Below are 54,500 nucleotides of genomic sequence, written 5' to 3'. Positions count from 1 at the left end.
CAACAACGAGCTCGTCAAGGTGTGGACGCAGGCCACCGAAGAGGTCCACAAGATCATGGAGACGGCGCTGCCGGACGACAACCCGATCGCCATGATCGTGAAGTCGGGCGCCGCCGGTAACATGACGCAGGTCCGGTCGCTGGCCGGTATGCGTGGCCTGGTGTCGAACCCGAAGGGTGAGTACATCCCGCGTCCGATCAAGGCCAACTTCCGTGAGGGCCTGTCGGTGGCGGAGTACTTCATCGCGACGCACGGTGCCCGGAAGGGTCTGGCGGACACGGCGCTCCGTACCGCCGACTCGGGTTACCTGACCCGGCGTCTGGTGGACGTCTCGCAGGACGTCATCGTCCGCGAGATCGACTGCGGCACCACCCGCGGCATCATGATGCCGATCGGCGAGGACCTCGGCGACGGCCGCGTGCTGCGCGACCAGCACGTCGAGACCAGCGTGTACGCGCGGAACCTCGCGACGGACGCGGTGGACGCCAAGGGCAACGTCGTGCTGAACGCCGGCGACGACCTGGGCGACCCGGCCATCGAGAAGCTGCTCTCCAGCGGCATCTCCAAGGTCAAGGTCCGCTCGGTGCTGACCTGCGAGTCGGCCGTCGGTATCTGCGCGACCTGCTACGGCCGCTCGATGGCGACCGGCCAGCTCGTCGACGTCGGCGAGGCGGTGGGTATCGTCGCCGCCCAGTCGATCGGTGAGCCGGGTACCCAGCTGACGATGCGTACCTTCCACCAGGGTGGTGTCGCCGGTGACGACATCACGACCGGTCTGCCGCGTGTCCAGGAGCTGTTCGAGGCCCGCGTCCCGAAGGGCAAGGCGCCCATCGCCGACGTCGACGGCCGCGTGCGGATCGAGGAGAGCGAGCGGTTCTGGAAGATCACCCTCATCCCGGACGACGGGGGCGAGGAGATCGTCTTCGACAAGCTGTCCAAGCGGCAGCGGCTCGCGAACACCCCGAACGGCCCGCTGGGCGACGGCGACCACGTCCACGTCGGCCAGCAGCTGCTCGAGGGCACGCCGGACCCGCACGAGGTCCTGCGGGTCATGGGGCCGCGCGAGGCGCAGATGCACCTGGTGGACGAGGTCCAGAAGGTGTACCGGGCGCAGGGTGTGTCGATCCACGACAAGCACATCGAGGTCATCGTCCGGCAGATGCTGCGCCGGGTGACGATCATCGACTCCGGGTCCACGGACTTCCTGCCGGGCGAGCTGCCCGAGCGGACCAAGTTCGAGGCGACGAACCGCGCCGCGGTCGCCGAGGGCGGCGAGCCGGCGTCGGGCCGTCCGGTGCTGATGGGTATCACGAAGGCGTCGCTGACCACGGACTCGTGGCTGTCGGCGGCGTCGTTCCAGGAGACCACGCGAGTCCTGACCGACGCGGCGATCAACGGCCGCTCGGACAAGCTCGTCGGCCTCAAGGAGAACGTGATCATCGGTAAGCTGATCCCGGCCGGTACGGGCATCAACAAGTACCGCAACATCCAGGTGCAGCCGACCGAGGAGGCCCGGGTCGCGGCGTACGCGATCCCGTCCTACGACGACGGCTACTACACCCCGGACGTGTTCGGTACGGGCACCGGTGCCGCGGTCCCGCTGGACGACTACGACTTCGGCCGCGACTTCCGCTGAGGTTGAACCACGAGAAGGGCCCCCGCCGGTTTCCGGCGGGGGCCCTTCCCTTTGCTCCACAGGGGAATCACGCGTGTCCACAGGGGAATCACGCGTGTCTGGAGGGGCATCGTGCTGATGCCCGTTCAATCACGGGTGATGCCCGCCCAGTCACGGGTGATGCCCCGGCAATCACGGGTGATTCCCGGGGAGGGTGCAGCGGCTGACCGGGAAGTCGAAGTAGGTGTCCGGGAACGGCTCGTCGTTCAGCGTGTAGTGCCACCACTCCTCGGGCAGGTTGCGGAATCCGGCCGCGGCCATGGTGTTCTTCAGCAGGTCGCGGTTCTGGCGCGCCTCGCCCGTGATTGCCGGGTTGTCGGTGTGTGCCAGCGGGTCGAAGCAGTCGAAGCCCGTTCCCATCTCGGCCGTGTTGTCCGGGAAACGCTGCGGTGCGAAGCACGGCTGGAGCGGCTCGCCCGGGACGTACGGCCGTTGCGGCCGCGGCGGGAGCTTCACGATCGTCAGGTCCATCGTGCTGCCGCGGCTGTGCCCGGACTTCTCCGCGATGTACCCGTCGGCGAAGAGCCGGTCCTTGGCGACGTTCGGGTAGAACTCCGCCTTCATCTTCTCGTCGGCGAGGTCCTCGGCCCACCGGACGAAGTGGTCGACGGCCCGTTGCGGCCGGTAGCAGTCGTACACCTTGAGCGTGTAACCCCGCTTCCGCAGCTGCTGCTGGGCCTTCCGCAGCCCCTCGGCGGCCTGCCGGGTCAGGATGCAGGTGGGCTCGAGGTACCCGTCGATGCGCTCGCCGACGAAGTTGTGCGGCGTGAAGTAGCGCATGTCCTGCAGGATCGTCGGCGCGACGTCCGAGAGTGCCACGAACGGGCGGGGCGTGGCCTCGGCCGGAGCGGGGACGGCGATCCCGGCAAGTGCGGCGAGAGTGACAGCGAGAGTGCGCAAGATCGGCATCCCTCTCCTCTAGCAGCCGGACGTCCCGGGCGCAGCCGCCAGACCGGTCACGACCAGCCCTCGGGTTTCGTCGCGCGGAGGAAGTCGTCCGACGGCGGCTGTACCGGCCTGCCCTCGTACTGCGTCGAGAGCACCACCGACGACCGCAGCTCGCCGTGCTTGCCCAGCCGTTCCAGCAGGCCCTCGAAGTGCTCCAGGGACGCCGCGCGGATCTTCAGCATCGTGCAGTGGTCGCCGGAGAGCCGGTGGATCTCGACGACCTCGGGATAGTCCTCGGCCTTCGACGTCTTCAGCAGGCAGCTGCTCAGCGCGCAGCGCATCTCGACGAACGCCTGCAGCGGCTGGCCCGCCCGCCGCGCGTCGACCTGGGCGCGGTAGCCGGTGATCACCCCGGTCTCCTCCAGCCGCCGCACGCGCTCGGCCACCGCCGGTGCCGACAGGTTGATCCGGCGGCCGAGCTCCTTGAACGACAGCCGCCCGTCGGCCTGCAGCAATTCCAGGAGCCGCCAGTCGACGTCGTCCAGCGGCTTTTCCGAACGAAAGGTCATGGCCGTCATCTTCCTTCCGAAGTGCGGCCGCGGCGACCGAAATGCCGTTCGCCGTCCCTTCGAACCGGGGCGCCAACTGCCTAACGTTGCAGGTCATGGGGACTTTGACGACGACCGGGCGGACCCGGTCGATGGGGGCACTGTTCGCCGGCGTTGCCCTGCTCAACACGGCCATGGTCGGCCTGAGCACGGCGGCGACGCTGATCGTCGCGGCGGGCAGCGGACCGGGCTGGAGCGGGCTGCCGAGCGTGGCGAGCGTGCTCGGCACGGCGGGCGGCGCGCTCGGCGCGGGCGTGCTGCTGCCGCGGCACGGACGGCGGCGCGTCCTGGTGAGCGGCTACGGCGTCGCGGCGGCCGGCGCGCTGGTGGCGTTCGCCGCCGCGCTGACGACGTCGGTGCTGCCGCTGCTGCTGGGCATCCTGCTGGTCGGCGTCGGCAACGGCGGGGCGCAGCTGTCCCGCTACCTCGCCGCGGACCTGTATCCGGAGGAACGCCGCGGCCGCGCGCTGTCGACGGTCGTCTGGGCCGGCACGGTCGGCGCCCTCGTCGGCCCGGCCCTGATGGCGCCCGCGGCGCACGTCGTGACCGGCTTCGGCTGGCCGTCACTGTCCGGCCCGGTCGCGGTCGCGGTGCTGGCCACGGCGGGCGCGGCGCTGGCGGCGGCGCTCCTGCCGGGGGACGTCCCGCCGCCCCGGGACCCGGTGCCCGCCCCGCGTGGCCCGGTGCGCTCGCCCGCGGTGGTGAAACCGCTGGTCGCGATGGTCGCCGCGCAGCTGGCCATGGTCGCGGTGATGACCATGACGCCGGTCCAGCTGGAGAGCCACGGCCACGGCCTCGACGTCGTCGGGTGGGTGCTGAGCGCGCACATGATCGGCATGTTCGCGCTGGCGCCGCTGTCCGGCCGGATCGCGGACCGCTGGGGCCCGCGCGTGACGATCAACGCGGGCCTCGGCGTCCTGGCCCTGTCGGCGGCCACGGCGCTGGCCGCCCCGACGGCGCACGCGACCGGCCTCCCGGTGGCGCTGTTCCTGCTGGGCTACGGCTGGAACCTGGTGTTCGTCGGCGGCAGCGCCCGGCTGAGCCGCGACCTCGCCCCGGAAACGCGCAGCCGCGTGCAGGGCACGGTCGACGCGGTGGTCTGGTCGGCCTCGGCCCTGGCGGGCCTTGGTTCGGGCCAGCTCTTCGCGGGCGGCGGGTATGCGCTGGTCGCAGTGGTCGGGGGAGTGCTGGCCCTGCTCCCGCTGGCCCTGCTCGCGCCCCGGCGGCCGTGAGGTACCCCGGCAAGCGTCTTGAATGACTCATTCAGGTCTTCGGAGGTCCTGAATGAGTCATTCAAGACCTCTGCCGTCCGTCCCGAGGCCGGCTTGATCGGCGGGGATCGCCGGGCCCCGGCACCATGGAAGGCATGACGCCCGTCACGAAGCGCCTCACCGTGATCGCGGTCGTGCTGATCACGGCGGGGGCCGTCCTGCTGTCGGCAGGCTCGATCGGCTACCAGGCGACGGCGGACCAGCCCGACGCCAACATCGGCGCCGGGTTCGCCCTCATCGCCGGTCCCTACGTCGTCGGCCTCGGCCTGGTCTTCGCCCTGTCGGCCGGGCTGACCCACCTCACGACACGCCGCCGGTGACCCACAGCGCCGCCGGCAGGTGTTCGGCCAGGTCGACCAGGTAGTCGGCCTCGGCGAGGAGGTTCTGCCGCGTCGCGCAGCCGGGACCCCACGTCCGTGCCGAGCCCTGCTCGACGACGACGTCCCGCTGCCCGAAGCGCGGGTTGGCGGCCAGCCACCGGGTCAGTTCCGTGCCGAGCGGCGAGTCCGGCGGCAGCGTGGGCATCGACACCCGGCCCGCGGTGATCCGCAGCTCCGGCGACGGCGGCACCTGCACCTGCGTGACGTGGGTGTCGCGGAAGTACGTGTGGTCGTCGAAGTGCCGGTAGGGCTCCTGGTCGTCGATCCCGATCACGCGGCGGCCGCGGTGGGAGAACTCGACCCACGTCTCGCGCGGCCAGTCCGCGAGCGCGTGCCCGCGCGGGTGGGTCACGCCGAACGTCGGCACGGCCTTCGCGTCGCTGGGCACGCCGCTGTTGAACGTGCCGCCCCGCTCCGCCGCGAAGGCCTTGAACCAGTGCTCCGTGCGGCCTTCGACGAACTTCGTGTGCGAGCGCCACCAGATCGCGCCCGCCACCACGAACACCACGACGACCAGGCCGATCCCGAGGAGCACCGGGCCGGTGCCGCCGCCTTCGGCGAGCTGCGTCGTCATCAGAAGTCCAGGTCCTCGCGGGTTTCGTCGTCGGTCTGGTTGCGCCCGGTTTCGCCGTAGTCGCTGGCCTTCTTGGCGTTCTTGACGTGGCTGTTGAGCTTGCCGAGGTGGTCGTTCAGCGTCTTCGCCGGGTTGTCGCCCGGCTTGGCCGGGTTGAACCCGAGTACGCCCTTGGCCGCGGCCTCGCCGCCCTTCTTGAGGATCTCGGCGGCCGCGTTCTTGCCCGCGCGCTTGCCGATCATCCCTTCGGCGCCGGTGAGCTTCTCGACCAGGCTCTTGCCCGCGTCGCGCTCGGCGATCTCGCCCAGCTTCGTGGCGGTCTTGCCGTCGGCGAACACCTTGCCCAGCTTCGTCGCGGCCAGCCTGGCCTTCATCTTCTGCAGCCAGTCGAGGATCTTCTGCAGCAGCTCGCGGACCTTCGACACCTTCTGCGTCGTCTTCGCCGCGGTCGTGCCGAGCTTCACCTCCGACGCCGTGCCCGCGGTGGCCACCGACGCCCCGCAGGTCGGCACCGCGGCGGCCAGCGCCGGGATCCAGATCATGATCAGCCAGGTGACCAGCTCGGTGAGGATCGCCTTGATCAGGTCCTCGACGAAGCTCATCAGCATGCTGCTCAGCTGCAGCATCTGCGCCAGGTCGCCGGACTTCGCCGATACACCGGCGATGCCGTGCGCGAACTCGCCGAGCGACCGCCGCGCCGCGTCGCCCGCGCTGCCCTGCCACTGCGCGAGCGACGAGTCGGCGACCTCGGCGAAGTTCTTCGCCAGCTGGTCGAGGCCGGTGGCGATCGCGTTGAAGTTGTCCGCCGCGATGCCGAGCGCGGGTCCGTCGCCGCTGACGAAGTGGATCGCGTCCTGGATCGGCTGGACGGCGCTGATCAGGAAGTTCAGCCCCTGTCCGACCAGCCAGCCGAGCGGGTCGGTGGCGATGTCGGTGATCGTGCTGGAGCTGGACTGGATGAAGCCCGCGGTGTCGGTCGCGATCGTGCCGAGCGCGAGGGTGATGTCGGCGCCGTCGGGATGCGGCGCGGCGACGGCCTTGACGACCGAGACCGCGTCCTTCCCGACCGTCACGGCACTGCCGGCGAACGGGATCGCCTTGACCGCGTTGCCGGTGTTGATCCCCAGCACGGTGTCCGGGTCGTCGGACTTGACCGTGACGCCACCCGCGACGTCCTGGAACTCCGCCATCGCCGCCCCCTACGCCTTCTTCTCGCCCGGGCCGTCGAGCAGGACCTCGACCTGCCCGAAGAAGGCCTTGTGGTCGTCTTCGGTGCCCTGGTAGACGTTCGCCGCGTCGGTGAACTTCGCCTGCGCCGAGGTCAGGCCCTCGGCCATCGAGGCGAGCAGGTCACGCAGCTCGTGCAGGGTCTCGTCGTAGCCGCGCTTGGTGAACAGGCCCACCACGCCCCAGGACTTGTCGCCGACGTCGGCCTGGCCGACCTTCTCGGTGAACTTCGCGCCCTGGTCCTTGTACTTGCCAAGCACGCCTGCGTACTCGCGCAGCGCGTCCACCCGGACCTGGTAACCGCCGTCGGGCATCAGTCGTCCTCCTCGAACAGGGTGCGCAGGAACTTGTCGCCCGCGGAGTCCCCGCCGGCGGGCGGCGGCGGGGGTGGCGGGGGAGCGGCGTCGGCCTGGCGCAGGACGCGCTCCTCGGAGAAGTCCTCGGCCGCCGTGCGCGGCGGCTCGTCGGCCAGCTTCGCCCGCAGCTCCTCGACGGTGGTGCCGAACGCGGTGGCCTGGGTCTCCAGGACCTGGTCGACGAGGCCCAGGTCGTCACCCACGTGCTCCTGGACGATGAGCGCCTGCCGCCGCGCCGCCTCGCCGACGGCCTCCCGCAGCGTCGCCAGCACCGCGGCCGACAGCGCCTGCGGGCCCTTGGCGAGCCCCGCCTCGGTGAACCTGACGTCGAGGACGGCACCGCCCGGCCCGGTCACGACGGTCACGCCGCCGTCCGGCGACGACGCGCTCGCCCGCAGCTCCGCCAGCTCCTGCTGCATCGCGCCGAGCCCGGCGAACCGGTCGTCGGCGGAGCGGATGCCCGCCTGGAAGCGCTCGAACTCGGCGACAAGGTGCTCGAACTCGGCCGACATGCCCTGGTTCCTCCCCGATCCTCCGGTGCCCGTCCACTCATCGTGGCCCCTCGGCGACGGTGTGACGCACGGAACGCCCGATCCGATCCCACTGCATCACCCGACCGGGTAATGGGTAGGTTTCGGCTGCAAGGGGAAGCAGGGGACGACGCGCCAGGAGTGTGTGATGACCAGCAGCGAAGGGGCCGGACGGCCGGACGAAGAGCCGAAGTCGACGGGCAGCCACGCGGCACCCGAGGGGGCGGGCGTGCACCCGCTCATCGACCTGTCCCGGGACCCCAACCCGGGCAAGCCCGACCACGCCAAGCCCGACGAGGACTGACCCGGCGGCCGCTCGCCCGGCGCCGCGCAAGATCGCTGTGCCGCCGGGTGACCGGACGTCATGAAAGAGTCGTTCACCGCGTCGGACGTCATGAAAGAGTCGTTCATGACGCAGAGGCGCAGGCTCGCCGGCTCACGGCGTCGGCAGCCGGGCGGAACAACGCCGGCCCCGGGAGTGTTGTAACCACCGGCGGCAGCGCAGGAGCCGCCGCGCGCGACCGCACTCCGGAACATCCCCCGGCAGGGCGGTCCGGAGAGGTAGGCTGGAGGTTCGCCGACCTTCAGACCCCCCGCTGCGTCCCTCCCGGACCCGGGCGGGTATCTTTGGAGACCGTGCCCGGCATGCGTCGGGCCGCTCCGCGTGCCGTGCGCATGGGCGGGGTGCTCAGGCACCCGGTCACCGGCTTCGGCAGGTCGGGGTTCCGACGGAAATCCCTCCGGGAAGTTACCGGCCGTCAGGCCGTGACGCGGGCCGACACGCCCGACCGCGGGGGCCGGTGAAGACACGAAGAAGCAGATCACGACAGGAAGCTGGTCCATTGCCCACGATCCAGCAGCTGGTCCGGAAGGGCCGCCAGGACAAGGCTGCCAAGCAGAAGACGGCGGCCCTCAAGGGGAGCCCGCAGCGGCGTGGCGTGTGCACCCGCGTGTACACCACGACCCCCAAGAAGCCGAACTCGGCGCTGCGCAAGGTCGCGCGTGTGAAGCTGACCAGCGGCATCGAGGTCACCGCCTACATCCCCGGTGAGGGCCACAACCTGCAGGAGCACTCGATGGTGCTCGTGCGTGGCGGTCGTGTGAAGGACCTGCCGGGTGTCCGCTACAAGATCATCCGTGGTTCGCTCGACACCCAGGGTGTCAAGAACCGCAAGCAGGCGCGCAGCCGGTACGGCGCGAAGAAGGAGAAGAGCTAATGCCCCGCAAGGGTCCGGCCCCGAAGCGGCCGCTGATCTCCGACCCCGTCTACGCCTCCCCGCTGGTCACCCAGCTGGTGAACAAGGTGCTGAAGGACGGGAAGCGGTCCCTGGCCGAGCGCATCGTGTACGGCGCGCTCGAAGGCGCTCGCGAGAAGACGGGCACCGACCCGGTCGTCACGCTGAAGCGCGCCCTCGACAACGTGAAGCCCACCATCGAGGTGAAGAGCCGCCGCGTCGGTGGTGCCACCTACCAGGTGCCGATCGAGGTCAAGCCGGGCCGCTCCACCACGCTGGCGCTGCGCTGGCTGGTCTCCTTCTCGCAGGCCCGCCGCGAGAAGACGATGATCGAGCGCCTGCAGAACGAGCTCCTCGACGCGTCCAACGGCCTCGGCGCCAGCGTGAAGCGTCGCGAGGACACGCACAAGATGGCCGAGTCCAACCGGGCCTTCGCGCACTACCGCTGGTGATTTCCGCCCGGCATCAGATGCAAGCCATGCCGGGCCCCACGCTTGAGACAGGGGAACATTCTCGTGGCACGTGAAGTGCTGACCGACCTGAACAAGGTCCGCAACATCGGCATCATGGCGCACATCGACGCCGGCAAGACCACCACCACCGAGCGGATCCTGTTCTACACCGGGATCAACTACAAGATCGGCGAAGTCCACGACGGCGCCGCCACCATGGACTGGATGGAGGAGGAGCAGAAGCGGGGTATCACCATCACCTCGGCTGCCACCACCACCTTCTGGGACGACCACCAGATCAACCTGATCGACACCCCCGGGCACGTCGACTTCACCGTCGAGGTGGAGCGCAACCTGCGGGTGCTCGACGGCGCGGTCGCCGTCTTCGACGGCAAGGAGGGCGTCGAGCCGCAGTCCGAGCAGGTCTGGCGGCAGGCGGACAAGTACGACGTCCCGCGCATCTGCTTCGTCAACAAGATGGACAAGCTGGGTGCGGACTTCTACTACACCCTGAAGACCATCGAGGAGCGCCTCGGCGTCAAGCCGCTGGCCATCCAGCTGCCCATCGGCGCCGAGAACGACTTCGAAGGCGTCGTCGACCTGGTCCGCATGAAGGCACTGGTCTGGCGCGGCGAGGTCCAGAAGGGCGAGGACTACACGGTCGAGGACATCCCGGCCGAGCTGGCCGACAAGGCCGCGGAGTACCGCGAGAAGCTGGTCGAGACGGTCTCCGAGACCGACGACTCGCTGATGGAGAAGTTCCTCGAGGGCGAAGAGCTCACCGAGGACGAGATCAAGGCGGGCATCCGCAAGCTGGTCATCACCCGCGAGGCGTTCCCCGTCCTGGCCGGTTCCGCGTTCAAGAACAAGGGCGTGCAGCCCATGCTCGACGCGGTCATCGACTACCTGCCGTCGCCGCTGGACGTCCCGGCCGTCGAGGGCCTGCTGCCCGACGGCGAGACCCCGGCGACCCGGAAGGCGTCGGTCGACGAGCCGTTCGCCGCGCTCGCGTTCAAGATCGCCGCGCACCCGTTCTTCGGCAAGCTGACCTACATCCGGGTGTACTCGGGCAAGGTCGCCGCCGGCGCGCAGGTCATCAACGCGACCAAGGAGCGCAAGGAGCGCATCGGGAAGATCTTCCAGATGCACTCCAACAAGGAGAACCCGGTCGACGACGCCCAGGTCGGTCACATCTACGCGGTCATCGGGCTGAAGGACACCACCACGGGTGACACCCTGGCGGACCCGCAGAACCCGATCGTCCTCGAGTCGATGACCTTCCCCGAGCCGGTCATCCGGGTCGCCATCGAGCCGAAGACGAAGGCCGACCAGGAGAAGCTGTCCCTGGCGATCCAGAAGCTGGCCGAAGAGGACCCGACGTTCCAGGTCAAGCTGGACGAGGAGACCGGTCAGACCATCATCGCCGGCATGGGCGAGCTCCACCTCGAGGTGCTCGTCAACCGGATGAAGTCCGACTACAAGGTCGAGGCGAACATCGGTAAGCCGCAGGTGGCCTACCGGGAGACCGTCCGCAAGACGGTCGACAAGCTCGAGTACACGCACAAGAAGCAGACCGGTGGTTCCGGCCAGTTCGCGAAGGTCATCGTGAAGCTGGAGCCGCTGGAGACGACGGACGGTGCGCTCTACGAGTTCGACAACAAGGTGACCGGTGGCCGCGTGCCGCGGGAGTACATCCCGTCGGTCGACGCGGGCGCCCAGGACGCGATGCAGTACGGCGTGCTGGCCGGCTACCCGCTCGTCGGGTTGAAGTTCACCCTGTTGGACGGTGCATACCACGAGGTCGACTCTTCGGAGATGGCGTTCAAGATCGCCGGTTCCATGGCGATGAAGGAAGCCGCGAAGAAGGCCGGCCCGGTGATCCTGGAGCCGATGATGGCGGTCGAGGTGACCACGCCCGAGGACTACATGGGTGACGTCATCGGTGACCTCAACTCCCGCCGTGGTCAGATCCAGGCCATGGAGGAGCGGTCGGGTACCCGTGTCGTGAAGGCACTGGTTCCGCTGTCGGAGATGTTCGGCTACGTCGGCGACCTGCGGTCCCGCACCCAGGGCCGGGCGAACTACTCCATGGTGTTCGACTCCTACGCCGAGGTTCCCGCGAACGTCGCGAAGGAAATCATCGCGAAGGCGACGGGGGAGTAACTCCCTCCACCGCACGCGGGCATTAAGGGACTCTCCTGAACGTCCGCAGCACCGACGAAGGAATCCGCCGACGTACTCTTTCCCGCGGAGGCGGCGTCAAACACAGCACGGGGCGGCAGCCACGCTGCCCCGTGAGCACAAAGCGAAATCAGTCCAGGAGGACATTCCAGTGGCGAAGGCGAAGTTCGAGCGGAGCAAGCCGCACGTCAACATCGGCACCATCGGTCACGTCGACCACGGCAAGACCACGCTGACCGCGGCGATCACCAAGGTTCTGCACGACGCGTACCCCGAGCTCAACGAGGCGCGGGCGTTCGACCAGATCGACAACGCGCCCGAAGAGAAGCAGCGCGGCATCACGATCAACATCTCGCACGTCGAGTACCAGACCGAGAAGCGTCACTACGCGCACGTCGACGCCCCCGGTCACGCGGACTACATCAAGAACATGATCACCGGTGCCGCCCAGATGGACGGCGCGATCCTGGTGGTCGCCGCGACCGACGGCCCGATGCCGCAGACCCGTGAGCACGTGCTGCTCGCCCGCCAGGTCGGCGTGCCGTACATCGTCGTCGCGCTGAACAAGGCCGACATGGTCGACGACGAGGAGATCCTCGAGCTCGTCGAGCTGGAGGTCCGCGAGCTGCTGTCCTCGCAGGAGTTCCCGGGCGACGACGCCCCGGTCGTGCGCGTGTCGGGCCTCAAGGCCCTCGAGGGCGACGAGAAGTGGGCCCAGGCCGTTCTCGAGCTGATGACCGCCGTCGACGACAACGTGCCGGACCCGGTGCGTGAGCTCGACAAGCCGTTCCTGATGCCGATCGAGGACGTCTTCACCATCACCGGCCGCGGCACCGTCGTGACCGGTCGCGTGGAGCGCGGTCAGGTCAACGTGAACGAAGAGGTCGAGATCGTGGGTATCCGCGAGAAGTCGACCAAGACCACGGTCACCGGTGTCGAGATGTTCCGCAAGCTGCTCGACTCGGGCCAGGCGGGCGACAACGTCGGCCTCCTGCTCCGCGGCATCAAGCGCGAGGACGTCGAGCGCGGCCAGGTCGTCGTGAAGCCGGGCACCACCACCCCGCACACCGACTTCGAGGGCCGGGTCTACATCCTGTCGAAGGACGAGGGTGGCCGTCACACCCCGTTCTTCAACAACTACCGCCCGCAGTTCTACTTCCGCACCACCGACGTGACCGGCGTCGTGACCCTCCCCGAGGGCACCGAGATGGTCATGCCGGGCGACAACACCGACATCTCGGTCCAGCTGATCCAGCCGGTCGCGATGGACGAGGGTCTGCGCTTCGCCATCCGTGAGGGTGGCCGGACCGTCGGCGCGGGCCAGGTCACCAAGATCATCAAGTGATTCGGCGCCCCGGCCCGGGGCAATACACCCCCGGGTTCGGGGCGTCAAATCACGTGTGCGACACTATTCAGGTTGCTCGTCCTGGGGCGGCCGATCCCTTCGAGGTTTCCTCGAGAGGGTCCGGCCGCTCCGGTGCGAGTGGCCACGGTCCGCGGAGCTCTTTCCTTCGGGTGAGGCGAGCGGGCAAGGGCAGTGAGGCGGTCAGCCGGCTCATAGCCTCCTCACGTTGAGGAAGACCAGGCAAGACGACGATCCCGCGGGATCCGTCTGTGCGTCGGGCGCGACACGCCCGACCGCGTGGACCGGGGACAGGGCCGTTGAACTGCGGAAACCCACGCCAGGGTGGAGACACCGGGCCGGGTTTGTGAGATAGCGGCACGAGACGACAAGGAACGAGCAGCCACCATGGCGGGACAGAAGATCCGCATCCGGCTCAAGGCCTACGACCACGAGGCGATCGACACCTCGGCGCGCAAGATCGTGGAGACGGTCACGCGCACCGGCGCCCGGGTTGTCGGGCCGGTGCCGCTGCCCACCGAGAAGAACGTTTACTGCGTCATCCGCTCGCCGCACAAGTACAAGGACTCGCGCGAGCACTTCGAGATGCGCACGCACAAGCGTCTGATCGACATCCTCGACCCGACGCCGAAGACGGTCGACGCGCTCATGCGCATCGACCTGCCGGCGAGCGTCGACGTCAACATCCAGTAAGCGTTGGGCGAGCGGCGGAGATAAGAGACTCATGTCTGACAGGCAAGTGAAGGGCATCCTGGGCACCAAGCTCGGCATGACCCAGGTCTTCGACGAGCAGAACCGGGTTGTCCCGGTCACCGTCGTGAAGGCCGGTCCGAACGTGGTCACCCAGGTTCGGACCCAGGACAAGGACGGCTACGCGGCCGTGCAGCTGGCGTTCGGCGCGGTCGACCCGCGCAAGGTGAACAAGCCGCGCACCGGCCACTTCGACAAGGCGGGCGTGACCCCGCGCCGGTTCCTCGCCGAGCTGCGCACCACCGACGCCGAGACCTACGAGGTCGGCCAGGAGATCACCGCCGAGGTGTTCGCCGCCGGCGTCGAGGTCGACGTGACCGGCACCAGCAAGGGCAAGGGCTACGCGGGTGTCATGAAGCGCCACGGCTTCAAGGGCCAGGGCGCGAGCCACGGTGCCCAGGCCGTGCACCGCAAGCCGGGTTCGATCGGTGGCTGCGCCACCCCCGGCCGCGTCTTCAAGGGCCTGCGCATGGCGGGCCGGATGGGCAACGACCGGGTCACCACGCAGAACCTGACCGTGCACGCCGTGCGTGCCGAGGACGGCCTGCTGCTGATCAAGGGCGCCGTGCCCGGTCCCAAGGGCGGCCTGCTGTTCGTGCGCAGCGCCGCGAAGGGTGGTAACTCCGAATGACAAGCGTCGAGCTGAAGACCCCGGCCGGTAAAGCCGACGGCACGGTCGATCTCCCCGAGGAGATCTTCGACGTGCAGGCCAACGTCGCGCTGATGCACCAGGTCGTGGTGGCCCAGCAGGCCGCCGCGCGCCAGGGCACGCACGACACCAAGACCCGCGGTGAAGTCCGCGGTGGTGGCAAGAAGCCGTACCGGCAGAAGGGCACCGGTCGCGCCCGCCAGGGCTCGACCCGCGCGCCGCAGTTCGCCGGTGGTGGCGTCGTGCACGGCCCCACGCCGCGCGACTACACCCAGCGCACCCCGAAGAAGATGAAGGCCGCCGCCCTGCGTGGCGCCCTCTCCGACCGGGCGCGCGCCGGCCAGCTGCACGTCATCACCGAGCTGGTGACCGGCGAGAAGCCGTCCACCAAGGCCGCCAAGGCCGCCCTCGCCGCCGTCACGGCCGCGAAGCGCGTGCTCGTGGTGCTGCACCGGGACGACGAGCTGAGCTGGGTTTCCCTGCGGAACCTGCCCGAGGTGCACCTGCTCTGGGCCGACCAGCTCAACACCTACGACGTGCTGGTCAACGACGACGTCGTGTTCACCAAGGCCGCGTACGACGCGTTCGTCGCCGGCCCCGTCCGCGGCAAGGCCGTGAAGGCTTCCGCGCGGTCGGGCGAGGTCACGGAAGGGAGTGACGAGAAGTGAGTTCGGTCGCCATTCCGGACCCCCGCGACATCCTGCTCGCGCCGGTCATCTCCGAGAAGTCCTACGGGCTGCTCGAGGACCACAAGTACACGTTCATCGTCCGCCCGGACGCCAACAAGACCCAGATCAAGATCGCGGTCGAGAAGGTGTTCGGCGTCAAGGTGGTCAGCGTCAACACGGCCAACCGCCAGGGCAAGCGGAAGCGGACTCGCGCCGGCTTCGGCAAGCGCAAGGACACCAAGCGCGCCATCGTGACTCTTTCGCCCGAGAGCAAGGCGATCGAGATCTTCGGCGGACCCACCGCGTAAAGGACTGAGCTGACAATGGGCATCCGCAAGTACAAGCCGACGACCCCGGGTCGTCGCGGTTCGAGCGTCTCGGACTTCGCCGAGATCACCCGCTCCACTCCGGAGAAGTCGCTGCTGCGTCCGCTGAGCGGCTCCGGCGGTCGTAACTCGTCCGGCAAGATCACCACCCGGCACAAGGGTGGCGGCCACAAGCGTGCTTACCGCGTCATCGACTTCCGTCGCCACGACAAGGACGGCATCCCGGCCAAGGTCGCGCACATCGAGTACGACCCCAACCGCACCGCGCGCATCGCGCTGCTGCACTACGCCGACGGCGAGAAGCGCTACATCATCGCGCCGGACAAGCTGAAGCAGGGCGACACCGTCGAGAACGGCCCGCGCGCCGACATCAAGCCGGGCAACAACCTGCCGCTGCGCAACATCCCCGTCGGCACCGTGGTGCACGCGATCGAGCTCCGCCCCGGTGGCGGCGCGAAGATGGCGCGCTCCGCCGGCGCCCGCGTCCAGCTGGTCGCGAAGGACGGGCCGTACGCCCAGCTGCGGCTCCCCTCGGGCGAGATCCGCAACGTGGACGTGCGCAACCGCGCCACGGTCGGCGAGGTCGGCAACTCCGAGCACGCCAACATCAACTGGGGCAAGGCGGGCCGTAACCGCTGGCGCGGCAAGCGCCCCACGGTCCGTGGTGTCGTCATGAACCCGGTCGACCACCCGCACGGTGGTGGTGAGGGCAAGACCTCCGGTGGTCGCCACCCGGTCAACCCGAACGGTAAGCCCGAGGGCCGCACGCGTCGCCGCAAGGCGTCCGACGCCCTCATCGTCCGCCGCCGGCGTACCGGCAAGAAGCGCTGAGCAGGGAGGTAGAAGCACATGCCACGCAGCCTTAAGAAGGGCCCGTTCGTGGACGACCACCTGCTCAAGAAGGTGGACGCGCTGAACGAATCGGGCAAGAAGACGGTCATCAAGACCTGGTCCCGCCGCTCCACGATCATCCCGGACTTCCTGGGTCACACGATCGCGGTGCACGACGGCCGCAAGCACGTCCCGGTGTTCGTCACCGAGGCGATGGTGGGTCACAAGCTGGGCGAGTTCGCCCCGACGCGGACCTTCAAGGGCCACATCAAGGACGACCGCAAGTCGCGCCGCCGCTGAGCGGGCACGAGACAGTTAAGGGAAGCAGATGAACGCCCAGTCCAACGCGGCCACGGCAGAGGAACTGCCGACGGCCGTCGCGCGGGCTCGTTTCGTCCGGGACTCGCCGACCAAGGTGCGCCGGGTGATCGAGCTCGTCAAGGGTCGTAGCGTCAGCGAGGCCTTGGCCGTGCTCCGGTTCGCGCCGCAGGCGGCCAGCACCCCGCTCGCGAAGGTCATCGCCAGCGCGGCGGCCAACGCCGAGAACAACCTCCAGCTGGACCCGGAGACGCTCTGGATCAAGTCCGCGACGGCCGACGAGGGCCCGACCCTCAAGCGCATCCGTCCGCGTGCCCAGGGCCGCGCTTACCGGATCCGCAAGCGGACCAGCCACATCACGGTCGTGGTCGAGTCCCGCCCCGCGGAGAAGAAGAGCAACAAGAAGGCAGGTGGCCGGTAGTGGGCCAGAAGATCAACCCGCACGGTTTCCGCCTGGGTATCACCACGGACTGGAAGTCGCGCTGGTACGCCGACAAGCAGTACGCCGAGTACGTGGCCGAGGACGTCAAGATCCGCAAGCTCCTGGCCACCGGCATGGAGCGCGCGGGCATCTCCAAGGTCGAGATCGAGCGCACCCGTGACCGCGTCCGCGTCGACATCCACACCGCCCGGCCGGGCATCGTCATCGGCCGCCGCGGCGCGGAGGCCGACCGCATCCGCGGCGCGCTGGAGAAGCTGACCAAGAAGCAGGTCCAGCTGAACATCCTCGAGGTCAAGAACCCCGAGGCCGACGCTCAGCTCGTCGCCCAGGCGGTCGCGGAGCAGCTGTCCAACCGCGTGGCGTTCCGCCGCGCGATGCGGAAGGCGATCCAGACCTCCATGCGCTCGCCGCAGGTCAAGGGCATCCGCGTGCAGTGCGGTGGCCGTCTCGGCGGTGCCGAGATGTCCCGCTCCGAGCACTACCGCGACGGCCGGGTCCCGCTGCACACGCTGCGCGCCGACATCGACTACGGCTTCTTCGAGGCCAAGACGACCTTCGGCCGCATCGGCGTCAAGGTGTGGATCTACAAGGGTGAGCTGGTCGGTGGCCTGAAGGCCCGCGAGGCCCGCGACGCCGCCGAGCGTGCGCCGCGTCGCGAGCGCAGCGACCGGCCGTCCCGCCCGCGTCGTTCCGGCGCGTCGGGCACGACCGCCACCTCGACCGAAGCCGGCCGTGCCGCCGCTGCCGCCACCGAGGCGGCCCCGGCCACCGAGACCGCAGAAAAGACGGAGGGCTGAGACGTGCTCATCCCGCGCAGGGTCAAGCACCGGAAGCAGCACTCCCCGAAGCGCCACGGCGCCGCCAAGGGTGGCACGAAGGTCAACTTCGGCGAGTACGGCATCCAGGCGCTTGAGCACAGCTACGTGACGAACCGGCAGATCGAGTCCGCTCGTATCGCCATGACCCGTCACATCAAGCGTGGTGGCAAGGTGTGGACGACCATCTACCCGGACCGCCCGCTGACCAAGAAGCCGGCCGAGACCCGGATGGGTTCCGGTAAGGGTTCGCCCGAGTGGTGGATCGCCAACGTGAAGCCGGGCCGCGTCATGTTCGAGATCTCGTTCCCGAACGAGGAGACCGCCCGCGAGGCGCTCCGTCGCGCGATCCACAAGCTGCCCATGAAGTGCCGCATCGTTACCCGTGAAGGTGGTGAGTTCTGATGGCGAAGGCAGGTGCCGCCCAGGCATCGGAGCTGCGTGAGCTCACCGCGGAAGAGCTCGTCCTGCGTCTGAAGGAATACAAGGAGGAGCTGTTCAACCTCCGCTTCCAGATGGCGACCGGGCAGCTCGACAACAACCGCCGTCTGCGCACGGTCCGGACGGACATCGCGCGGATCTACACGGTCATGCGCGAGCGCGAACTCGGCCTGTCCGTTGCCCCCGACGCCGAGAGTGAAGGTGCCGCATGAGCGAGCCCACCACCGAGACGCCGGCCCGGAACGACCGCAAGGTCCGCGAGGGCTACGTCGTCTCGGACAAGATGAACAAGACGATCGTGGTCGAGCTCGAGGACCGCAAGAAGCACCCCCGGTACTCGAAGGTCGTCCGCACCACCTCCAAGGTGAAGGTGCACGACGAGAACAACGAGGCGGGCGTGGGCGACCGGGTCACCCTGATGGAGACCCGCCCGCTGTCGGCGACGAAGCGCTGGCGCCTGGTGCAGATCGTGGAGAAGGCCAAGTAAGCAGGGCTCTCCGGAGTCCTTAGTTCCGCAAGGCTCGCTCGTCGGGCGAGAACCGGCGCGACATACAGGAGTTGACGTGATCCAGCAGGAGTCGCGGCTTCGGGTAGCCGACAACACGGGTGCGAAGGAAATCCTCTGCATCCGCGTTCTCGGTGGCTCAGGGCGGCGCTACGCCGGCATCGGCGACATCATCGTCGCCACCGTGAAGGACGCCATCCCGGCTGCCGGGGTGAAGAAGGGCGACGTCGTCAAGGCCGTCATCGTCCGCACGGTCAAGGAGCGTCGTCGTCCGGACGGTTCCTACATCCGGTTCGACGAGAACGCCGCCGTGCTCATCAAGAACGACAACGAGCCCCGCGGCACCCGCATCTTCGGCCCCGTGGGCCGCGAGCTGCGCGACCGAAAGTTCATGAAGATCATTTCGCTCGCGCCGGAGGTGCTGTGATGAAGGTGAAGAAGGGCGACACGGTCGTCGTCATCGCCGGCAAGGACAAGGGCGCCAAGGGCAAGGTCATCCAGGCTTACCCGGAGCGTCAGCGGGTGCTGGTCGAGGGCGTGAACCGGATCAAGAAGCACACGCGGATCACCCAGACCCAGCGCGGTGCGCAGTCCGGCGGCATCGTCACGCAGGAGGCGCCCATCCACGTCTCGAACGTGATGGTCGTCGACTCGGACGGCAAGCCGACCCGGGTGGGTTACCGCATCGGCGAGGACGGCAAGAAGGTCCGGATCTCGCGCCGGAACGGTAAGGACATCTGATGACCACCGCAGAGAAGATCGCGCCGCGCCTCAAGGTGCGCTACCGCGACGAGATCAAGGGCCAGCTGCAGGCGGAGTTCTCGTTCACCAACGTCCACCAGATCCCGGACGTGGTGAAGGTCGTCGTGAACATGGGTGTCGGCGACGCCGCCCGTGACAGCAAGCTGATCGAGGGCGCGGTCCGCGACCTCGCCGCGATCACCGGCCAGAAGCCGGAGATCCGGAAGGCCCGCAAGTCGATCGCGCAGTTCAAGCTGCGTGAAGGCCAGCCGATCGGCGCGCGCGTCACGCTGCGCGGCGACCGCATGTGGGAGTTCCTCGACCGGCTGCTGACCATCGCGCTGCCGCGTATCCGCGACTTCCGCGGTCTTTCGCCGAAGCAGTTCGACGGCCACGGCAACTACACCTTCGGTCTCAACGAGCAGTCGATGTTCCACGAGATCGACCCCGACTCCATCGACCGCCCGCGCGGCATGGACGTCACCGTCGTCACGACCGCCACGAACGACGACGAGGGCCGGGCGCTGCTGCGCAAGCTCGGCTTCCCGTTCAAGGAGAACTGAGCCGATGGCCAAGAAAGCACTGGTCCACAAGGCCGCGAAGAAGCCGAAGTTCGCCGTGCGCGCCTACACCCGCTGCCAGCGGTGCGGCCGCCCGCACGCCGTGTTCCGCAAGTTCGGGCTCTGCCGGATCTGCCTTCGCGAGATGGCGCACGCGGGCGAGCTGCCCGGCGTCCGCAAGTCCAGCTGGTAAGAGCTTCTAAAAATTCCACTTCGCCACAGGCCCCGCCCGCTCCGGCGGGCGGGGAACCAGGGCGAGAAAGGTTGACAGGTCACCATGACGATGACCGACCCCATCGCAGACTTCTTGACGCGTCTGCGTAACGCGAACTCGGCGTACCACGACGAGGTCAAGCTTCCGCACTCGAAGCTCAAGGCGAACATCGCCGAGATCCTCAAGCGCGAGGGCTACATCGCGGGCTACCACGACGAGCCGGGCGAGAAGCACAAGAACCTCGTCGTCGAGCTCAAGTACGGCCCCAACCGTGAGCGGAGCATCGCCGGCCTGCGGCGCGTCTCCAAGCCCGGTCTGCGGGTCTACGCAAAATCGACCGAACTGCCGTCCGTGCTCGGCGGCCTGGGCATCGCGATCATCTCGACGTCCTCGGGCCTGCAGACCGACCGGCAGGCCAAGCGCAACAGCGTGGGCGGCGAAGTCCTCGCCTACGTCTGGTAAGGAAGGGGGTACAGGCATGTCACGCATCGGAAAGCTGCCGGTCGCCGTCCCTTCCGGGGTCGAGGTGACCATCGACGGTCAGCACATCAAGGTCAAGGGGCCCAAGGGCACCCTGGAGCACACCATCGCCGAGCCGATCACGGTCGAGCGCGACGAGGACGGCTCGCTGCTGGTCAAGCGCCCGGACGACGAGCGCACCAGCAAGGCCCTGCACGGGCTCACCCGGACGCTGGTGAACAACCTCGTCGTGGGTGTGACCGCGGGCTACGAGAAGAAGCTCGAAATCCACGGCGTCGGTTACCGCGTGCAGGCCAAGGGCTCGGACCTCGAGTTCGCCCTCGGCTACTCGCACCCGGTGAAGATCGAGGCTCCGGAAGGCATCACCTTCAAGGTGGAGAGCCCGACCCGGTTCTCGGTGTCCGGCATCGACAAGCAGAAGGTCGGCCAGATTTCGGCGGTCATCCGCCGGCTGCGGCGCCCGGACCCGTACAAGGGCAAGGGCCTGCGGTACGAGGGTGAGAAGATCCGCCGCAAGGTCGGAAAGACGGGTAAGTGATCATGAGCGACACGACTACGAAGCGCAAGCCGGTGGGCAAGGACATCTCGACCCGCCGCCGCGTCGCGAAGGCCCGTCGGCACTTCCGCCTCCGCAAGAAGGTTTCGGGCACGGACCAGCGTCCGCGCCTGGTCGTCAAGCGGTCCTCGCGGCACATCGCCGTGCAGGTCATCGACGACCTCGCCGGCCACACGCTGGCGTCGGCGTCCACCCTCGAGGCGGACGTGCGGGCGCTGGAGGGCGACAAGAAGGCCAAGGCCGCCAAGGTCGGGGAGCTCGTCGCCGCGCGTGCCAAGAACGCCGGGATCTCGGCTGTGGTGTTCGACCGTGGGGGCAACGCCTACCACGGCCGCATCGCCGCGCTCGCCGACGCCGCCCGTGAGGCGGGGTTGGAGTTCTGACGATGCAGAAGCTTGTTAACGGAAGGAAAGCCTGATGCCGGGACGTACACGGCAATTCGGCGGCGGCCAGGGTGGACCCGGCGGGCAGGGCGGCAACGACCGCGGTGACCGTCGCGACCGCCGCGACCGGCGCGACAGCGGCCGTGGCGGGGCGGCCCAGGACAAGACCCCGCACCTCGAGAAGGTCGTGACGATCAACCGCGTCGCCAAGGTCGTCAAGGGTGGTCGTCGCTTCAGCTTCACCGCCCTGGTGGTCGTCGGCGACGGCGACGGTCAGGTCGGCGTCGGCTACGGCAAGGCCAAGGAAGTTCCCGCGGCCATCGCCAAGGGCGTCGAGGAAGCGAAGAAGAACTTCTTCCGCGTTCCCCGCGTCGCCGGCACCATCCCGCACCCGGTCCAGGGTGAGGAGGCCGCCGGTGTGGTGCTGCTCCGTCCGGCGTCGGCCGGTACCGGCGTCATCGCCGGTGGCCCGGTCCGCGCGGTGCTGGAGTGCGCCGGTGTCCACGACGTGCTGTCGAAGTCGCTCGGCTCCGACAACGCGATCAACATCGTGCACGCGACCGTGGCGGCCCTGAAGGGCCTGCAGCGTCCCGAGGAGGTGGCGGCCCGCCGTGGCCTGCCGCTCGAGGACGTCGCTCCGGCCCGGATGCTGCGCCAGCGTGCCGGCCAGGGGGTCTGATCTCATGGCTCAGCTCAAGGTCACCCAGGTCAAGAGCAAGATCGGCACGAAGCACGCTCACCGCGAGTCGCTGCGCACCCTCGGGCTGCGCAAGATCCGCCAGAGCGTCGTGCGTGAAGACACTCCCCAGCTGCGCGGCCTGATCCACACCGTCCGCCACCTGGTGGAGGTCGAGGAGGTCAAGGCATGACGGCCATCAAGATCCACCACCTGCGTCCGGCTCCGGGCGCCAAGCGCGACAAGATCCGCGTGGGCCGTGGTGAGGGTTCGAAGGGCAAGACGGCAGGCCGCGGTACGAAGGGCACCAAGGCCCGGAAGAACGTGCCTGCCCGGTTCGAGGGTGGGCAGATGCCCATCCAGATGCGGCTCCCGAAGCTCCGCGGCTTCAAGAACCGCTTCCGCACCGAGTACCAGCCGGTGAACGTGGGCGACATCGCCCGCGTCTTCCCGGACGGCGGCAAGCTGGGCGCCGAGGAGCTCGTCAAGGCCGGCCTGGTCCGCAAGGGCCAGCTGGTGAAGGTCCTCGGCAACGGCGACGTGAACGGCGTCAAGCTGGACATCACGGCGGACGCGTTCTCGGGTTCCGCCAAGGAGAAGCTCGAGGCGGCCGGCGGTTCGGCCACCACCAACTGAGTGTCTTCTGCTTTCGAAAGGCCCGCCTGGCCCAGCCAGGCGGGCCTTTTCGGCGCTTGTGGCGGTCTCTGCGTGCCGGAAGGATCGTCGGGGTGAACTTCACCGCTCGCCGCGTCCTGAGCCCCGCATTCAGCGCGCTGGCGCTGGCCCTGACGGTCGTGGGCACGTTCCTGCCGTTGTTCCGCACCGAGGAGCCCGCGGGCACGGACTCGTCGTCGGGGACGGCGTACCTGGTCCAGGGCGCCTGGCAGGCAAGCATGTCGGTCCCGGGCCAGGACGAAATCAGCGCACCGACCCCGCCGATCGGCCTCTCCCTCCTGCTGGCCGCGGCGATCCTCCTGGCAGCGATGGTCCTGTCCATCCGCCAGGCGGCGATCGGCAGGCCGGGCGAGGCACCGGGCCGCACAACGCTGGCCGGAGCGGCCTTCCTGGCGGGAGCGGTGTGCACGATCGCGCTGCTGGGCATGGGCCGCGCCCTGACGTCCGGCCGGCTCCGCGCGGAGACGACCCCGCTGGCCGGAACGTGGCTGCTGATCGCGGCGGTTGTGGCGGCTGTGCTGGCCGCGGCGCTGAGATTCGGCAGATCCGGCGCGAAGGCAGGTCCGGCCGACACCGAGACGCCACCGTCTGGAGTCGTGATCACCGTGCTGCCGCCGGAGCACGACTGACCGGTTCCTTGCCGCGACGGGAATCCGGACGGAGGATCACAGGGTGGACAAACCGTCGCAGGACCCCGGACCGCAGCCCGACGCCTCCCCGTTGAACTTCCCGGTGGAGGCCCCGCGGCTCGCGGACACGAGTCCGGCGCCAGGGGAGTCGCCGTTGGCCTTCCCGGTGGAGGCGCCCCGGTCCGCGGAGACGGCCTCGCCGTTGAACTTTCCGGTGGAGGCGCCCCGGCCCGCGGATGCGGGCTCGCTTCGCGGCACTGAGCCAGGGATCGCTCGGCCCGGGGAGACGGCCTCGCCGTTGAGCTTTCCCGTGGAGGCTCCCCGGCCCGCAAGCATCGAGCCACCTCCCGCCGCGAACTCCTTCGCGCCGGAGCCCGCCCAGCCGCCCACTCCCGGCCCGCCACCTCCCGGCGCGCAGTCCTTCCCCGCCAACCCAGCCCTATCCGCGAACGCAGCCCAGCTGCCCTACCCCGTCGCGGAACTGCCGCCCCTGCCCACCGCACCGCCCCAGCACCCCGGCACACCCGCGCCCCCGGCGCCCGAAGCACCCAGACCCGCCGCTCTCCTCCGCTTCGCCCCGCCCGCCCTGCACCTCCTGGCCGCCCTGCTGACCGTCGGCGGCCTCCTCCTACCGCTCTTCCAGGTCGAGGACCGGCTCCGGCAGTTCGTCGACGGTCACCTGGTCGTCACCGAGACCGCCTGGGGCGTCACCATGCAGGTCCCCGGCCAGGAAGCCGTCGAACGGGCCGGGGTGCCCTTCGGGATTCCGCTCGTCGCCGCGGTCGTCCTGCTCGTCGTCGCGGCCGTCGCGGCGCTCTCGCGGCCGGGGCGGGAACTCGGGCGGTGGCTGGTCGGGGCGAGCGCCGTCTTCACCGCCGGGGTCGTCTTCACCGTCGGGATGAACCGGTTCGAACTCACCTTCGCCGGGGACACCGACGGCCTCGACACCGTTACCGCCGCCGGGATGTGGCTGCTGATCGTCGCCACCGTCCTGGCCGCCGTCGCGGCCGTCGTCGCCTACTTGCCGTTCCGGCGGCCCGGCTGGTCCGATCCCTCCCTCGCCTACGCCGACACCCCGACGCCGCCCTCCGGGGTGGCCATCACCGTCCTGCCGCCGGACGACGAGGAGCCCCGGCCGCCGCTACCGTAGAGACGTGTCGTGGCTGCTGGTCTTCTTCGGGGCTTCCGTGCTCATCGCACTTACGCCGGGCGCGAACAACCTGCTCGGCCTCCACAACGGCATGACGCACGGTGTTCGCCGCGGCCTCGCCGGGCTGACCGGGCGGCTGGCCGCCTTCACCCTGCTGATCGCCGCCGTCGCCGCCGGGCTCGGGCAGCTGCTGGCCGCGTCCGAGACCGCGCTGACGATCATCAAGTGGGCCGGCGCCGCCTATCTGCTCTACCTCGGCCTGCGCCTGCTCTGGTCCACCTTCCGGGGGAACACCACCACCCCTGAGCTGCCGTCGGCTCCCACGACCGGGTGGCAGATCACCCGCAAGGAGTTCGGCGTCGCGATCACCAACCCGAAGGCGATCCTGATCTTCACCGCCTTCGTCCCGCAGTTCGCCGACGCAGCTCACGGGCCCTTTCCTGGCCAGATCGCGCTGCTGGGCGCGGTCTACCTGCCCGCCGAGTTCCTCGCCGGCGCCACCTACGTCCTCGCCGGGGCTCTGGTGCGGACGATCAGGCTCTCCGCGCGGGCCCGGCGCACCGTCGACCGGGGGACCGGCGTGGTCTTCGTCGGCCTGGCCGGCGTGCTCGCGACGTCGAACGCCTGATCCACTTCCTGTCAAGGAATACGGCCAACCCGGCGATGTGGATCAACCCGCCGGAGCAACCTTGGTACGGAAAACGCACACGGACTGCGGACACGCCCTGTGAAGCTGTTAGAGTCGGCGACACGCTTCGGGACGAGTGTGCCCCGAAGCGTTCCTGGCTTGCGTGCCAGTAGTGCTGTGTGTTCCCGCCGGTCCCCGTGGCCGGCCAAGCCGATCGTCGGTTAGGACAGCCGACGACGCCGAGGAGGTCCCCCGCGTGCTCAGCGCCTTCCGCTCGGCTCTCGCGACGCCGGATCTACGCAAGAAGATCCTGTTCACGCTAGCCATCGTCGCGGTTTACCGAATCGGTGCGACCATTCCGGCCCCGGGCATCTCGTACGCCGCCGTGCAGGCGTGCGGCGCCCAGGCGCAGCAGGAGGGCGTCTACCAGCTGCTGAACCTGTTCAGCGGTGGTGCGCTGCTGCAGCTGTCGCTCTTCTCGACCGGCATCATGCCGTACATCACGGCGAGCATCATCATCCAGCTGCTCACCGTGGTCATCCCGCGGTTCGAGGAGCTGAAGAAGGAAGGGCAGTCCGGCCAGGGCAAGCTGACCCAGTACACCCGGTACCTGACGATCGCGCTCGCGATCCTGCAGGCCACCGGCGTGGTCGCGCTCGCGGACCGCAAGCAGCTCTTCCCCGACTGCGACCAGCCGATCATCCCGGACAACAGCGTCTACTCGCTGGCCCTGATCGTCATCACCATGACCGCGGGCACCGCCGTCATGATGTGGCTGGGCGAGCTGATCACCGAGCGCGGTGTCGGCAACGGCATGTCCGTCCTGATCTTCCTGAACATCGCCGCGCGCATCCCGGTCGAGGGCGGCAACATCCTCAGCAACGCCGGTGGCGTCGGCCTGGCGATCGTCTGCGTCTTCGGCCTGGTGATCATCGCCAGCGTCATCTTCGTCGAGCAGGGCCAGCGCCGGATCCCGGTGCAGTACGCCAAGCGCATGATCGGCCGCCGGATGTACGGCGGCACGTCGACCTACCTGCCGATCAAGGTGAACCAGGCCGGTGTCATCCCGGTCATCTTCGCCTCGTCGCTGCTGTACCTGCCGGACCTGATCAGCCGTCTCGTCGGCGACCAGAACAGCAACTCCGGCTGGCAGGTGTTCATCCGGAACTACATCGTGAACCAGTCCAGCTGGGTGCACATCGCGCTGTACTTCGGCCTGATCATCTTCTTCACGTACTTCTACATCACGATCACGTTCAACGTGGACGAGCGTGCGGAGGAGATGAAGAAGTTCGGCGGCTTCATCCCGGGCATCCGCCCCGGCCGCCCGACCGCGGAGTACCTGAGCTTCGTGCTGGGCCGGATCACCCTGCCCGGCTCGCTGTACCTGGGCATCATCGCGATCCTCCCGAACTTCTTCCTGTCGGTGACCGGGAGCGGGAACAACCAGAACTTCCCGTTCGGTGGCACGGCTGTGCTGATCATGGTCGGTGTCGGCCTCGACACCGTGAAGCAGATCGAAAGCCAGCTGATGCAGCGCAACTACGAAGGGTTCCTGAAGTGACACGCCTGGTTCTCGTCGGCCCGCCCGGTGCGGGCAAGGGCACACAGGCGGTGGCCCTGTCCGAGCAGCTGCGCATCCCGCACATCTCCACCGGTGACCTGTTCCGCGCGCACGTCGGCCAGGAGACCCCGCTCGGCCAGGAGGCGAAGCGCTACCTGGACTCGGGCGAGCTCGTGCCCGACTCGGTGACCAACGAGATGGTCCGCGAGCGGCTCGCCGAGCCGGACGCGAAGGCGGGCTTCCTGCTCGACGGCTTCCCCCGCAACACCAAGCAGGCGGAGGTCCTCGGCGAGATCCTGAGCGACTCGGACGCCTCGCTCGACGCGGTGATCCAGCTGCAGGTGCCGGAGGACGTCGTCGTCACGCGGCTCATGTCGCGTGGCCGCGCGGACGACACCGAAGAGGTCATCCGCCGCCGTCAGCAGATCTACGTGTCGGACACCGCCCCGCTGCTCGAGTACTACGCCGACATCCTGGTCACCGTCGACGGCGTCGGCAGTGTCGAGGAGATCTCCGGCCGGGTGCTGGAAGCGCTGCGCGACCGCACGTGAACCTCGGAGGACTGCGTGTTCTGCAAGTGCTCCGCCGTGGGCGCATGATCGAAGTCAAGACCCCCGGCGAGCTGCAAGCCATGCGTGCGGCGGGCCTGGTCGTGGCCCGCACGCTCGCGGCCGTCCGCGCCGCGGCGGCCCCGGGCGTCAGCACCGCCGAGCTCGACGAGCTGGCCGAGCAGACGATCCGGGACGCCGGCGCGGTGCCGTCGTTCAAGGGCTACCACGGCTTCCCGGCGTCGATCTGCGCGTCGGTGAACGAGCAGATCGTCCACGGCATCCCGGCGAAGACCCAGGTGCTGGCCGACGGCGACATCATCTCGGTCGACTGCGGGGCGATCCTCGACGGCTGGCACGGCGACTCCGCCGTCACGCTGGCCATCGGCAAGGTCTCCGACGCCGACCTGGCGCTGTCCGCGGCGACCGAGGCGGCGATGTGGGCGGGCATCGAGGCGGTCACCGCCGGCGGCCGGCTCACCGACATCTCCTACGCCGTCCAGTCGGCCGCCGAACGCGCGGGCCGCGACGACGGCGTCGAGTACGGGATGATCGTCGAGTACGGCGGGCACGGCATCGGCCGCCAGATGCACATGGACCCGTTCCTGCCCAACGTCGGCAAGCCGGGCAAGGGCCCGCGGCTGAAGCCGGGCATGGCGCTGGCGATCGAGCCGATGCTGACCGGCGGCGGCGGCGAGACCCGCGAGCTGGACGACGGCTGGACGGTCGTCACGGCCGACGGCTCGCGCGCGGCCCACTGGGAGCACACCGTCGCGATCACCGAAGACGGCCCCTGGGTCCTCACGGCTCCGGAAGACGACGCCTGACCTGCGCTTTCACCCTTTGGTGGCGCAGGCACACGGTGATCTCCTACCATGGTCACCCCCGGTTTGGGGGTCACGACACGGGTTGCGTACACTGTCAAGTCGGCGCACTTATCGCGCCCGGATCCTGCGCGCTCGTGAATTCACGGTCTTGGGACTCGGGCACCAGTGTGCCGGTGCAACACCCAACCCAGCACTAGTGCTCATCGTGATCACACAGTGTAGCGACAGGCGAGTGTCGACCAAGGAAATGCGGAGGACATGGCGAAGAAAGACGGGGCCATCGAGGTCGAAGGCCGCGTAGTCGAGCCGCTCCCCAACGCGATGTTCCGCGTCGAGTTGGAGAACGGTCACAAGGTCCTGGCACACATCAGCGGCAAGATGCGGCAGCACTACATCCGCATCCTGCCGGAGGACAGGGTTGTCGTGGAGCTCTCGCCCTACGACCTCTCTCGTGGTCGCATCGTCTACCGCTACAAGTGATCACGAAGAGCAGCTCACAAGCAGGAGAGCAGAAGACGTGAAGGTCCAGCCGAGCGTCAAGAAGATCTGCGACAAGTGCAAGGTGATCCGCCGTCACGGCCGGATCATGGTGATCTGCGAGAACCTGCGGCACAAGCAGCGGCAGGGCTGATCGCCAAGCACTCGACCAGAGTGGATTGACGGCTTTACCCACCTCCCCGCACCTGCCGGTTCACGCGAGTGAACCGGTTCACCCCCGGACTTCAGGCCGGGGCCGGGACACCCGAAGCGCAAGCCGAGGGCACGACAGGCGAGTCGGTCCCGGAACCGGACGGGGAGCAGACCTGAAGAAGAAACCGAAGAAGGAGCATCAGCGCCCATGGCACGACTCGCTGGCGTGGACCTTCCCCGCGAGAAGCGGGTGGAGATCGCGCTCACCTACATCTACGGCATCGGCCGTACCCGCTCGAAGCAGCTCATCGCGGCTGCCGAGATCAACGCGGACACCCGCGTCAAAGACCTCAGCGATGACGACCTCGCCAAGCTGCGTACGTACATCGAAGAGAACTTCAAGGTCGAGGGTGACCTGCGCCGTGAGGTGAACGCCGACATCCGTCGGAAGATCGAGATCGGGTGCTACGAGGGCCTTCGCTGGCGCCGCGGACTTCCCGTCCGTGGTCAGCGGACCAAGACGAACGCCCGCACCCGCAAGGGTCCGAAGAAGACGGTCGCCGGCAAGAAGAAGGCTGGCAAGAAGTGAGCGTCCAGGGCAAGAAGGTCGTGCGGATGGGCGGCGTCCACCGCCGCGGCTCGGCTTGTGTCTCGCCCAAGGCGCTCTACGCCCGCCCGATGGCGCTCCGCAACCTGTACACCGACGCCGGTTCGATCATCCGGCGCGGTCAGGCCGAAGCGGTTGCCGCTCACCAGAACAACGCGCGCTAACAGGAGAACCCTCAGAACATGCCACCGAAGTCTCGTACCGCGGCGGGGGCCAAGAAGGTCCGCCGCAAGGAAAAGAAGAATGTCGCGCACGGTCACGCGCACATCAAGAGCACCTTCAACAACACCATCGTCTCGATCACGGACCCGACCGGTGCCGTGATCGCGTGGGCGTCGAGTGGTCACGTGGGCTTCAAGGGCTCCCGTAAGTCCACCCCGTTCGCCGCGCAGATGGCCGCCGAGAACGCCGCCCGCAAGGCTGCCGAGCACGGCATGAAGAAGGTCGACGTCTTCGTGAAGGGCCCGGGTTCGGGCCGCGAGACGGCGATCCGCTCGCTGCAGGCGGCCGGCCTCGAGGTCGGCACCATCCAGGACGTGACCCCGCAGCCTCACAACGGCTGCCGCCCGCCCAAGCGGCGCCGGGTCTGAGGAACGGGGAGGAGTAAGAAGAAATGGCTCGTTACACCGGCCCCGCGACGCGTATCTCGCGTCGCCTCAAGGTTGACCTCATCGGCGGCGACCAGGCTTTCGAGCGTCGCCCCTACCCGCCGGGCCAGCACGGCCGCGGGCGCATCAAGGAGTCCGAGTACCTCCTGCAGTCGCAGGAGAAGCAGAAGGCTCGCTACACCTACGGCGTTCTCGAGCGTCAGTTCGTCCGGTACTACAAGGAAGCCGTCCGGCGTCCGGGCAAGACCGGTGAGAACCTGCTGCAGATCCTCGAGTCCCGCCTGGACAACGTGATCTACCGCGCCGGCATCGCCCGCACGCGCCGCCAGGCGCGTCAGCTGGTGAGCCACGGCCACTTCCTGGTCAACGGCCAGAAGGTGAACGTCCCGTCGTTCCAGGTCACCAAGTGGGACATCATCGACGTCCGCCCGAAGTCGATGTCCATGCTGCCGTTCGTGGCGGCGAAGGAGTCCTTCGGCGAGCGTCCGGTCCCGGCCTGGCTGCAGGTCGTGCCGTCGAACCTCCGCGTGCTGGTCCACCAGCTGCCGGAGCGTGCGCAGATCGACGTTCCGGTCCAGGAACAGCTGATCGTCGAGCTCTACTCGAAGTAGTCCGGCATCGTCGGACACAGGGCGGCGGCGCCCACAGTGCGCCGCCGCCGCGCCATCCCTTCGACGTCATATGGCGGGCGTCGTCTGGAAAGGAACTAGGAAGAAATGCTGATTTCCCAGCGGCCGGCTCTCGGCGAAGAGACGGTCAACGAGACCCGCTCCCGGTTCACCATCGAACCGCTGGAGCCCGGCTTCGGCTACACGCTCGGCAACTCGCTGCGGCGCACGCTGCTGTCGTCCATCCCGGGCGCGGCCGTGACGAGCATCCGCATCGACGGCGTGCTGCACGAGTTCACCACCGTTCCGGGGGTGAAGGAAGACGTCACCGACATCATCCTGAACCTCAAGGAGCTCGTGGTCTCCTCGGAAGAGGACGAGCCGGTCACCATGTACCTGCGCAAGCAGGGCCCCGGTGAGGTCACGGCGGCCGACATCGTGCCGCCGGCGGGTGTCACCGTGCACAACCCGGACCTGCACATCGCGTCGCTGAACGGCAAGGGCAAGCTCGAGATCGAGCTCGTCGTCGAGCGCGGCCGCGGTTACGTTCCGGCCCTGCAGAACAAGCAGGCGGGCGCGGAGATCGGCCGGATCCCGGTCGACTCGATCTACTCGCCGGTGCTGAAGGTGACCTACAAGGTCGAGGCCACCCGTGTCGAGCAGCGCACCGACTTCGACAAGCTGATCCTGGACGTCGAGACCAAGCCGTCGATCACGCCGCGCGACGCGGTCGCGTCGGCAGGCAAGACGCTGGTGGAGCTGTTCGGTCTCGCCCGCGAGCTGAACGTCGACGCCGAGGGCATCGAGATCGGCCCGTCGCCGCAGGAGGCGGACACCATCGCCGCCTACGCGATGCCGATCGAGGACCTGGACCTCACCGTCCGGTCGTACAACTGCCTCAAGCGCGAGGGCATCCACACGGTGGGCGAGCTGGTCTCGCGCAGCGAGGCGGACCTGCTCGACATCCGCAACTTCGGCGCCAAGTCGATCGACGAGGTCAAGCTCAAGCTCGTCGGCCTCGGCCTCGCGCTGAAGGACAGCCCGCCCGGGTTCGACCCGACCGCGGCGGCCGCCAGCTACGACGGTGAAGGCTGGTCGGAGGGTGTCGGCAGCATCGCCGACGGGATTTCGGACGGCCACGACGATGGCCAGGACTACGCAGAGACCGAGCAGCTCTGAGGCCGCGTGCCTGGACGCTGTGAGCTGAACGAGGAGAACCAATGCCCACCCCTACCAAGGGAGCCCGGCTCGGCGGGTCGTCCGCGCACGAGCGGCTGATCCTGGCCAACTTGGCCACGCAGCTGTTCGAGCACGGCAAGATCACGACGACCGAGGCGAAGGCGAAGCGGGTCCGTCCGCTGGCCGAGAAGCTGATCACGAAGGCGAAGCGGGGCGACCTGCACAACCGCCGTCAGGTGCAGAAGGTCGTCCGTGACAAGGACGTCCTGCACAAGCTGTTCGCCGAGATCGGTCCGCACTTCGCGGAGCGGGCGGGTGGCTACACCCGGATCACCAAGACGGTGCCGCGCAAGGGCGACAACGCCGCCATGGCCGTCATCGAGCTGGTGGCCGAGAAGACGGTGACTTCGGAAGCCGAGCGCGCTCGCAAGACGAAGTTCGCCAAGGACGAGGCCAAGGCTGCCGCTCCGGCCGCCGAGGAGACCACCTCGACCGAGGAGACCACCGAGGCTCCGGCCGAGGAGGCCAAGGCCGAGGAGACCGCCGCCGAGACCGAGGCTCCGGCTTCGGACGACGCGGACGCCAAGAAGGACTGACGTCCTGACGGCCGATTCGACACCGGACGAGCCCGCCACTCCCGCTGGGGAGGGCGGGCTCGTTCGTCTGCGCCTGGACGTCTCCTACGACGGCACGGACTTCTCGGGCTGGGCCCGCCAGCCGGGTCGCCGGACGGTCCAGGGCGTCCTGGAGGAGGCCCTGCAGAAGCAGCCGCCCGGGGCCGCCGTGCCGAAGTCCGTCGTCGTGGCAGGCCGCACGGACGCCGGGGTGCACGCGACCGGCCAGGTGGTGCACGTCGACGTGGTGCCCCTTTCCGCGCCCTCAGGGCGGATTCCCGTGTCCCCCGAGGGCATCCCGGACCTGACCCGCATGACGGGCCGCTGGAACCGCCTGCTGCCGGGTGACGTCCGGGTGCTGAGCGCCCGGGTCGCGCCCGATGGGTTCGACGCGCGGTTCTCGGCGATCCGCCGTCACTACCGCTACCGCGTCTCGGACGCGCCGTGGGGCGTGGACCCGTTGCGCCGCCACGACACCCTGGCCTGGAACCGTCCACTGTCGACGGACGCGATGAACGCCGCGGCGGCGGAACTGCTGGGCCTGCACGACTTCGCGGCGTACTGCAAGCAGCGCGACACGGGCACGACGATCCGCGAGCTGCAGCACCTGGAGTGGACGCGGGTGGACGAGCACCTGCTGGAGGTCCGCGTCTCGGCGGACGCGTTCTGCCACTCGATGGTCCGCAGCCTGGTCGGCGTCCTCCTGCTGGTCGGCGACGGCCGCCGCACGGACAGCTGGCCCGCGAAGGTGCTGGAGAGCGGCATCCGCGACAGCGCGGTGGCCCCGGCCCACGGCCTCACCCTGCTCGGCGTGGACTACCCGCCGGACTCCGAGCTGGCCGCGCGGGCCGAACAGACGAGGAACGTCCGTACCCCGATGTCATGAACGACTCTTTCATGACGTCAGACGCCATGAAAGAGTCGTTCATGACGGGTCAGTCGCCGCGGCGGACCGGGCCGAGGAGCTGCTGCTCCTTGCCCGTCGTCACCAGGCGCAGGGGCCGCCAGAGGTTGCGGCCCAGTGCCACCACCTGGTCGTCCTTCAACGTCGTCAGCTGACGCATCATCTGGGGCGGGAGGCGCCAGAGGCGGGCCGCCAGCTCGGCCTGGCCCGCCGGGAGGCGCTGCATCAGCACCAGGTCGGCCGCGTTGGCCGTCGCGCCCGCCTGCGGGTGCAGGTACGGGAGCACGTACACCGTCGTCTGCCACGGCGAGCGGGGCGGGAACAGGTCCTGCGGGGTCGGGCCGCCGTCGGTCACGACCAGCAGCGGCGCGTCCTCCGACGGCCGCGGCAGCTCGACCGGCGACAGGCGGCGGATCTGCACCAGCGGCGACGGCCGTCCGTCGCGGCTGCCCGCGGCCTGCGACAGCACCTGCCAGGCCGCCGGCCGTCCCGTCGCGACCACGACCCACGCGCCGACCGCCATCGCGCGCATCGCCACCTGGCGGGCCAGGTACAGCCCGCCCACGAGCACGATGCGCGTCGGCGTCGAGCGCAGCGCCGAGATCGTCAGCGGCTCGCCCTTGAGCCCCGAGCCGAGCACGATGCCGCCGCGGTCGCCCGACGGGCTGATCGCGTCGAGCATCGCGGGGTCCACCGTGAACTCCGGCGCCACACCGGTGTTCTGCCCGGCGTCGCGGACGCGGGAACTCATGCCGTACCTCCGATCGGCAGCGTCGCGGCGAACGCGGAGACCTGCAGCCCGCGCAGCGGCGTCAGGTCCACCCCCAGCCGCTCGGACAGGCTCTGCAGCCGCTGGTCGGCGGCGTCGAGCTCACGCGGGTTGCGCGCGCTCAGCCGGACCACGCCACGCAGCCCGATCTTGCCTTCGTCGGACGCCGGGGAGATCGACATCGCGAGTGTCGCCGACAGCGCGCGGACGCTGGTCAGCGCGTTCAGGCTGCCGGTGATCTTGCCCTTCGGCCAGCCGGTGATGGCGTAGCTCGCGTGCCCGATGCCTGCCGCGGTCACCCCGGACCACCGTTCCTGCAAGGTCACCTTGGTGGCCGACCCGGCGACGGCGGTCAGCTCGGCGGCCGAAATGCTCGCCCGCAGCAGCTCGTCCGGGTCGAGCGGCCGCGTCGGCACACCCTGCGACTCCAGGGCGTTGCGCACCCGCGAAAGCGCGCCGATGAGCGCACGGTGGGCGCCGACGACACCGCCGCCGCGTTCCCGGATAGCGGCCGGGCACCGCTTCGGGTCGAGCCGGATGGCAACCCACGTCGTGCGCCGGGCGGCCGCGGGCAGCGGTCCCAGCACCTCCATGTAGGAGCTGAGCGCGGGCGAGTCCGACGGCAGCGCGGCGCTGCCGGGGTAGCAGTGCCAGATCATCTGGATCGAGTCGAGGACCACACCGCGGTCTTCGAGGCACGGCGCAAGCGCCGAAAGCGGCAGGCTCGGCGCCCCGTCGGCCTGGGTGATCAGCGCGGGCGTGGGCTCGACGAGCAGCACCGCGGTCCAGGTGCCGTCGTTCCAGGCGAGCCCGACCTGCTGCCGCTCGTGGTCGACCCCGTGCGCGACAACGAGGTCCGGAACGGCGATCCGCAGCAGGTTCACGCGGGCATCATCCGGCCCGGTGACGGTGGTTTCCTCGGCGGCCAGCTCCTCGACCGTGCTCGGCGGCAGCGGGTTCGCCACCCGGTCGTGGGACCGGAAGGAGTACCGCAGCGTCAGCCCGACCCACTGGGTGAACCAGCGGCCCCGCCACCGCAGCAGAGCGATGATCAGGGCGAGGGCGAGAACGCCGATCCCGACGTACTTGAGCGACATGTCGATGGCGAGCAGGACGAGCCCGACCGCGAGCCCGACCTCGAGCACGACAAGGTTCGCCACGGGCAGCGGCCCGAGGTTCACCCCGGAGGAACGCCGCCGAGCGGGCGGAGCCATCCGGACGGGAGCCGCGGACGCACCGCCGGGGCCACTGTCCGGCCCTTGGGGGCCGCCGGAGCCGGTTCCGCCGGGACCATCGGGGCCGCCGGGTCCACCCGGGCCACCGGGACCGTCGGGGCCACCCGGCCCGCCCGGTCCGCCCGGCCCACCGGCGCCGCCAGGCCCGCCGGGGCCACCCGGTCCGCCGGGGCCGCCGGGCCCACTAGGCCCGCCGGGGCCTCCTGGGCCGCTAGGCCCGCCAGGTCCACCAGGGCCGCTAGGCCCGCTGGGGCCACTCGGACCGCCAGGCCCGCTAGGGCCGCCGGGCCCACCAGGGCCGCCAGGCCCACTGGGGCCGCCGGGCCCACTAGGTCCTCCAGGGCCGCTAGGCCCACTGGGGCCACCGGGCCCACCAGGCCCACCAGGCCCACCAGGTCCACCAGGTCCACCAGGTCCGCCGGGACCGCTGGGCCCGCCAGGTCCACCGGGGCCGCTAGGCCCACCGGGTCCACCAGGTCCGCCCGGCCCACTGGGGCCGCCGGGCCCGCCCGGCCGACTAGGTCGGCCCGGCCCGCCGGGGCCGCCGGGGCCGCCAGGAGTGCTCGGTCCGCCGGGACTACTCGGTCCACCAGGAGCACCCGGTCCGCCAGGGCCGCCGGGCCCACTGGGGCCACCAGGTCCCGCAGGGGCGCCCGGCCCACCGGGCCCACCAGGCACACCGGGACGCGGAGCCACCCCGGGCCGCCCCGGGGCGCCAGGCCCGCCGGGTGCACCAGGAGCGCCAGGTCCACCACCGGGTCCGCCGGGAACGCCACCGGGTCCGCCGGGAACAGCACCAGGCCCACCGGGTCCGCCAGGGCCGCCGGGTCTGCCCGGCCGGGGCGGCTGGCCCGGCTGGCGGCCGGGCGGCGGGGGCCCGGGCGGGCCAGGCGGACGTGGCGGGTTGGTGACGGACATCCGCGCTTTCTCTTCCCCTCGTGCTTGCTGAGTACCCAGAAGCCGGGTCCCGGGGTGTCCGACACTAGCTTGAGTTGGTAGAAACCCCACACCAGACGGTCCCCGTACGGCTATCCTGCGGAACCGTACCGCGACGGGGAGAGCTGTAGGTCGAGAATGCCATCAACACCCACGACTAAGTCTCAGGTCCAGGCGTATCAGTTCGTCCTACGGCGGATGCAGTCGGCGCTGGTCCGGCGGGACGCCGTGATGCTGCACGACCCGATGCGCACCCACACCAGGGCCACGATCGTGGGTGTCGTGCTGGGCGTGCTCGGCATGATCGTCTTCGTGGTGTGGGGCCTGCTGAGCCCGAAGCCGTCGGTGCCCGAATCCGGGAACATCGTGATCGGTGAGCAGTCCGGCACCGTCTACGTCGTGGCGGGCAACCCGAAGAAGCTCATCCCGACCTTCAACCTCGCCTCCGCGCGGCTTCTCCTGCTGGCGCAGCAGAACCAGTCGAGCGCGGGCGCGGCCGGCGGCGCGACGGCGGCTCCGGCGCCCGCCGCCCCGGCAGCTGTGAAGAATCCCACCATCGTTTCGGACGAGCAGCTGGAGTCCATTCCGCGCGACAAACTGACCGGAATTCCGGACGGCCCGCAGCTGATCCCGTCGGATTCCCAGCGAATTTCCCCCAATTGGGCGGTCTGTGACCAGGTTCAGCTCGAGCCGTCGCTGCCGAACCCCGACACGGGCCGGACCAACACCTACGTCTTCGGCGGCGTCGCGCCGAGCGGGCTCGGCAACGAGCTGGGCGAGAACGAGGCGCTGCTGGCGACCGCCGACGACGGCAAGACCTACCTGATCTACCGGCTGCCGAGCTCGCGGAACCGGCCGAACGCCAACACCGTGCGCGCCGAGATCGACGTGAACAACGCCAATGACGCCGTCCGCACGGCGCTGGGGCTGCAGCAGAAGCCGCGGAAGATCACCCAGGGCCTGCTGAACGCGATCCCCGAGGTGCCGAAGCTCACGCCGCCGTCGATCCAGGCCGGGCAGGCCCCCGCGGACTTCGACGGCCTGACCGCGGGCGACGTCTTCGCCACGCAGCCCGCCGGGGCGCCGCAGGAGTTCTGGGCGATCACCACCACCGGCATCCAGAAGGTGTCGAACGCGGTCGCGGACATCATGCGCGTCGCGAAGAACGGCAGCTCGGGCCGGATCCAGACGCTGGGCCTGGACAAGCTGGCCGGCGTCCGCATCCTGCAGCCGGCCGACCCCGACTACATCCCGGTCGACGACTTCCCGCGGTCGGTCCCGACCGTGCTCGACGCGACGAAGAACTCGTCGGTCGCCTGCCTTGGCTGGTCGCTGGTCGGCTCCGGCGCCGATCAGGACGGGCACACGTCGGTGTACGTCGACACGCAGCTGCCCGGCCAGAAGGCCACCGGCGAGAAGTTCGCCATGATGCCGATGACCACGCCCGGCCCGAACCGGGTGCCGATCAACGGCTTCTACCTCAAGCCCGGGTTCGCCGCGGTGGTCCAGTCGGCGACCGGCAAGGCCAGCTTCGGCAAGGGCCAGATCCAGCTGATCTCCGACCGGGGCATCCGCTACAGCGTCCCGGACGCGAGGACCGCGGACGCGATCGGTCTCAACAACCGCCAGCCCGCGCCCGAGTCGATCATCGGGCTGCTGCCCACCGGGGCGTCGCTGAACACGCAGGACGTCCTGCGGCAGTTCGACTCGGTGCCGATCGACCCCAACGCGGGCTCGTTCCCGACCCCGGCGCAGCAGGCGGGGAACTGACCGGAACCGCCGGTCCGCACTGGGCGTCACACGCTCGAGGATCCAGCTGAGAGCGGAGGTGCCGTGGCCGGCTTGAGGATGGACGGCGTCGTCGTCGCCGAGTACGCCAAGACGGCCGAGGCGGCCGCCGACGACCTGGACGCGGCGGCGGCCGGGATCGGGGCCGACGGCGTCTCCGGCGAGTCGTACGGCGAACTCGGCGCCCGGCTGGGGCTCGGCGAGTCGTACGGCCGTGCCGCCGGGGCGTTGCGGCGTCAGCTGGCCGACGGCGCGGAGGCGCTGCGCTCGGCCGCCGAGGCCCTGCGGCACGTGACGGTCCGGCACGGCGGGCAGGACGACGAGGCCGCCGAGCTGATCAAGCGGGCCGGGAGGCTCGAGGGATGACCACCGGGAGTTTCACCCCGCCGGGGGAGGACCTGACGGCGGCCGCCGAGCCGTACCTGGGGTACCTGTCGGACCTCGCGCGCGAACTGGGTGTCATCGACCCGGTCGAGACGTACTTCCGGCCGCTGGTCGGCCGCTGGGCCGACCTCGGCGCCGAAGCGGACCGCCTGCGCGAGGCGGCGTCGGTCGCCGCCGAGGTCTCCACGCGCCTGGACGACCAGCTGGGCCGCCTCGACGCGGGCTGGGAAGGCCGCGACGCGGACGCGTTCGTGGCGTACATCCGGGAAATCGGCGCGGCAGGCGGCGACCTCCAGGAGGCGCTGAACGCACTGGCCGGCGCGCTCGACGAGCTGGTGGAGACGGTCCGCCACATCGTCGTCGACCTGGTCGAGGTGCTGGTGGACGCGGCGGAGCTGACGTCGGAAACGATGCTGCTGCCCAGCGGCGGCAGCAAGCGGGCACGCACGCAGCTGCAGGAGACGCAGGAGTCGGCGAAGGCCCTGCACGAAACGGCGCGCGACGTGCTGGAGGCGTTCGACCGGCTGTGCAACGGCGTCGACGATCCGGACGCGGCGTCCCGCAGCATCGAGATCCGGCACCGCTACCCGCAGGAGCGGTTCAAGCTGCACGACGACGCCCTGACCGAACCGGCGGACGCGGTGATGACACCCTCGTCGACGAGCGACCCCGAGAAGCCTGCCGACGCCGACGACGCCTCGCAGCCACCGGCCCAGGAGCACCACGGCACCACGTCCGGCCTGCCGATGATGCCGATGATGGGCTTCGGCGCGTTCGGCTCGGGCGGCGGTCAGCGACGGCGCCCGGCGAAGACGCGCCCGGTGACGAAGTCCGCGGACCTGCTGGGCGAGCCGGACCTGGTGGCGCCGCCGGTGATCGGGGTCGACGAGAACCCGCCGTCACCGGACAAGAAACCCCCGGCGCCGCCGTCGAAGTAGTCACCCCGAAGCCGTGAATGGCCCATTCCCGGACGCCAAGTCCGGCAATGGGCCATTCACGGCTTTCAGCGATCGGCCGGGCGGTTGCGCCGGATCGTGTGCATCACGAACAGCGTGATCAGCAGCGCCACGAGACCGCCGCCGGTGCCTGCCAGTGCCACGATCACCGGCGTCGAGCTGCGGTCGTTCGCCGGCGGGAGCTGGGCGGTCTGCGGTGCCGCGGCCGGTGCCATGCCGCCCACCTCCGACGGCAGCACCTGCGTCAGCGCCGCGACCGGGTCGATGACCCCGTAGCCGACGTAGCTGTCGCGCCCGCCCGGCGCGGCCGGGTGCTGGGCCGTCTGCTTGATCCGGTTGACGATGCCCTTGGCGTCCAGGTTCTTGTACTTCGCCTTGACCAGCGCCGCGAGGCCGGCGACGTACGGCGCCGCGAAGCTCGTGCCCTGGATTTCGCTGGGCTTGTCGCCGTTTTCGTAGGTCAGGTTCGCCAGGCCGTCCGACCCTTCGGCCGGGTCGAGCGAGATGATCTTCGTGCCGGGCGCCGCGACACCCACCCACGGGCCGTGCACGCTGAACGGCGCCACACTGCCGGACTCGTCGATCGCACCCACCGACAGCACGTCGTCGGCGAACCACGGCGGGGTCACGATCGTCTTCGGCTTCCGCGCGTCCGGCTGGTTGTTCTGCGGGCAGGTGTCGGTGGCGTTGCCCGCCGCGGCGATGATCACGATGTTCTGCGACGCCGCATAGTGCACGGCCGCCTGGACCTGCTGCTCGCCTTCGGTGATCGAGCCGTCCGCGGTCCGGCAGTTGTCGACCGACATGTTGATGACGTCGGCCTCGTGCCGGTCGGCGATGCCGCGGATGATCTGGGCCAGTGTTTTCAGGGTGCCCGCGGTGCCTGCCTTCTCGAGCTGGCGGCCGCCGTTGGACTGCCCGGGAGACGTCCCGTCGCCTTCGCTGCTGCCGCCGCCTCCGCCGCTCGGCGGCAGCGCGGTGTTCGACCCGGACGGTGGCGGGTTGGTGCCGGACGACGACGGCGGAGTGCTCGAGCCTGCCTGCTTGTCCGGCTCGTAGTTCTCGCTCAGCTGCCGGTAGGACACGATCGTGGCGTCCGGGGCGACACCGATGAACCCGACCTCCGGGTTGTCGGGCTTCGCCGCGATGATGCCGGCGACCTCGGTGCCGTGGCCGTCGCAGTCTTCGAGCCCGTCCTGCTTGCCGTTCGGTTTCGCGACGTACTCGCCGCCGGACAGGAGCCGGTTCTGAAACCACGGGTGGTGGGTGACGCCGGTGTCGACCACGGCCACCTTGATTCCGCCCCCGGCGCTGCCGGTGGCCGCCTTGACGATCTCCTGTGCCTTCGCGATCTGCAGGTAGTCCTGGCCCCACGGCCGGTTCTTCAGCACGATGTTCTGGCCGAGGACGCTGCGCTGGACGCAGCCCTTGGTCTGCTTGTAGGCCTTGTCCGGCTGCCGGGAGTCCGGGAGCAGCTTGGACATGTCGACCGGCGGCGGGGTCGCGAAGTAGCCGTCCGCCGGCTTGGTCTGTGCCTGTGCCGGCACCGCCCCGCCGAGCGAGGCGAGGACGCCGATCGTGCCGGCGAACACGGCCGTCGTGGTGCGGCGGGTCAGGCCGAAGGGACGTCCTGCTGCCATCCGAGATTCACCCGATCCGGTCACTTGAAGTTCAGGTGCCGCAGGGTGGTGTAGAGGTCCATCACACCCAGGGCGAGCGGGAGCACGGAGGCGATGCAGATCGCTTCGATGATCTCCACCGTGCGCCGCAGCGGCGGCGAGAAGCGCTGGTTCGGGAAGATCACGCCGACCACGAGCGCGCCCGCGGCGAGCAGGATCAGCACCCCGAAGACGTAGAGCAGGCGGTTCTCGGCGCTCGCCGAGACCAGCCAGCCGACGGCGATGCCGGTGGCCGAGACCAGGCCGGTGGTCAGCAGGGCGATCGCCTGGCTGCCGTTGGCGTACGCGCGGGCGCGCAGGAGCAGCACGAGCGTCGCGACGACGCCGAGGATGATCCCGAACGCGCCGGGCGCGGTCGCGGCGATGATCGCGGAGATCGCGACCGTCGCGCCGCAGCCGACCATCAGGCCGGTCATGTAGTTGTGCGCGACGGCGGTGCGGCGCTCGATCGCCCGGTAGTCGGGGAAGCCGGAGTCTTCCTTCAGCTCTTCGGCGTTGCTCGGCACGTGCGGCAGCGGCAGCTTCGCGAGCCAGATCGTGGCGCGCGGCAGGATGGAGATGCAGGCCAGTGCGACGGCGACCGTGCCTGCCGCGATCCCGGCCGCCGGGTGCGCGACGAGCGTGCCGAACAGGAAGGCCAGCGCGCCGAAGGTGCCGGCGGTGGCCGCCGCGATGAACGTCGTGATGCCCGCGCCGATGACCAGGATGCAGACCGACGCGACGATGATCACCAGGACCGCGCCGAGCAGCAGGTTCGCCCGCAGCGACAGCCCTGGCACGATGTAGAAGCCGCTGACGAACGCCAAAGGCAGGCCGCCCGCCGCGGCGATCAGCACGCCGGTGGCCTCGGCCTGGTACGCCTTGGCGAGCGTCGCGCCGACCGCGACACACGCGATCGCGCCGATGCCGCCGGCGATGGCGGCCCCGAGCGCGCTGCCGCCGTAGAAGGAACCGCTCATGAACAGGGCGACGGCGGCGGCGACCAGCGCCAGCCCGCCGGCGATGTGCCCGAACCGGTTGGCGGTCTCCTTGGTCCAGGGGCGGAAGCTGTCCGGAGTGGACTCGGCGATGGCGTCGACGACGTCGTCGTACAGCGGCGGCGGCGGGTTCTCGTTGCGCTTGCGCAGCTGCAGCAGCTCACCGTCGACGACGCCGAGCGAGGCCAGCGTCCGGCTGGGGTCGAGCGGGGCGTCCCCGAGCTTGGCCAGCGCCCAGCCGCCGTGGCGGGCCCCGCCGTCCGGCGAGGTCTCCTTGGCCATGTCCAGCAGCATCGGCAGCAGATCGGCCACCGCGACGTCGGCGGGCAGCGCCACGTCGATCCGGGTGGACGGCGCGACGACCGTCACCCTGCTGAAAACTGTCGTGCCCGTAGCCACCGCACTGCCCCCGCTCTGATGAGACTGCTCCCGGGGGAACTTATACCGAACGGCGGCGCGGGCATCACCGAACGTCCGAAAATCACCGGCAGCGGCAGGTGGGGGCTGGTCGCGACCGCCGTACGCCGGCACCCCTCCGCCGCAGCTCACCGGCCGGACGCGGCGATTACTGTCGGTGCCCCGCCGTACACTCGCCAGGCGAGGCAAGCACCACGCTCACGAGGGCGGTTACGGCATCCGCCGGAATTCCCCCGCGGCGTTCGATAGGTTGATGCGCGCACCTTGCGCACCAACGCGGTGGCCGCCATCGTCGAGTTTGAAGAGGGGTCCTTCGATGAGCACGCTGCAGTTCAAGAAGTCGCCGCGGCTGGCGGCACCGCGTCCGCCGGGCGGTGAGGTGCACCTGGAGCCGCCGCCCGAGGTGCCCCGGGTCATTCCCGGGAACATCGTGATGAAGGCGCTTCCGGTCGTCATGATCGTCGCGTCGCTCGGGATGATGGTCTTCATGTTCCAGGCCAGCAACCGGAACCCGATGATGATGGCCATGGGCGGCATGATGGTCGTCGGGACGCTGGGGATGATGGCCGGCGGCGGTGGCAAGGGCGGCGGTGCCAAGCGCGCCGAGATGGACGAGGACCGCAAGGACTACCTCCGCTATCTCGGCCAGATGCGCGACCGGGCCCGCGAGGCGATGGTCGACCAGCGTGCCGCGCTCGAATGGGTGCACCCCGACCCCCAGTCCCTGTGGTCGCTGGCCGCCAGCCGCCGCATGTGGGAGCGCCGCCAGAACGACCAGGACTTCCTGCACCTGCGCGTCGGGCGCAGCTCGCACCGCCTCGCGACGCGGCTGGTCCCGCCGCAGACCGGGCCGGTCGACGAGCTGGAGCCGATCGCCACCCTCGCGCTGCGCCGGTTCGTGCGCGCGCACTCGATCGTGCCGGACCTGCCGACCCAGATCACCCTCCGCGGGTTCGCCGCGGTCAGCATGCAGGGCGACCGCGCGCTGACCCGCGGCCTCACCCGCGCCATGCTCGCGCAGCTGGTCACCTTCCACAGCCCCGACGACGTGCTGATCGCGGTCGCCACCGCGGGCCGCGCGAAGGAGGAGTGGGAGTGGGCGAAGTGGCTGCCGCACGTCCAGCACCCCACGCTCGCCGACGGCATCGGCCAGCTCCGCATGATGGCCGGTTCGCTGGCCCAGATCGAAAACTGGCTCGACGAAGAACTGCGTGACCGCCAGCGCTTCTCCCGCAACGCCACCCCGGCGCCGGACCAGCCGCACGTCGTGATCGTCATCGACGACGCCGAGGTCACCCGCGAAGAGCAGATCATCCTCGAGGAGGGCCTGGTCGGCGTCACGCTGATCGACCTGTCCGACTCGATCGGCAACCTCGCCGCCCGCCGCGGCCTCCGCTTGGTCGTCGAGGCCGAGCGGCTCGGTGCGCGCAGTGCCGGCGGCGTCGAGTGGTTCGGCCGCCCGGACACCCTCAGCCTGGTCGAGACCGAGTCGCTGGCCCGGCTCATCTCGCCGTACCGCGTCGGCGGCGCCGCCGGCCAGGACGTCGGCGACGAAGAGCCGCTGCTGTCCAACCCGTCGCTGCTGGAGCTGCTCGGCATCCCGGGTGACCCGATGACCTTCGACGTCCAGCAGGCGTGGCGGCCGCGGCCGATCCGCGACCGCTACCGCGTCCCGTTCGGCGTCGGCGAGTACGGCCAGCCGGTCGAGCTGGACATCAAGGAGGCCGCCGCCGAGGGCATGGGCCCGCACGGCCTGTGCATCGGCGCCACCGGTTCCGGTAAGTCCGAGTTCCTCCGCACCCTGGTCCTGGGCCTGCTGGCCACGCACTCGTCGTCGACGTTGAACTTCGTCCTCGTCGACTTCAAGGGTGGCGCGACGTTCCTCGGTCTCGACAAGGCCCCGCACGTCTCCGCGGTCATCACCAACCTCGCCGACGAGGTCACGCTGGTCGACCGCATGAAGGACGCGCTGGCGGGCGAGATGAACCGGCGCCAGGAGGCGCTGAAGAACGGCGGCAACTTCAAGAACGTCTGGGAATACGAGAAGGCCCGCGAAAACGGCGCCGACCTCGACCCGCTGCCCGCGCTGTTCATCGTCTGCGACGAGTTCTCCGAGCTGCTGAGCGCCAAGCCCGACTTCATCGACCTGTTCGTCGCCATCGGGCGGCTGGGCCGGTCGCTGCAGATGCACATGCTGCTCGCGTCGCAGCGCCTGGAAGAGGGCAAGCTGCGCGGCCTGGACTCGCACCTGTCGTACCGGATCGGCCTCAAGACGTTCTCCGCGGCCGAATCCCGCGCCGCGATCGGCGTGCCGGACGCGTTCGAGCTGCCGTCGGTGCCCGGTGGCGGGTACCTCAAGTACGACACCTCGACGCTGGTGCGGTTCAAGGCGGCCTACGTCTCGGGCCCGTACCGCCCGGCAGGCATCAAGGCGGCGGGCCCGGCGGCGACCGTGGTCCGCGCGGACAAGCGGCCGCAGCTGTTCGTCCCGGACTTCGTCGAGCTGCCGAAGGAGCCGGAGCCGCAGCAGATCGAGGCGCCGGTGCAGCAGCAGGCACAGTCGGAAGAGGCGGTGGAACCGTCCGAACTGGACGTCATCGTCTCGCGGCTGGTGGGCCAGGGCCCGCCGGCACACGAGGTGTGGCTGCCGCCGCTGAAGGACCCGAACTCGCTCGACACGCTGCTGCCGAACCTGAACCCGACCGACGACCGCGGCCTGTCCCCGGTCGGCTTCTTCGGCAACGGGCGGCTGCAGGTGCCGCTGGGCATCATCGACCGGCCGTACGAGCAGCGGCGTGACCCGCTGTGGGCGGACTTCTCCGGTGCGGCCGGGCACGGCGTGATCGTCGGCGGGCCGCAGTCGGGCAAGTCGACCATGCTGCGGACGCTGATCATGTCGATGGCGCTGACGCACACCCCCGAGGAAGCGCAGTTCTACTGCCTCGACCTCGGTGGTGGCACCCTGGCGGGTCTGGCCGACCTGCCGCACGTGGGTGGCGTCGCGGTGGCCCGGCGCGAGCCGGACAAGGCCCGCCGGATCGTGGCCGAGCTGACCACCCTGCTCACCGAGCGGGAAGGCCGGTTCGGGGCGATGGGCATCGACTCGATGACCGAGTTCCGCAACCGCAAGCGCCGCGGCGAGATCCGGCCGGACCAGGACCCGTTCGGCGACGCGTTCCTGGTCGTCGACAACTGGCGGGCCCTGCGCGACGACTTCGAAGAGCTGGAAACCACGATCACCCGGCTCGCGACGCAGGGTCTGTCCTACGGCGTGCACGTCATCGTCGCCGCCAACCGGTGGGCCGACATCCGCCCGGCGATCAAGGACATGCTGGGCACCCGGTTCGAGCTGCGCCTCGGTGACCCGACCGAGTCGGACATCGACCGGCGCGTCGCGGTCAACGTCCCGCCCGGCAGGCCGGGCCGCGGCCTGACCCGCGAGAAGCTGCACATGCTCGGCGGCCTGCCGCGGATCGACGGGTCCAGCGACCCGGAGACGGTGGCGGCGGGCGTGGCCGACGCGGTGGCGAAGATCAAGGGTGCGTGGCGGGGCCGCGTGGCGCCGCAGGTGCGCCTGCTGCCCGAGATGATCACCTACGACGAGGTGCTCAAGCTCGACACCGCCCGCGACTCCAAGCTGATCCCGATCGGGGTCAACGAGGAGGACCTGCAGCCGATCTACCTCGACTTCAACGCCGAGCCGCACTTCTACGCCTTCGCCGACGGCGAGTCGGGGAAGACGAACCTGCTGCGGCAGATCGCCCGGGGCATCTCCGAGCGCTACACCGCCAAGGAAGCGCTCATCCTGCTGGTCGACTACCGGCGCACGATGCTCGGCTTCATCCAGGGCGACTCGCTGCTCGGCTACGCGGTGTCCGCCGCGCAGCTGGAGAGCATGATCGGCGACGTCTTCAACTCGATGACGCGGCGCCTGCCTGGCCCGGACGTCACGCAGGAGCAGCTGAAGACGCGGTCCTGGTGGAAGGGGCCGGAGCTGTTCATCCTGGTCGACGACTACGACCTGGTGGCGACGTCGACGAACAACCCGCTGCGGAAGATCTCCGACTTCCTGCCGCAGGCCAAGGACGTCGGCCTGCACCTGGTGGTCGTGCGCCGCACCGGTGGCGCGAGCAAGGCGATGTACGACCCGATCATCGGCAAGCTCAAGGAGATCGCGGCCCCCGGCATGGTCATGAACGGTTCCCGCGACGAAGGCGCGCTGGTCGGCAACATCAAGCCGAGCGCGATGCCGCCGGGCCGGGGCAACCTGCTGACCCGCAAGTCGGGCAAGCAGCTGATCCAGGTGTCGTGGATCCAGCCCGACTGACGACGGCGGCCGGACGCGCTCCCGGCGGGGTGGGTAGGTTCCTCCCCGGGAGTGCGTCCCGGCGGCGGGGCGCGGGGGATCGCGACGAAAATTGCGGGAGCTGCTGGTGACGGTCCGGGTTGCGGTGGACTTCGGGACATCGAGCACCTGTGTCGTCGCCTCGGTGAACGGGCGCGAGCCGCAGGTCGTGGTGATCGACGGCCAGCCCCTGATGTCCTCGGCGGTGTACGCGGCGGCCGACGGCACGCTGTTCGTCGGCCAGGAGGCCGAACGGCAGGCCGCGGTCGACCCGTCGCGGTACGAGCCGAACCCGAAGCGGCGGATCGACGAGGGTGAGCTGCTGCTCGGCGAGAACGTCCTGCGGGTGACCGACGTCGTGCACGCCGTGCTCGGCCGTGCGGTGTCCGAAGCACGCCGCCTGGCCGGGGACGCCGAGGTCGACCTGCTGGTGCTGACCCACCCGGCGGACTGGGGCGCGATCCGCACGCGGCTGCTGAGGCAGGCCGCCGGCGGGCTGGCGCGCGAGGTCGCGCTGGTGCCGGAGCCGGTTGCGGCGGCGGTCTACCACGCGGCGACGTTCGCTCCGCAGGACGTGAAGAACGACCGGACCGTGGAGTTCAGCGGCCGTCCCGGTGACGCGCTCGCGGTGCTGGATCTCGGCGGCGGCACGGTCGACGTCAGCGTGGTGCGGCGGCTGCCGCCGGACGCCGCGCGGGACCGGGCCGGGCGGCCGCAGCGCGGCGGGTTCCAGGTGCTCGCCACCCGCGGCGACCCCGGGTTCGGCGGCGCGGACATCGACCAGGCGCTGCTGGAGCACGTCGGCTCGCTGGTGTCCGCGGCCGACCCGGAGGCGTGGCGCCAGCTCGTCGAAGGCCGCGAGCTGGTGGACCGGCGACGGCGCCGCGTGCTGCGTCAGGACGTGCGGGGCGCGAAGGAGACGTTGTCGCGGCACGCCTACACCGACGTGCCGATGCCGCCGCCGTTCGCCGACGCGCACGTCACCCGCGAGGACCTCGAACGGCTGATCGCGAACCCGCTGGGCCGCGCGGTCGAGCTGACCGTGGCCGCGATCGGCGACGCCGGCCTGCGGCCGAAGCAGCTCACGGCGATCTTCCTCGTCGGCGGGTCGAGCCGGATCCCGATGATCTCGCGGCTGGTGCACGAACGCACCGGGGTCGTGCCGACGAGCCTCGACCAGCCCGAGACGGTCGTCGCCCGCGGCGCGCTGCGGGCCGTGCTGGTGGACCCGGACCGCACCGGCGCGCTCCCCGGCGAAGCGATGGCCCGGATGGGCGCGGCCCCCGGTGGCACGCTCGCCCCGGCAGCCCAGCGCACGGAGGTCGTCCGCCCCGGCGACGTCGCCCCGCGCCCGGTGCCGCCGCGTGCGCCCGGCTCGTTCCCGAACCGGCAGGCACCGCCGCCGCCCGGGCCGCAGGGCGCCCGGCCGTGGACGCCGCCCGCCGGGCAGCCCGCGCCGTCCGGCCCGCCCGCCGCCCGGCCCGCCGCGGCGCCCGGGAAGCCGAAGAGCCGGGGCAAGCTGTGGGGACTGGCCGCCGGTGCCGTGGTCGTCGTGGCCGCGCTCGTCGTCGGCGGGATCTTCGTGTTCGGCGACCGCGGCGGCCAGGCCGAAAGCGGCCGGACGCTCTCGCAGTACGACTACCGGTTCGTCGCGCCGGAGGACTGGGTCCAGACCGACGACCGGGTCGCCCAGAAGCAGGTCGTCATCCACCCGCAGGAGTCCCGCGACGGCAACGACCTGCTGGCCGTGCAGGAGATCGTCATGGACTACGACGCGACCGCGGACCCGCAGAAGCTCGCCGACGAGCTCCGGAAGGGCGCGGAACGGGAGCCGGGGCGCTGGAGCGGGTTCGACCCCGCTGCTTCCTACGCCGGCAAGTCCGTCATCTTCTACCACGAGGTCAAGCCGGACCGGCCCGACATCCAGGTCGACTGGTACGTCGTCGCAAAGGGCAAGGTCCGCGTCCACGTGGGCTGCCAGTACGCCACGGCCGCGCTGCGGGACCGGGTGTCGGCCGCCTGCACGCAGGCCGTGCGCACGGTCGAGATCGTCAACTGAGAACAGGAGGCACGCGGTGCCGTCCGAAGAGTTCGAAAGCGCCGCGGCGTCCTTCAGGCGGGCCGGGCAGGACGCGGTGACGCATGCGCGGCGCGTCGCCGGGAACGCGCTGGCGCGCAGCCGCCGACGGCACAGCGAGAACGCCGAGCTGCTCAAGCAGAGCGGGCGCGGCGCGAAGTCCGGCGATCCGACGCCGGGCACGCTGCGCGCGGCCGCCGAACGATTCCGCCGCGCCCGCGGGCTGGCGGTTCCCGCGGTTCCCGATCCGGTTCCTTCGCGTTCGCAATCTCCGGTCCGCGCCCCTCGATCGGGTGATGAGGACGAAGACTTTTCCCAGATGCGAATCATGAAACGCGATCAGTGACGCGGCGCCGCCGGTCGCTGTGCGCGTGCTAATCCCGCTGGTGGGCAACGCTTTTCCGGGTGACGTGTCGCCGGTTCGGGGTCATTGCCGGACACGCGCGGCGACCGGTTCCGGGGCCGGGCGTTCACGCAAGCAACTACTTCCGGGCAAACCACGACAAGGGGGAACCGGACGTGGCAGTGTCTGCGTCGTAGGGCCGTACGAACGAACAAGCCGAGTACGGCCAACCACCACTCTTATGAAGGGGGTACCGGTATGAGCGCCGGCCAGGGATTCCAGGGAACAGTTGCCCAGTTCACCGATGCCGAGGGCAAGGTCACCGAGGTGCGGGCCCAGATGGACCAGAACCTCTCGACGCTGCGCGACCGCATCGAGGCCACCCGTGCCGGCTGGCAGGGTGAGGCCCAGAAGGCTTTCGACCACGTGATGATGCGGTTCGACGAGGACGCCCGCGGCATGGCCCAGGCCCTGCAGCGCATCGGTGAGCTCCTCCGCGAAGCCGGTTCGAAGTACGAGCGCTCCGAGCAGCAGCAGCAGGAAATCCTGAGCGCCGTGAACAAGGGCTTCGACGCGCTCGGCTGAGCCCGTCCCTGAACTTTCCTTTCCTCCAACCGACTTTCTGAGCACAAAGGGAGCACATCATGCCTGACGCCGGCATTGTCGTCAATTACGCCACCATCCGCGCCGCTGCTGACGACTGCCAGCAGACCGGGGGCGAGCTGCAGGCCGCCTTCGACCGGCTCAAGGACGACCTCAAGCCGCTGGTCACCACCTGGACCGGTGCCGCGAAGGAGCAGTACGACGCCGCCCAGCGCACCTGGGACCAGAAGTTCGAGGACCTGAAGCAGGTTCTGGCGCAGATCGCCGCCGCCCTGCCGCAGATCGCCGACGGTTACCAGCAGACGGACAACGCCGTCGAAGGCCTGTTCTGAGCCGGTAGCCCCGGAAACCACGGCGGGCCCGCACTCCGGTGCGGGGCCCGCCGTTTTCCGTTACAGGGCAGGAAATGTGGGGAGGTCAGTGCGGCGCACCGACCTCGTACTCGGGCCGGTCGTTGAGAACCCGCACGGTCACCTTCTTCGGCTGTCCCCCGATGCTGACGGTGCAGTCGAAGGTGGTGCCGTTCTCGGCGGCCTCGTTCGCCGGGCACTGCGCGTTCTTCACGTCGGGCTCGCCGTAGCTCTCGTTGAGAACCTTGACCACACCGTCCTGAAGGGACTGTTGGTCGAGGACATCACCGCGGAAGGCGCCGAACAGCCAGGCAGCGCCCCCGCCAAGGGCGAGAACTAGAACGGCGGCCCCGGCAATCAGCAAGGGCTTCTTCGACTTGGGGGTCTTTTCGGGCTCCGCGGCAAAGGCACCAAGCCCCCCGTACTGCGACGGCTGGAACCCGCCACCGAACTGCGGCTGGGGCTGCCCGTGGCCGGGCGTCGCCGTCGGAGACGCGGCGGGAACCGGCTGGGACGGCGGCTGCCACGGCGAGTTGCCCGGCTGTGCAGTTTGTGTCGCCGCTTGCCACGAGCCCGCGCCCGGTTGCTCGGTCGGGGATGGCTGCCACGCCCCGGCGCCCGGCTGTTCCGGCTGGGATGGCTGCCACGGTCCCCCGCCTGGCTGCCCGGCCTGCCACGAGCCCGCGCCCGGCTGCTCGGCCTGGGAAGGCTGCCATGCTCCGTCGCCCGGCTGAGGCTGCCCCGGCTGGCCAGGCTGCCAAGGCCCGCTACCCGGCTGCCCGGGCTGCCCCGGCTGCGACGCTCCGCCGCTCGGCTGGCCCGGCTGAGGTTGCCCCGGCTGCCAGGCCCCGCCGCTCGGCTGGCCCGACTGAGGCTGCCCCGGCTGGCCAGGCTGCCAAGGCCCGCCACCCGGCTGCCCGGGCTGTCCCGGCTGCCAGGGCCCGGAGAACGAGCCACTGGCCCCACCCTGCCCCGCACCCCACTGTCCCGTGTACGAGCCGGTCGCCGTGCCAGGGTCGGCGTTCTGCTGCCACTGTCCGGCGTGCGGGCCGGTCGCCTGCTGCTCGGGCTGCCACGCGCCCGGCGCACCCGGCTGGGAAGTGCCCTGCGGGTTCGCGTCCGGCTGCCACCACTGCGGCTGCTGTTCGGGCGGCTGGGTCATCGGAGATCACCTCGGGTCGTCATCACGCCTCAGCTGCCCTGCGCTTCGCCGAGCCGTCGGTAGAACTCGTTCATCGCCGCCCGGTCGGGCAGCACCGTGATCTGGGCCGCGTCCGGCAGCTTCGGCATGTCCTGCAGGCTTGCCCTGCCGGTGAACTTGAACTCGTACTTCAGCTCGATCTGGTGACCGTCGCCGGAGAACTTGGCCTCCATCGCGAACGACACCAGGCTGCCGTCCGGGTTCAGCGTGATCGTGGCGGGCACCATCGCCTTCTTCAGCTCCGGGCCGACCTGGTCGACCAGGCTCTGCGGCAGGATCTCGACCTTGTTCTTGACGAAGATCCCGAACGGCACGTTGACCGTGAGCGCCGTCTTGCCGTCGCCGAGGCTCTTCGCCCCGCGGACCGCGCGCTTGTCGGCCTGGTAGGCGTCCACCGTCGAGTCCGCCATCCGGCACGCCGTCATCACGCCGACCCACACGCACGGCTGGACCAGGCCCGCCTCGGGCTTCGGCATCGACACCCACGCCGTCGGCGAGACGCCCTTCTGGACGTAGACCGGGCCCAGGTACGTGTACTCGACCGTGCCGTCCGCGGGCGTGTACGTGTCGATGATCTCGTCGGGGTTCTTCAGCGAACGGTGCCGCACCACCCGGCTCTCCGGGTTCCCGGTGCGGGCCGACGTCACGACGCTGTGGATCCACTTGTCGTCGAACTTGAGGTACGCGTCGAGGGAGTTGGTGACGTCGCGGTTGCCGGTGATGGCGTCGTCGAGCTTGCGGATGACCTGCTCGAACTTGGCGCCGACGTAGTCGGCCGCGTCGTCGCCCTTCGGCAGCGCGGTGCCCGCCTTCGCCTGCCCGCAGGCACTGGCCAGTGCCAGGACGGCGGCCAGCACGAAGATCGCCGTCGGTCGTTTCCTCATCGCCGTCCCCTGCTCGCGTGTGCCCGCCCGGATGCCCCCATCCTCGCGTGTCGCGGCGGCGCTTGCAGGCGATTCGGCGGGAAAACCGGGTAGGATCCCGGCTGCGCCCGGGCCGCTCGAAGCCTAGTATGGCCACCTCAACCCACCCCGATGCACGACCGCGGCAGGCGTGGGGGTATCTTCATATGTCGTTGTGCGCTGCGGCGCGTAAGCGCTAGGCCCGCACAGAACCCACACGCAATGTTGACGACGAGGTAGACCCTTGCCCACGTACAGCCCCAAGCCCGGCGACGTCACTCGTGCCTGGCACGTGATCGACGCCGAGGATGTCGTGCTCGGAAGGCTGGCGACCGAGGTCGCCACGCTGCTGCGCGGCAAGCACAAGCCGACCTACGCCCCGCACGTGGACACCGGTGACTTCGTCATCATCGTCAACGCCGAGAAGGTCGCGCTCACCGGTAACAAGCGCGAGCAGAAGTTCGCGTACCGGCACAGCGGTTACCCGGGCGGTCTGCGGAAGCGCTCGTTCGGCGAGCTGCTCGACACCAAGCCCGAGCACCTTGTCGAGAAGGTCGTCAAGGGCATGCTGCCGAAGAACAAGCTCGGCCGCGCCCAGGCGAAGAAGCTGAAGGTGTACGCCGGCCCGCAGCACCCGCACGCCGCGCAGCAGCCGCAGGCGCGCGAGATCACCAAGATCGCGCAGGTCGCGCAGTGAGTGAGGAACAGTCTGTGACCAGCACCGAGACCGAGATCCCCGAGGTCACCGAGCTGTCGGAGGCGACCGAGGGCGCCGTCGCGACCAGCGAGACCCCCGCCGCGCCGCGTCCGTCGCGGGCCGCGGGCGGCACCGCCCAGACCGTCGGCCGCCGCAAGGAGGCCGTCGTCCGCGTGCGGGTCGTCCCGGGCACCGGTGAGTTCAAGCTCAACGGCCGCTCGCTCGAGGAGTACTTCCCGAACAAGGTGCACCAGCAGCTCATCCGCGAGCCGCTGGTCACGGTCGAGAAGCCGGACTCGTTCGACATCTTCGCCAACCTCAAGGGCGGCGGCGTCTCCGGCCAGGCCGGTGCGCTGCGCCTGGCGATCGCCCGTGCGCTCGTCGAGGTCGACGCCGACGACCGCCCGGCCCTCAAGAAGGCCGGCTTCCTCACCCGTGACGCCCGCGCCACGGAGCGGAAGAAGTACGGCCTCAAGAAGGCCCGCAAGGCCCCGCAGTACAGCAAGCGCTGATCGCGCCCTGCGGCGCAACCACCGGAGCGCCCATCCGTCCATCGGATGGGCGCTCCGGCGTTTTCCGGGGGTTCTGTGTCGTTTTCGCTGTTCGGAGCGACATCCAGGGGTGGGGGAGCGCGGTCCGTCAGGATCGCTAGGTTGTCGTGGTGTTCCCACAAGGAGGTCGATCGATGGCACGCCTGTTCGGTACCGACGGGGTCCGTGGCCTGGCCAACGCCGAGCTGACGCCGGAGCTGGCACTCGCGCTGGCGGCCAGCGCCGCCCGCGTGCTCGCCGCGCACGACCGCTCGCACCGGCCGGTCGCCGTCGTCGGCCGTGACCCGCGGGCCAGCGGCGAGATGCTCGAAGCCGCGGTCGTGGCGGGGCTGACCTCCGCCGGGGCCGACGTGCGCCGGGTCGGCGTCCTGCCCACCCCGGCCGTCGCCTACCTGGTCGGCGCGCTCGACGCCGACCTGGGCGTGATGATCTCGGCGTCGCACAACCCGATGCCCGACAACGGCATCAAGCTCTTCGCCGCGGGCGGGCACAAGCTCCCCGACGGCATCGAGGACGAGATCGAGGCGGGCCTGTCCGCCGACGCGGTCCGCCCGACCGGCGCCGGCGTGGGCCGGGTCACCGACGTCGAAGACGCGCTCGACCGCTACGCTGCCCACCTGCTCGACGCCACCCCGCACCCGCTCGCCGGGCTGAAGGTGGTCGTCGACTGCGCCAACGGCGCCTCCTCCGCGGCCGCGCCCGAGGTCTACCGCCGGGCCGGCGCCGAGGTCGTCGCGCTGCACGCCGACCCGGACGGCATCAACATCAACGAGCACTGCGGCTCCAACCACCCCGCGAAGCTGCGCGAAGCGGTCGTCGCCCACGGCGCGGACCTCGGCATCGCCCACGACGGCGACGCCGACCGCTGCGTGGCCGTCGACTCCGCCGGCGAGCTGGTGGACGGCGACCAGATCATGGCGGTGCTGGCGCTCGCGCTGGCCGAGTCCGGCGAGCTGACCAAGGACACCCTGGTCGCGACGGTGATGAGCAACCTCGGCCTGCACCTGGCGATGAAGGCGCACGG

The 54,500-nt window shown here is 70.0% G+C and carries 68 protein-coding genes (2 of these 68 only partly in view); 55 read left to right on the top strand and 13 right to left on the bottom strand.

Features of this window, described 5'->3' with window-relative positions; translation table 11 throughout:
• Positions 1-1,636, top strand: partial view of a DNA-directed RNA polymerase subunit beta' gene (locus tag ABJI51_RS28575; protein WP_348954128.1) — the 3' end only. It extends 2,276 nt beyond the left edge of the window; 1,636 of the gene's 3,912 nt are visible here — the last part of the coding sequence; its start codon lies off the left edge, out of view; the stop codon is at positions 1,634-1,636.
• Positions 1,637-1,807: 171 nt separating this feature from the next.
• On the opposite strand, the gene ABJI51_RS28570 is transcribed toward ABJI51_RS28575, so the two are convergent.
• Both ABJI51_RS28570 and ABJI51_RS28565 read right to left on the bottom strand, forming a co-directional pair.
• Positions 1,808-2,584, bottom strand: a complete 777-nt coding sequence (locus ABJI51_RS28570; protein WP_348954127.1) for a M15 family metallopeptidase — start codon at positions 2,582-2,584, stop codon at positions 1,808-1,810.
• A gap of 47 nt (positions 2,585-2,631) precedes the next feature.
• Positions 2,632-3,132, bottom strand: coding sequence for an Lrp/AsnC family transcriptional regulator (locus tag ABJI51_RS28565; protein ID WP_348954126.1), 501 nt, complete (start codon positions 3,130-3,132; stop codon positions 2,632-2,634).
• 95 nt (positions 3,133-3,227) lie between these two features.
• On the opposite strand from ABJI51_RS28565, the gene ABJI51_RS28560 reads away from it, so the two are divergent.
• Positions 3,228-4,403, top strand: coding sequence for an MFS transporter (locus tag ABJI51_RS28560; protein WP_348954125.1), 1,176 nt, complete (start codon positions 3,228-3,230; stop codon positions 4,401-4,403).
• Between the two features lie 134 nt (positions 4,404-4,537).
• Positions 4,538-4,762, top strand: coding sequence for a hypothetical protein (locus ABJI51_RS28555; RefSeq protein ID WP_348954124.1), 225 nt, complete (start codon positions 4,538-4,540; stop codon positions 4,760-4,762).
• Here the strand turns inward: ABJI51_RS28555 and ABJI51_RS28550 are convergent.
• Genes ABJI51_RS28550 through ABJI51_RS28535 form a run of 4 tightly spaced genes read right to left on the bottom strand, consistent with a single transcriptional unit; the run spans position 4,743 to position 7,491 of the window.
• Positions 4,743-5,396, bottom strand: coding sequence for a hypothetical protein (locus ABJI51_RS28550; protein ID WP_348954123.1), 654 nt, complete (start codon positions 5,394-5,396; stop codon positions 4,743-4,745). The two genes, ABJI51_RS28555 and ABJI51_RS28550, sit on opposite strands and share 20 nt — an antisense overlap.
• Complete coding sequence (locus ABJI51_RS28545; RefSeq protein ID WP_348954122.1) at positions 5,396-6,586, bottom strand: hypothetical protein; 1,191 nt, start codon at positions 6,584-6,586, stop codon at positions 5,396-5,398. The genes ABJI51_RS28550 and ABJI51_RS28545 overlap by 1 nt, the downstream gene beginning before the upstream one ends.
• 9 nt (positions 6,587-6,595) lie before the next feature.
• Complete coding sequence (locus tag ABJI51_RS28540) at positions 6,596-6,937, bottom strand: ESX-1 secretion-associated protein (RefSeq protein WP_348954121.1); 342 nt, start codon at positions 6,935-6,937, stop codon at positions 6,596-6,598.
• Positions 6,937-7,491, bottom strand: coding sequence for a YbaB/EbfC family nucleoid-associated protein (locus tag ABJI51_RS28535; RefSeq protein ID WP_348954120.1), 555 nt, complete (start codon positions 7,489-7,491; stop codon positions 6,937-6,939). The genes ABJI51_RS28540 and ABJI51_RS28535 overlap by 1 nt, the downstream gene beginning before the upstream one ends.
• A 166-nt stretch (positions 7,492-7,657) precedes the next feature.
• Between ABJI51_RS28535 and ABJI51_RS28530 the strand changes: the two genes are divergently transcribed.
• The 41 genes from ABJI51_RS28530 to truA all read left to right on the top strand — a co-directional run bounded on the left by ABJI51_RS28530 (position 7,658) and on the right by truA (position 33,248).
• Positions 7,658-7,813: a hypothetical protein gene (locus ABJI51_RS28530; protein ID WP_348954119.1), complete on the top strand. Its 156-nt coding sequence runs from the start codon at positions 7,658-7,660 to the stop codon at positions 7,811-7,813.
• Positions 7,814-8,351: 538 nt separating this feature from the next.
• Positions 8,352-8,726, top strand: a complete 375-nt coding sequence (gene rpsL / locus ABJI51_RS28525; RefSeq protein ID WP_003102113.1) for a 30S ribosomal protein S12 — start codon at positions 8,352-8,354, stop codon at positions 8,724-8,726.
• Positions 8,726-9,196: a 30S ribosomal protein S7 gene (gene rpsG, locus ABJI51_RS28520; protein WP_003102106.1), complete on the top strand. Its 471-nt coding sequence runs from the start codon at positions 8,726-8,728 to the stop codon at positions 9,194-9,196. The genes rpsL and rpsG overlap by 1 nt, the downstream gene beginning before the upstream one ends.
• Positions 9,197-9,259: 63 nt before the next feature.
• Positions 9,260-11,359, top strand: coding sequence for an elongation factor G (gene fusA / locus ABJI51_RS28515; RefSeq protein WP_348954118.1), 2,100 nt, complete (start codon positions 9,260-9,262; stop codon positions 11,357-11,359).
• A 169-nt stretch (positions 11,360-11,528) separates the two neighbouring features.
• Complete coding sequence (tuf, locus tag ABJI51_RS28510; protein ID WP_348954117.1) at positions 11,529-12,722, top strand: elongation factor Tu; 1,194 nt, start codon at positions 11,529-11,531, stop codon at positions 12,720-12,722.
• Between the two features lie 405 nt (positions 12,723-13,127).
• Complete coding sequence (gene rpsJ, locus ABJI51_RS28505; RefSeq protein ID WP_003102098.1) at positions 13,128-13,433, top strand: 30S ribosomal protein S10; 306 nt, start codon at positions 13,128-13,130, stop codon at positions 13,431-13,433.
• Between the two features lie 31 nt (positions 13,434-13,464).
• Complete coding sequence (gene rplC, locus ABJI51_RS28500; protein ID WP_348954116.1) at positions 13,465-14,121, top strand: 50S ribosomal protein L3; 657 nt, start codon at positions 13,465-13,467, stop codon at positions 14,119-14,121.
• Positions 14,118-14,807: a 50S ribosomal protein L4 gene (gene rplD, locus ABJI51_RS28495; RefSeq protein ID WP_348954115.1), complete on the top strand. Its 690-nt coding sequence runs from the start codon at positions 14,118-14,120 to the stop codon at positions 14,805-14,807. Before rplC ends, rplD begins: the two co-directional genes overlap by 4 nt.
• On the top strand, positions 14,804-15,115 hold the full coding sequence (gene rplW / locus ABJI51_RS28490) for a 50S ribosomal protein L23 (protein WP_003102087.1): 312 nt from the start codon (positions 14,804-14,806) through the stop codon (positions 15,113-15,115). Before rplD ends, rplW begins: the two co-directional genes overlap by 4 nt.
• Before the next feature lie 15 nt (positions 15,116-15,130).
• Positions 15,131-15,964, top strand: a complete 834-nt coding sequence (gene rplB, locus ABJI51_RS28485) for a 50S ribosomal protein L2 (protein WP_348954114.1) — start codon at positions 15,131-15,133, stop codon at positions 15,962-15,964.
• 18 nt (positions 15,965-15,982) lie between these two features.
• Complete coding sequence (gene rpsS / locus ABJI51_RS28480) at positions 15,983-16,264, top strand: 30S ribosomal protein S19 (protein ID WP_003102083.1); 282 nt, start codon at positions 15,983-15,985, stop codon at positions 16,262-16,264.
• A 28-nt stretch (positions 16,265-16,292) separates the two neighbouring features.
• Positions 16,293-16,703, top strand: coding sequence for a 50S ribosomal protein L22 (gene rplV / locus ABJI51_RS28475; protein ID WP_072474762.1), 411 nt, complete (start codon positions 16,293-16,295; stop codon positions 16,701-16,703).
• On the top strand, positions 16,703-17,521 hold the full coding sequence (gene rpsC, locus ABJI51_RS28470) for a 30S ribosomal protein S3 (RefSeq protein ID WP_348954113.1): 819 nt from the start codon (positions 16,703-16,705) through the stop codon (positions 17,519-17,521). The genes rplV and rpsC overlap by 1 nt, the downstream gene beginning before the upstream one ends.
• A gap of 3 nt (positions 17,522-17,524) precedes the next feature.
• Positions 17,525-17,944, top strand: coding sequence for a 50S ribosomal protein L16 (gene rplP / locus ABJI51_RS28465; protein WP_005166782.1), 420 nt, complete (start codon positions 17,525-17,527; stop codon positions 17,942-17,944).
• Positions 17,944-18,192, top strand: coding sequence for a 50S ribosomal protein L29 (rpmC, locus tag ABJI51_RS28460; RefSeq protein ID WP_004558865.1), 249 nt, complete (start codon positions 17,944-17,946; stop codon positions 18,190-18,192). Before rplP ends, rpmC begins: the two co-directional genes overlap by 1 nt.
• On the top strand, positions 18,189-18,467 hold the full coding sequence (rpsQ, locus tag ABJI51_RS28455; RefSeq protein ID WP_285456195.1) for a 30S ribosomal protein S17: 279 nt from the start codon (positions 18,189-18,191) through the stop codon (positions 18,465-18,467). Before rpmC ends, rpsQ begins: the two co-directional genes overlap by 4 nt.
• A 76-nt stretch (positions 18,468-18,543) precedes the next feature.
• A complete protein-coding gene (rplN, locus tag ABJI51_RS28450; RefSeq protein WP_004558867.1) occupies positions 18,544-18,912 on the top strand; it encodes a 50S ribosomal protein L14 in 369 nt (122 codons plus the stop codon).
• The gene (gene rplX, locus ABJI51_RS28445; protein ID WP_072474759.1) at positions 18,912-19,226 is read left to right on the top strand and encodes a 50S ribosomal protein L24; all 315 of its coding nucleotides are present in this window, start codon (positions 18,912-18,914) and stop codon (positions 19,224-19,226) included. Before rplN ends, rplX begins: the two co-directional genes overlap by 1 nt.
• Complete coding sequence (gene rplE, locus ABJI51_RS28440) at positions 19,226-19,789, top strand: 50S ribosomal protein L5 (protein WP_348954112.1); 564 nt, start codon at positions 19,226-19,228, stop codon at positions 19,787-19,789. The genes rplX and rplE overlap by 1 nt, the downstream gene beginning before the upstream one ends.
• 4 nt (positions 19,790-19,793) lie before the next feature.
• A complete protein-coding gene (locus ABJI51_RS28435; RefSeq protein WP_004558870.1) occupies positions 19,794-19,979 on the top strand; it encodes a type Z 30S ribosomal protein S14 in 186 nt (61 codons plus the stop codon).
• An 84-nt stretch (positions 19,980-20,063) separates the two neighbouring features.
• Positions 20,064-20,462 carry a 30S ribosomal protein S8 gene (gene rpsH / locus ABJI51_RS28430; RefSeq protein ID WP_285456193.1) on the top strand — a complete coding sequence of 133 codons (399 nt, stop codon included), beginning with the start codon at positions 20,064-20,066 and terminating at the stop codon, positions 20,460-20,462.
• A gap of 16 nt (positions 20,463-20,478) precedes the next feature.
• Positions 20,479-21,018, top strand: coding sequence for a 50S ribosomal protein L6 (gene rplF / locus ABJI51_RS28425; protein ID WP_348954111.1), 540 nt, complete (start codon positions 20,479-20,481; stop codon positions 21,016-21,018).
• Between the two features lie 2 nt (positions 21,019-21,020).
• Complete coding sequence (rplR, locus tag ABJI51_RS28420; protein ID WP_348954110.1) at positions 21,021-21,419, top strand: 50S ribosomal protein L18; 399 nt, start codon at positions 21,021-21,023, stop codon at positions 21,417-21,419.
• A gap of 34 nt (positions 21,420-21,453) precedes the next feature.
• On the top strand, positions 21,454-22,098 hold the full coding sequence (rpsE, locus tag ABJI51_RS28415) for a 30S ribosomal protein S5 (protein WP_204091695.1): 645 nt from the start codon (positions 21,454-21,456) through the stop codon (positions 22,096-22,098).
• A gap of 4 nt (positions 22,099-22,102) precedes the next feature.
• Positions 22,103-22,288 (top strand): 50S ribosomal protein L30, encoded by a 186-nt coding sequence (gene rpmD / locus ABJI51_RS28410; RefSeq protein ID WP_348954109.1) that lies wholly within the window; start codon positions 22,103-22,105, stop codon positions 22,286-22,288.
• A complete protein-coding gene (gene rplO, locus ABJI51_RS28405) occupies positions 22,285-22,731 on the top strand; it encodes a 50S ribosomal protein L15 (protein WP_348954108.1) in 447 nt (148 codons plus the stop codon). Before rpmD ends, rplO begins: the two co-directional genes overlap by 4 nt.
• A gap of 92 nt (positions 22,732-22,823) precedes the next feature.
• Entirely contained in the window at positions 22,824-23,399 is a 576-nt protein-coding gene (locus tag ABJI51_RS28400) for a hypothetical protein (RefSeq protein WP_348954107.1), read from the top strand.
• Between the two features lie 310 nt (positions 23,400-23,709).
• A complete protein-coding gene (locus ABJI51_RS28395; RefSeq protein ID WP_348954106.1) occupies positions 23,710-24,549 on the top strand; it encodes a hypothetical protein in 840 nt (279 codons plus the stop codon).
• Between the two features lie 4 nt (positions 24,550-24,553).
• Positions 24,554-25,177: a LysE family translocator gene (locus tag ABJI51_RS28390; protein WP_348954105.1), complete on the top strand. Its 624-nt coding sequence runs from the start codon at positions 24,554-24,556 to the stop codon at positions 25,175-25,177.
• Between the two features lie 256 nt (positions 25,178-25,433).
• Positions 25,434-26,741: a preprotein translocase subunit SecY gene (secY, locus tag ABJI51_RS28385; RefSeq protein WP_348954104.1), complete on the top strand. Its 1,308-nt coding sequence runs from the start codon at positions 25,434-25,436 to the stop codon at positions 26,739-26,741.
• Positions 26,738-27,292 (top strand): adenylate kinase, encoded by a 555-nt coding sequence (locus ABJI51_RS28380; protein ID WP_348954103.1) that lies wholly within the window; start codon positions 26,738-26,740, stop codon positions 27,290-27,292. Before secY ends, ABJI51_RS28380 begins: the two co-directional genes overlap by 4 nt.
• A gap of 44 nt (positions 27,293-27,336) precedes the next feature.
• On the top strand, positions 27,337-28,116 hold the full coding sequence (map, locus tag ABJI51_RS28375; protein WP_348954102.1) for a type I methionyl aminopeptidase: 780 nt from the start codon (positions 27,337-27,339) through the stop codon (positions 28,114-28,116).
• Between the two features lie 258 nt (positions 28,117-28,374).
• Positions 28,375-28,596 (top strand): translation initiation factor IF-1, encoded by a 222-nt coding sequence (gene infA / locus ABJI51_RS28370; RefSeq protein ID WP_004558881.1) that lies wholly within the window; start codon positions 28,375-28,377, stop codon positions 28,594-28,596.
• Positions 28,597-28,633: 37 nt separating this feature from the next.
• Positions 28,634-28,747, top strand: coding sequence for a 50S ribosomal protein L36 (gene rpmJ / locus ABJI51_RS28365; RefSeq protein WP_004558882.1), 114 nt, complete (start codon positions 28,634-28,636; stop codon positions 28,745-28,747).
• A gap of 207 nt (positions 28,748-28,954) precedes the next feature.
• Positions 28,955-29,335 (top strand): 30S ribosomal protein S13, encoded by a 381-nt coding sequence (gene rpsM, locus ABJI51_RS28360; RefSeq protein ID WP_176173264.1) that lies wholly within the window; start codon positions 28,955-28,957, stop codon positions 29,333-29,335.
• Positions 29,332-29,517 (top strand): hypothetical protein, encoded by a 186-nt coding sequence (locus tag ABJI51_RS28355; protein ID WP_348954101.1) that lies wholly within the window; start codon positions 29,332-29,334, stop codon positions 29,515-29,517. The genes rpsM and ABJI51_RS28355 overlap by 4 nt, the downstream gene beginning before the upstream one ends.
• Positions 29,518-29,535: 18 nt before the next feature.
• Entirely contained in the window at positions 29,536-29,943 is a 408-nt protein-coding gene (rpsK, locus tag ABJI51_RS28350) for a 30S ribosomal protein S11 (protein ID WP_004558885.1), read from the top strand.
• Between the two features lie 23 nt (positions 29,944-29,966).
• Entirely contained in the window at positions 29,967-30,572 is a 606-nt protein-coding gene (gene rpsD, locus ABJI51_RS28345; protein ID WP_348954100.1) for a 30S ribosomal protein S4, read from the top strand.
• Between the two features lie 105 nt (positions 30,573-30,677).
• Positions 30,678-31,748, top strand: a complete 1,071-nt coding sequence (locus ABJI51_RS28340) for a DNA-directed RNA polymerase subunit alpha (RefSeq protein WP_091304679.1) — start codon at positions 30,678-30,680, stop codon at positions 31,746-31,748.
• A 41-nt stretch (positions 31,749-31,789) separates the two neighbouring features.
• Positions 31,790-32,344: a 50S ribosomal protein L17 gene (rplQ, locus tag ABJI51_RS28335; protein ID WP_348954099.1), complete on the top strand. Its 555-nt coding sequence runs from the start codon at positions 31,790-31,792 to the stop codon at positions 32,342-32,344.
• 73 nt (positions 32,345-32,417) lie between these two features.
• Positions 32,418-33,248, top strand: a complete 831-nt coding sequence (gene truA, locus ABJI51_RS28330) for a tRNA pseudouridine(38-40) synthase TruA (protein ID WP_348954333.1) — start codon at positions 32,418-32,420, stop codon at positions 33,246-33,248.
• 49 nt (positions 33,249-33,297) lie between these two features.
• On the opposite strand, the gene ABJI51_RS28325 is transcribed toward truA, so the two are convergent.
• The 3 genes from ABJI51_RS28325 to ABJI51_RS28315 are packed head-to-tail and all read right to left on the bottom strand — an operon-like array spanning position 33,298 to position 36,067.
• On the bottom strand, positions 33,298-34,017 hold the full coding sequence (locus ABJI51_RS28325; protein WP_348954098.1) for a hypothetical protein: 720 nt from the start codon (positions 34,015-34,017) through the stop codon (positions 33,298-33,300).
• The gene (gene eccE / locus ABJI51_RS28320) at positions 34,014-35,249 is read right to left on the bottom strand and encodes a type VII secretion protein EccE (RefSeq protein ID WP_348954097.1); all 1,236 of its coding nucleotides are present in this window, start codon (positions 35,247-35,249) and stop codon (positions 34,014-34,016) included. Before eccE ends, ABJI51_RS28325 begins: the two co-directional genes overlap by 4 nt.
• Positions 35,213-36,067, bottom strand: a complete 855-nt coding sequence (locus tag ABJI51_RS28315) for a collagen-like domain-containing protein (RefSeq protein WP_348954096.1) — start codon at positions 36,065-36,067, stop codon at positions 35,213-35,215. The genes eccE and ABJI51_RS28315 overlap by 37 nt, the downstream gene beginning before the upstream one ends.
• Positions 36,068-36,344: 277 nt before the next feature.
• Between ABJI51_RS28315 and eccB the strand changes: the two genes are divergently transcribed.
• From eccB to ABJI51_RS28300, 3 genes are all read left to right on the top strand, one after another.
• Positions 36,345-37,976 (top strand): type VII secretion protein EccB, encoded by a 1,632-nt coding sequence (eccB, locus tag ABJI51_RS28310; RefSeq protein WP_348954095.1) that lies wholly within the window; start codon positions 36,345-36,347, stop codon positions 37,974-37,976.
• A 63-nt stretch (positions 37,977-38,039) separates the two neighbouring features.
• Entirely contained in the window at positions 38,040-38,360 is a 321-nt protein-coding gene (locus ABJI51_RS28305) for a hypothetical protein (protein WP_348954094.1), read from the top strand.
• Positions 38,357-39,316 carry a WXG100 family type VII secretion target gene (locus tag ABJI51_RS28300; RefSeq protein ID WP_348954093.1) on the top strand — a complete coding sequence of 320 codons (960 nt, stop codon included), beginning with the start codon at positions 38,357-38,359 and terminating at the stop codon, positions 39,314-39,316. Before ABJI51_RS28305 ends, ABJI51_RS28300 begins: the two co-directional genes overlap by 4 nt.
• A 65-nt stretch (positions 39,317-39,381) precedes the next feature.
• Here ABJI51_RS28300 and mycP read toward each other — a convergent pair whose 3' ends face one another.
• Together mycP and eccD are read right to left on the bottom strand one after the other, a co-directional pair.
• Positions 39,382-40,974 (bottom strand): type VII secretion-associated serine protease mycosin, encoded by a 1,593-nt coding sequence (mycP, locus tag ABJI51_RS28295; RefSeq protein WP_348954092.1) that lies wholly within the window; start codon positions 40,972-40,974, stop codon positions 39,382-39,384.
• A gap of 20 nt (positions 40,975-40,994) precedes the next feature.
• Complete coding sequence (eccD, locus tag ABJI51_RS28290) at positions 40,995-42,359, bottom strand: type VII secretion integral membrane protein EccD (RefSeq protein WP_348954091.1); 1,365 nt, start codon at positions 42,357-42,359, stop codon at positions 40,995-40,997.
• A 364-nt stretch (positions 42,360-42,723) separates the two neighbouring features.
• Between eccD and eccCa the strand changes: the two genes are divergently transcribed.
• The 5 genes from eccCa to ABJI51_RS28265 all read left to right on the top strand — a co-directional run bounded on the left by eccCa (position 42,724) and on the right by ABJI51_RS28265 (position 50,107).
• Positions 42,724-46,734 carry a type VII secretion protein EccCa gene (gene eccCa, locus ABJI51_RS28285; protein WP_348954090.1) on the top strand — a complete coding sequence of 1,337 codons (4,011 nt, stop codon included), beginning with the start codon at positions 42,724-42,726 and terminating at the stop codon, positions 46,732-46,734.
• A 106-nt stretch (positions 46,735-46,840) separates the two neighbouring features.
• The gene (locus ABJI51_RS28280) at positions 46,841-48,811 is read left to right on the top strand and encodes a type VII secretion-associated protein (protein ID WP_348954089.1); all 1,971 of its coding nucleotides are present in this window, start codon (positions 46,841-46,843) and stop codon (positions 48,809-48,811) included.
• 16 nt (positions 48,812-48,827) lie between these two features.
• The gene (locus tag ABJI51_RS28275) at positions 48,828-49,175 is read left to right on the top strand and encodes a hypothetical protein (protein WP_348954088.1); all 348 of its coding nucleotides are present in this window, start codon (positions 48,828-48,830) and stop codon (positions 49,173-49,175) included.
• A gap of 255 nt (positions 49,176-49,430) precedes the next feature.
• Complete coding sequence (locus ABJI51_RS28270; RefSeq protein WP_348954087.1) at positions 49,431-49,757, top strand: WXG100 family type VII secretion target; 327 nt, start codon at positions 49,431-49,433, stop codon at positions 49,755-49,757.
• A 59-nt stretch (positions 49,758-49,816) separates the two neighbouring features.
• The gene (locus ABJI51_RS28265) at positions 49,817-50,107 is read left to right on the top strand and encodes a WXG100 family type VII secretion target (RefSeq protein WP_348954086.1); all 291 of its coding nucleotides are present in this window, start codon (positions 49,817-49,819) and stop codon (positions 50,105-50,107) included.
• 85 nt (positions 50,108-50,192) lie between these two features.
• Here the strand turns inward: ABJI51_RS28265 and ABJI51_RS43615 are convergent, their stop codons facing one another.
• Both ABJI51_RS43615 and ABJI51_RS28255 read right to left on the bottom strand, forming a co-directional pair.
• On the bottom strand, positions 50,193-51,287 hold the full coding sequence (locus ABJI51_RS43615) for a DUF4333 domain-containing protein (protein WP_431605669.1): 1,095 nt from the start codon (positions 51,285-51,287) through the stop codon (positions 50,193-50,195).
• Positions 51,288-51,316: 29 nt separating this feature from the next.
• Positions 51,317-52,210: a hypothetical protein gene (locus ABJI51_RS28255; protein WP_348954085.1), complete on the bottom strand. Its 894-nt coding sequence runs from the start codon at positions 52,208-52,210 to the stop codon at positions 51,317-51,319.
• 262 nt (positions 52,211-52,472) lie between these two features.
• Between ABJI51_RS28255 and rplM the strand changes: the two genes are divergently transcribed.
• The 3 genes from rplM to glmM all read left to right on the top strand — a co-directional run.
• On the top strand, positions 52,473-52,925 hold the full coding sequence (gene rplM / locus ABJI51_RS28250) for a 50S ribosomal protein L13 (RefSeq protein ID WP_004560141.1): 453 nt from the start codon (positions 52,473-52,475) through the stop codon (positions 52,923-52,925).
• 14 nt (positions 52,926-52,939) lie between these two features.
• Positions 52,940-53,437, top strand: a complete 498-nt coding sequence (gene rpsI / locus ABJI51_RS28245) for a 30S ribosomal protein S9 (protein WP_348954084.1) — start codon at positions 52,940-52,942, stop codon at positions 53,435-53,437.
• Positions 53,438-53,610: 173 nt separating this feature from the next.
• Positions 53,611-54,500: the 5' portion of a phosphoglucosamine mutase gene (gene glmM / locus ABJI51_RS28240; protein ID WP_348954083.1), read on the top strand. The gene runs 445 nt beyond the window's last position; 890 of the gene's 1,335 nt are visible here — the first part of the coding sequence; its start codon is at positions 53,611-53,613; its stop codon lies off the right edge, out of view.

The organism is Amycolatopsis melonis, assembly GCF_040064235.1.
Lineage (GTDB): Bacteria > Actinomycetota > Actinomycetes > Mycobacteriales > Pseudonocardiaceae > Amycolatopsis > Amycolatopsis melonis.
Note: the sequence above shows the minus strand (reverse complement) of the source record. Positions and strands in the feature narration are given on the sequence as shown.

Coding starts and splice junctions, on each gene's coding strand:
- ABJI51_RS28255 (WP_348954085.1), bottom strand. CDS start 52,210: ATGAGGAAACGACCGACGGCGATCTTCGTGCTGGCCGCCGTCCTGGCA.
- rplO (WP_348954108.1), top strand. CDS start 22,285: ATGACGGCCATCAAGATCCACCACCTGCGTCCGGCTCCGGGCGCCAAG.
- rpsQ (WP_285456195.1), top strand. CDS start 18,189: ATGAGCGAGCCCACCACCGAGACGCCGGCCCGGAACGACCGCAAGGTC.
- ABJI51_RS28325 (WP_348954098.1), bottom strand. CDS start 34,017: ATGAGTTCCCGCGTCCGCGACGCCGGGCAGAACACCGGTGTGGCGCCG.
- rpsM (WP_176173264.1), top strand. CDS start 28,955: ATGGCACGACTCGCTGGCGTGGACCTTCCCCGCGAGAAGCGGGTGGAG.
- rpmD (WP_348954109.1), top strand. CDS start 22,103: ATGGCTCAGCTCAAGGTCACCCAGGTCAAGAGCAAGATCGGCACGAAG.
- ABJI51_RS43615 (WP_431605669.1), bottom strand. CDS start 51,287: ATGACCCAGCCGCCCGAACAGCAGCCGCAGTGGTGGCAGCCGGACGCG.
- ABJI51_RS28565 (WP_348954126.1), bottom strand. CDS start 3,132: ATGACCTTTCGTTCGGAAAAGCCGCTGGACGACGTCGACTGGCGGCTC.
- ABJI51_RS28540 (WP_348954121.1), bottom strand. CDS start 6,937: ATGCCCGACGGCGGTTACCAGGTCCGGGTGGACGCGCTGCGCGAGTAC.
- eccE (WP_348954097.1), bottom strand. CDS start 35,249: ATGGCTCCGCCCGCTCGGCGGCGTTCCTCCGGGGTGAACCTCGGGCCG.
- ABJI51_RS28550 (WP_348954123.1), bottom strand. CDS start 5,396: ATGACGACGCAGCTCGCCGAAGGCGGCGGCACCGGCCCGGTGCTCCTC.
- ABJI51_RS28340 (WP_091304679.1), top strand. CDS start 30,678: ATGCTGATTTCCCAGCGGCCGGCTCTCGGCGAAGAGACGGTCAACGAG.
- rpsS (WP_003102083.1), top strand. CDS start 15,983: ATGCCACGCAGCCTTAAGAAGGGCCCGTTCGTGGACGACCACCTGCTC.
- ABJI51_RS28530 (WP_348954119.1), top strand. CDS start 7,658: ATGACCAGCAGCGAAGGGGCCGGACGGCCGGACGAAGAGCCGAAGTCG.
- rplC (WP_348954116.1), top strand. CDS start 13,465: ATGTCTGACAGGCAAGTGAAGGGCATCCTGGGCACCAAGCTCGGCATG.
- infA (WP_004558881.1), top strand. CDS start 28,375: ATGGCGAAGAAAGACGGGGCCATCGAGGTCGAAGGCCGCGTAGTCGAG.
- rplE (WP_348954112.1), top strand. CDS start 19,226: ATGACCACCGCAGAGAAGATCGCGCCGCGCCTCAAGGTGCGCTACCGC.
- map (WP_348954102.1), top strand. CDS start 27,337: ATGATCGAAGTCAAGACCCCCGGCGAGCTGCAAGCCATGCGTGCGGCG.
- eccCa (WP_348954090.1), top strand. CDS start 42,724: ATGAGCACGCTGCAGTTCAAGAAGTCGCCGCGGCTGGCGGCACCGCGT.
- mycP (WP_348954092.1), bottom strand. CDS start 40,974: ATGGCAGCAGGACGTCCCTTCGGCCTGACCCGCCGCACCACGACGGCC.
- rpsH (WP_285456193.1), top strand. CDS start 20,064: ATGACGATGACCGACCCCATCGCAGACTTCTTGACGCGTCTGCGTAAC.
- rpsG (WP_003102106.1), top strand. CDS start 8,726: ATGCCCCGCAAGGGTCCGGCCCCGAAGCGGCCGCTGATCTCCGACCCC.
- rplD (WP_348954115.1), top strand. CDS start 14,118: ATGACAAGCGTCGAGCTGAAGACCCCGGCCGGTAAAGCCGACGGCACG.
- ABJI51_RS28555 (WP_348954124.1), top strand. CDS start 4,538: ATGACGCCCGTCACGAAGCGCCTCACCGTGATCGCGGTCGTGCTGATC.
- rpsJ (WP_003102098.1), top strand. CDS start 13,128: ATGGCGGGACAGAAGATCCGCATCCGGCTCAAGGCCTACGACCACGAG.
- rplR (WP_348954110.1), top strand. CDS start 21,021: ATGAGCGACACGACTACGAAGCGCAAGCCGGTGGGCAAGGACATCTCG.
- eccB (WP_348954095.1), top strand. CDS start 36,345: ATGCCATCAACACCCACGACTAAGTCTCAGGTCCAGGCGTATCAGTTC.
- rplQ (WP_348954099.1), top strand. CDS start 31,790: ATGCCCACCCCTACCAAGGGAGCCCGGCTCGGCGGGTCGTCCGCGCAC.
- rplV (WP_072474762.1), top strand. CDS start 16,293: ATGAACGCCCAGTCCAACGCGGCCACGGCAGAGGAACTGCCGACGGCC.
- rpmC (WP_004558865.1), top strand. CDS start 17,944: ATGGCGAAGGCAGGTGCCGCCCAGGCATCGGAGCTGCGTGAGCTCACC.
- rpsE (WP_204091695.1), top strand. CDS start 21,454: ATGCCGGGACGTACACGGCAATTCGGCGGCGGCCAGGGTGGACCCGGC.
- ABJI51_RS28435 (WP_004558870.1), top strand. CDS start 19,794: ATGGCCAAGAAAGCACTGGTCCACAAGGCCGCGAAGAAGCCGAAGTTC.
- ABJI51_RS28535 (WP_348954120.1), bottom strand. CDS start 7,491: ATGTCGGCCGAGTTCGAGCACCTTGTCGCCGAGTTCGAGCGCTTCCAG.
- ABJI51_RS28270 (WP_348954087.1), top strand. CDS start 49,431: ATGAGCGCCGGCCAGGGATTCCAGGGAACAGTTGCCCAGTTCACCGAT.
- ABJI51_RS28560 (WP_348954125.1), top strand. CDS start 3,228: ATGGGGACTTTGACGACGACCGGGCGGACCCGGTCGATGGGGGCACTG.
- ABJI51_RS28545 (WP_348954122.1), bottom strand. CDS start 6,586: ATGGCGGAGTTCCAGGACGTCGCGGGTGGCGTCACGGTCAAGTCCGAC.
- rplX (WP_072474759.1), top strand. CDS start 18,912: ATGAAGGTGAAGAAGGGCGACACGGTCGTCGTCATCGCCGGCAAGGAC.
- ABJI51_RS28570 (WP_348954127.1), bottom strand. CDS start 2,584: ATGCCGATCTTGCGCACTCTCGCTGTCACTCTCGCCGCACTTGCCGGG.
- ABJI51_RS28265 (WP_348954086.1), top strand. CDS start 49,817: ATGCCTGACGCCGGCATTGTCGTCAATTACGCCACCATCCGCGCCGCT.
- rpsD (WP_348954100.1), top strand. CDS start 29,967: ATGGCTCGTTACACCGGCCCCGCGACGCGTATCTCGCGTCGCCTCAAG.
- ABJI51_RS28300 (WP_348954093.1), top strand. CDS start 38,357: ATGACCACCGGGAGTTTCACCCCGCCGGGGGAGGACCTGACGGCGGCC.
- rpsK (WP_004558885.1), top strand. CDS start 29,536: ATGCCACCGAAGTCTCGTACCGCGGCGGGGGCCAAGAAGGTCCGCCGC.
- rplF (WP_348954111.1), top strand. CDS start 20,479: ATGTCACGCATCGGAAAGCTGCCGGTCGCCGTCCCTTCCGGGGTCGAG.
- rplB (WP_348954114.1), top strand. CDS start 15,131: ATGGGCATCCGCAAGTACAAGCCGACGACCCCGGGTCGTCGCGGTTCG.